This is a genomic window from Nocardioides sp. (assembly GCF_030019515.1).
GTDB lineage: Bacteria > Actinomycetota > Actinomycetes > Propionibacteriales > Nocardioidaceae > Nocardioides.
In genome coordinates this window covers 56,439-111,593 of the sequence record NZ_JASEEQ010000001.1, presented here as the reverse complement: position 1 = coordinate 111,593, position 55,155 = coordinate 56,439, and the positions used below count along the sequence as shown (strand labels likewise).

At 72.1% G+C, this 55,155-nt stretch carries 59 protein-coding genes (2 of these 59 running past the window's edge); 24 read left to right on the top strand and 35 right to left on the bottom strand.

Annotated elements, in window-relative coordinates; genetic code table 11:
• The 3 genes in view from QMC84_RS00560 to QMC84_RS00550 are tightly spaced (each overlapping or abutting the next) and all read left to right on the top strand, a layout consistent with a single transcriptional unit that may run on beyond the window.
• Positions 1-721, top strand: partial view of a gamma-glutamyl-gamma-aminobutyrate hydrolase family protein gene (locus QMC84_RS00560; protein WP_300370467.1) — the 3' portion only. The gene continues 5 nt to the left of window position 1, outside the view; 721 of the gene's 726 nt are visible here — the last part of the coding sequence; its start codon lies off the left edge, out of view; it ends in the stop codon at positions 719-721.
• On the top strand, positions 718-1,383 hold the full coding sequence (locus QMC84_RS00555) for a glycerophosphodiester phosphodiesterase (RefSeq protein ID WP_300370464.1): 666 nt from the start codon (positions 718-720) through the stop codon (positions 1,381-1,383). The genes QMC84_RS00560 and QMC84_RS00555 overlap by 4 nt, the downstream gene beginning before the upstream one ends.
• On the top strand, positions 1,380-2,372 hold the full coding sequence (locus QMC84_RS00550; RefSeq protein ID WP_300370461.1) for an alpha/beta hydrolase: 993 nt from the start codon (positions 1,380-1,382) through the stop codon (positions 2,370-2,372). The genes QMC84_RS00555 and QMC84_RS00550 overlap by 4 nt, the downstream gene beginning before the upstream one ends.
• On the opposite strand, the gene QMC84_RS00545 is transcribed toward QMC84_RS00550, so the two are convergent.
• Complete coding sequence (locus QMC84_RS00545) at positions 2,330-3,040, bottom strand: nitroreductase family protein (RefSeq protein ID WP_300370458.1); 711 nt, start codon at positions 3,038-3,040, stop codon at positions 2,330-2,332. The genes QMC84_RS00550 and QMC84_RS00545 overlap by 43 nt on opposite strands.
• Before the next feature lie 97 nt (positions 3,041-3,137).
• On the opposite strand from QMC84_RS00545, the gene QMC84_RS00540 reads away from it, so the two are divergent.
• Positions 3,138-3,494, top strand: a complete 357-nt coding sequence (locus QMC84_RS00540; protein ID WP_300370455.1) for a DUF4267 domain-containing protein — start codon at positions 3,138-3,140, stop codon at positions 3,492-3,494.
• 130 nt (positions 3,495-3,624) lie between these two features.
• On the opposite strand, the gene QMC84_RS00535 is transcribed toward QMC84_RS00540, so the two are convergent.
• From QMC84_RS00535 to QMC84_RS00520, 4 genes are all read right to left on the bottom strand, one after another.
• Positions 3,625-4,389, bottom strand: coding sequence for a sulfite exporter TauE/SafE family protein (locus QMC84_RS00535; protein WP_300370452.1), 765 nt, complete (start codon positions 4,387-4,389; stop codon positions 3,625-3,627).
• Positions 4,386-5,522, bottom strand: coding sequence for an SPFH domain-containing protein (locus tag QMC84_RS00530; protein ID WP_300370449.1), 1,137 nt, complete (start codon positions 5,520-5,522; stop codon positions 4,386-4,388). Before QMC84_RS00530 ends, QMC84_RS00535 begins: the two co-directional genes overlap by 4 nt.
• A gap of 36 nt (positions 5,523-5,558) precedes the next feature.
• Positions 5,559-6,020 (bottom strand): NfeD family protein, encoded by a 462-nt coding sequence (locus tag QMC84_RS00525; RefSeq protein ID WP_300370446.1) that lies wholly within the window; start codon positions 6,018-6,020, stop codon positions 5,559-5,561.
• A gap of 68 nt (positions 6,021-6,088) precedes the next feature.
• Positions 6,089-6,883 carry an ABC transporter ATP-binding protein gene (locus QMC84_RS00520; protein ID WP_300370443.1) on the bottom strand — a complete coding sequence of 265 codons (795 nt, stop codon included), beginning with the start codon at positions 6,881-6,883 and terminating at the stop codon, positions 6,089-6,091.
• A gap of 54 nt (positions 6,884-6,937) precedes the next feature.
• On the opposite strand from QMC84_RS00520, the gene QMC84_RS00515 reads away from it, so the two are divergent.
• Both QMC84_RS00515 and serB read left to right on the top strand, forming a co-directional pair.
• Positions 6,938-7,675, top strand: a complete 738-nt coding sequence (locus tag QMC84_RS00515) for a hypothetical protein (protein WP_300370440.1) — start codon at positions 6,938-6,940, stop codon at positions 7,673-7,675.
• Positions 7,676-7,708: 33 nt separating this feature from the next.
• Entirely contained in the window at positions 7,709-8,935 is a 1,227-nt protein-coding gene (serB, locus tag QMC84_RS00510) for a phosphoserine phosphatase SerB (protein WP_300370437.1), read from the top strand.
• A 21-nt stretch (positions 8,936-8,956) separates the two neighbouring features.
• Here serB and QMC84_RS00505 read toward each other — a convergent pair whose 3' ends face one another.
• From QMC84_RS00505 to QMC84_RS00490, 4 genes are read right to left on the bottom strand one after another with little or no spacing between them, the layout of a single operon-like run.
• Positions 8,957-9,484, bottom strand: a complete 528-nt coding sequence (locus QMC84_RS00505) for a histidine phosphatase family protein (protein ID WP_300370434.1) — start codon at positions 9,482-9,484, stop codon at positions 8,957-8,959.
• Positions 9,485-9,544: 60 nt separating this feature from the next.
• Positions 9,545-10,324, bottom strand: coding sequence for an enoyl-ACP reductase FabI (gene fabI / locus QMC84_RS00500; protein WP_300370431.1), 780 nt, complete (start codon positions 10,322-10,324; stop codon positions 9,545-9,547).
• Entirely contained in the window at positions 10,324-11,043 is a 720-nt protein-coding gene (gene fabG, locus QMC84_RS00495) for a 3-oxoacyl-ACP reductase FabG (protein WP_300370428.1), read from the bottom strand. The genes fabI and fabG overlap by 1 nt, the downstream gene beginning before the upstream one ends.
• A 45-nt stretch (positions 11,044-11,088) precedes the next feature.
• Positions 11,089-11,301 (bottom strand): dodecin, encoded by a 213-nt coding sequence (locus QMC84_RS00490; RefSeq protein WP_300370424.1) that lies wholly within the window; start codon positions 11,299-11,301, stop codon positions 11,089-11,091.
• A gap of 55 nt (positions 11,302-11,356) precedes the next feature.
• Here QMC84_RS00490 and QMC84_RS00485 point away from each other — a divergent pair, with 55 nt between their 5' ends.
• Together QMC84_RS00485 and QMC84_RS00480 are read left to right on the top strand one after the other, a co-directional pair.
• Positions 11,357-11,692 (top strand): DUF3099 domain-containing protein, encoded by a 336-nt coding sequence (locus QMC84_RS00485; protein WP_300370421.1) that lies wholly within the window; start codon positions 11,357-11,359, stop codon positions 11,690-11,692.
• Positions 11,693-11,816: 124 nt separating this feature from the next.
• Positions 11,817-12,038: an acetone carboxylase gene (locus QMC84_RS00480; RefSeq protein ID WP_300370418.1), complete on the top strand. Its 222-nt coding sequence runs from the start codon at positions 11,817-11,819 to the stop codon at positions 12,036-12,038.
• Between the two features lie 27 nt (positions 12,039-12,065).
• Here QMC84_RS00480 and moaA read toward each other — a convergent pair whose 3' ends face one another.
• The gene (moaA, locus tag QMC84_RS00475) at positions 12,066-13,067 is read right to left on the bottom strand and encodes a GTP 3',8-cyclase MoaA (RefSeq protein WP_300370416.1); all 1,002 of its coding nucleotides are present in this window, start codon (positions 13,065-13,067) and stop codon (positions 12,066-12,068) included.
• 44 nt (positions 13,068-13,111) lie between these two features.
• Here moaA and QMC84_RS00470 point away from each other — a divergent pair, with 44 nt between their 5' ends.
• Entirely contained in the window at positions 13,112-14,020 is a 909-nt protein-coding gene (locus QMC84_RS00470) for an SURF1 family protein (protein WP_300370413.1), read from the top strand.
• A 10-nt stretch (positions 14,021-14,030) separates the two neighbouring features.
• Here the strand turns inward: QMC84_RS00470 and QMC84_RS00465 are convergent, their stop codons facing one another.
• From QMC84_RS00465 to QMC84_RS00455, 3 genes are read right to left on the bottom strand one after another with little or no spacing between them, the layout of a single operon-like run.
• Positions 14,031-15,905: an ABC transporter ATP-binding protein gene (locus QMC84_RS00465; protein ID WP_300370410.1), complete on the bottom strand. Its 1,875-nt coding sequence runs from the start codon at positions 15,903-15,905 to the stop codon at positions 14,031-14,033.
• Positions 15,906-15,933: 28 nt separating this feature from the next.
• Positions 15,934-16,743: an enoyl-CoA hydratase/isomerase family protein gene (locus QMC84_RS00460; protein ID WP_300370407.1), complete on the bottom strand. Its 810-nt coding sequence runs from the start codon at positions 16,741-16,743 to the stop codon at positions 15,934-15,936.
• A gap of 25 nt (positions 16,744-16,768) precedes the next feature.
• On the bottom strand, positions 16,769-18,367 hold the full coding sequence (locus QMC84_RS00455) for an ABC-F family ATP-binding cassette domain-containing protein (RefSeq protein ID WP_300370404.1): 1,599 nt from the start codon (positions 18,365-18,367) through the stop codon (positions 16,769-16,771).
• Positions 18,368-18,504: 137 nt separating this feature from the next.
• Here QMC84_RS00455 and QMC84_RS00450 point away from each other — a divergent pair, with 137 nt between their 5' ends.
• Complete coding sequence (locus tag QMC84_RS00450; protein WP_300370401.1) at positions 18,505-19,437, top strand: neutral zinc metallopeptidase; 933 nt, start codon at positions 18,505-18,507, stop codon at positions 19,435-19,437.
• 18 nt (positions 19,438-19,455) lie between these two features.
• Here the strand turns inward: QMC84_RS00450 and QMC84_RS00445 are convergent, their stop codons facing one another.
• From QMC84_RS00445 to QMC84_RS00435, 3 genes are read right to left on the bottom strand one after another with little or no spacing between them, the layout of a single operon-like run.
• The gene (locus QMC84_RS00445) at positions 19,456-20,364 is read right to left on the bottom strand and encodes a phosphotransferase (protein ID WP_300370398.1); all 909 of its coding nucleotides are present in this window, start codon (positions 20,362-20,364) and stop codon (positions 19,456-19,458) included.
• 10 nt (positions 20,365-20,374) lie between these two features.
• Positions 20,375-21,946, bottom strand: a complete 1,572-nt coding sequence (locus QMC84_RS00440; protein WP_300370395.1) for a polyketide antibiotic transporter — start codon at positions 21,944-21,946, stop codon at positions 20,375-20,377.
• The gene (locus tag QMC84_RS00435; protein WP_300370392.1) at positions 21,943-22,875 is read right to left on the bottom strand and encodes an ABC transporter ATP-binding protein; all 933 of its coding nucleotides are present in this window, start codon (positions 22,873-22,875) and stop codon (positions 21,943-21,945) included. The genes QMC84_RS00440 and QMC84_RS00435 overlap by 4 nt, the downstream gene beginning before the upstream one ends.
• A gap of 53 nt (positions 22,876-22,928) precedes the next feature.
• On the opposite strand from QMC84_RS00435, the gene QMC84_RS00430 reads away from it, so the two are divergent.
• Entirely contained in the window at positions 22,929-23,399 is a 471-nt protein-coding gene (locus QMC84_RS00430) for a MarR family transcriptional regulator (RefSeq protein ID WP_300370389.1), read from the top strand.
• Positions 23,400-23,833: 434 nt separating this feature from the next.
• Here the strand turns inward: QMC84_RS00430 and QMC84_RS00425 are convergent, their stop codons facing one another.
• The 9 genes from QMC84_RS00425 to QMC84_RS00385 all read right to left on the bottom strand — a co-directional run bounded on the left by QMC84_RS00425 (position 23,834) and on the right by QMC84_RS00385 (position 31,350).
• Entirely contained in the window at positions 23,834-24,442 is a 609-nt protein-coding gene (locus tag QMC84_RS00425; RefSeq protein ID WP_300370386.1) for an acVLRF1 family peptidyl-tRNA hydrolase, read from the bottom strand.
• 224 nt (positions 24,443-24,666) lie between these two features.
• Entirely contained in the window at positions 24,667-25,035 is a 369-nt protein-coding gene (locus QMC84_RS00420) for a metal-sulfur cluster assembly factor (protein ID WP_300370383.1), read from the bottom strand.
• On the bottom strand, positions 25,028-25,480 hold the full coding sequence (sufU, locus tag QMC84_RS00415) for a Fe-S cluster assembly sulfur transfer protein SufU (protein ID WP_300370380.1): 453 nt from the start codon (positions 25,478-25,480) through the stop codon (positions 25,028-25,030). Before sufU ends, QMC84_RS00420 begins: the two co-directional genes overlap by 8 nt.
• Positions 25,481-25,483: 3 nt before the next feature.
• On the bottom strand, positions 25,484-26,755 hold the full coding sequence (locus QMC84_RS00410) for a cysteine desulfurase (RefSeq protein ID WP_300370377.1): 1,272 nt from the start codon (positions 26,753-26,755) through the stop codon (positions 25,484-25,486).
• A gap of 1 nt (position 26,756) precedes the next feature.
• Positions 26,757-27,518 (bottom strand): Fe-S cluster assembly ATPase SufC, encoded by a 762-nt coding sequence (sufC, locus tag QMC84_RS00405; protein WP_300370374.1) that lies wholly within the window; start codon positions 27,516-27,518, stop codon positions 26,757-26,759.
• Positions 27,515-27,865: a non-heme iron oxygenase ferredoxin subunit gene (locus tag QMC84_RS00400; RefSeq protein ID WP_300370371.1), complete on the bottom strand. Its 351-nt coding sequence runs from the start codon at positions 27,863-27,865 to the stop codon at positions 27,515-27,517. The genes sufC and QMC84_RS00400 overlap by 4 nt, the downstream gene beginning before the upstream one ends.
• Positions 27,862-29,067 (bottom strand): Fe-S cluster assembly protein SufD, encoded by a 1,206-nt coding sequence (gene sufD, locus QMC84_RS00395; RefSeq protein WP_300370368.1) that lies wholly within the window; start codon positions 29,065-29,067, stop codon positions 27,862-27,864. The genes QMC84_RS00400 and sufD overlap by 4 nt, the downstream gene beginning before the upstream one ends.
• Before the next feature lie 145 nt (positions 29,068-29,212).
• A complete protein-coding gene (gene sufB / locus QMC84_RS00390) occupies positions 29,213-30,631 on the bottom strand; it encodes a Fe-S cluster assembly protein SufB (RefSeq protein WP_300370366.1) in 1,419 nt (472 codons plus the stop codon).
• A complete protein-coding gene (locus tag QMC84_RS00385) occupies positions 30,628-31,350 on the bottom strand; it encodes a metalloregulator ArsR/SmtB family transcription factor (RefSeq protein WP_300370363.1) in 723 nt (240 codons plus the stop codon). The genes sufB and QMC84_RS00385 overlap by 4 nt, the downstream gene beginning before the upstream one ends.
• 148 nt (positions 31,351-31,498) lie before the next feature.
• On the opposite strand from QMC84_RS00385, the gene QMC84_RS00380 reads away from it, so the two are divergent.
• The 6 genes from QMC84_RS00380 (at position 31,499) to QMC84_RS00355 (ending at position 36,562) form a co-directional block, all read left to right on the top strand.
• Positions 31,499-32,359 (top strand): lysylphosphatidylglycerol synthase domain-containing protein, encoded by an 861-nt coding sequence (locus QMC84_RS00380; protein WP_300370361.1) that lies wholly within the window; start codon positions 31,499-31,501, stop codon positions 32,357-32,359.
• A gap of 123 nt (positions 32,360-32,482) precedes the next feature.
• Positions 32,483-33,211, top strand: a complete 729-nt coding sequence (locus tag QMC84_RS00375) for a phosphatase PAP2 family protein (RefSeq protein ID WP_300370358.1) — start codon at positions 32,483-32,485, stop codon at positions 33,209-33,211.
• Positions 33,208-33,885 carry a glycerophosphodiester phosphodiesterase gene (locus QMC84_RS00370; RefSeq protein WP_300370355.1) on the top strand — a complete coding sequence of 226 codons (678 nt, stop codon included), beginning with the start codon at positions 33,208-33,210 and terminating at the stop codon, positions 33,883-33,885. The genes QMC84_RS00375 and QMC84_RS00370 overlap by 4 nt, the downstream gene beginning before the upstream one ends.
• A gap of 93 nt (positions 33,886-33,978) precedes the next feature.
• Entirely contained in the window at positions 33,979-34,875 is an 897-nt protein-coding gene (locus tag QMC84_RS00365; RefSeq protein ID WP_300371406.1) for an ABC transporter ATP-binding protein, read from the top strand.
• Positions 34,872-35,657 (top strand): ABC transporter permease, encoded by a 786-nt coding sequence (locus tag QMC84_RS00360; protein WP_300370352.1) that lies wholly within the window; start codon positions 34,872-34,874, stop codon positions 35,655-35,657. The genes QMC84_RS00365 and QMC84_RS00360 overlap by 4 nt, the downstream gene beginning before the upstream one ends.
• A complete protein-coding gene (locus QMC84_RS00355) occupies positions 35,657-36,562 on the top strand; it encodes a COX15/CtaA family protein (RefSeq protein ID WP_300370349.1) in 906 nt (301 codons plus the stop codon). The genes QMC84_RS00360 and QMC84_RS00355 overlap by 1 nt, the downstream gene beginning before the upstream one ends.
• 273 nt (positions 36,563-36,835) lie before the next feature.
• Here QMC84_RS00355 and QMC84_RS00350 read toward each other — a convergent pair whose 3' ends face one another.
• The gene (locus tag QMC84_RS00350) at positions 36,836-37,780 is read right to left on the bottom strand and encodes a heme o synthase (RefSeq protein WP_300370346.1); all 945 of its coding nucleotides are present in this window, start codon (positions 37,778-37,780) and stop codon (positions 36,836-36,838) included.
• A gap of 183 nt (positions 37,781-37,963) precedes the next feature.
• On the opposite strand from QMC84_RS00350, the gene tkt reads away from it, so the two are divergent.
• From tkt to QMC84_RS00315, 7 genes are all read left to right on the top strand, one after another.
• A complete protein-coding gene (tkt, locus tag QMC84_RS00345) occupies positions 37,964-40,009 on the top strand; it encodes a transketolase (RefSeq protein WP_300371404.1) in 2,046 nt (681 codons plus the stop codon).
• A gap of 56 nt (positions 40,010-40,065) precedes the next feature.
• Positions 40,066-41,178 carry a transaldolase gene (gene tal, locus QMC84_RS00340; protein WP_300370343.1) on the top strand — a complete coding sequence of 371 codons (1,113 nt, stop codon included), beginning with the start codon at positions 40,066-40,068 and terminating at the stop codon, positions 41,176-41,178.
• A complete protein-coding gene (locus QMC84_RS00335; protein WP_300370340.1) occupies positions 41,175-42,842 on the top strand; it encodes a glucose-6-phosphate isomerase in 1,668 nt (555 codons plus the stop codon). Before tal ends, QMC84_RS00335 begins: the two co-directional genes overlap by 4 nt.
• Positions 42,839-44,389, top strand: a complete 1,551-nt coding sequence (zwf, locus tag QMC84_RS00330; protein ID WP_300370337.1) for a glucose-6-phosphate dehydrogenase — start codon at positions 42,839-42,841, stop codon at positions 44,387-44,389. The genes QMC84_RS00335 and zwf overlap by 4 nt, the downstream gene beginning before the upstream one ends.
• Before the next feature lie 64 nt (positions 44,390-44,453).
• Entirely contained in the window at positions 44,454-45,365 is a 912-nt protein-coding gene (locus QMC84_RS00325) for a glucose-6-phosphate dehydrogenase assembly protein OpcA (protein ID WP_300370334.1), read from the top strand.
• Positions 45,362-46,090: a 6-phosphogluconolactonase gene (gene pgl, locus QMC84_RS00320; protein WP_300370331.1), complete on the top strand. Its 729-nt coding sequence runs from the start codon at positions 45,362-45,364 to the stop codon at positions 46,088-46,090. The genes QMC84_RS00325 and pgl overlap by 4 nt, the downstream gene beginning before the upstream one ends.
• Positions 46,091-46,271: 181 nt before the next feature.
• Positions 46,272-47,237 (top strand): type IV toxin-antitoxin system AbiEi family antitoxin domain-containing protein, encoded by a 966-nt coding sequence (locus QMC84_RS00315; protein WP_300370328.1) that lies wholly within the window; start codon positions 46,272-46,274, stop codon positions 47,235-47,237.
• Between the two features lie 91 nt (positions 47,238-47,328).
• Here QMC84_RS00315 and QMC84_RS00310 read toward each other — a convergent pair whose 3' ends face one another.
• The 9 genes from QMC84_RS00310 to uvrC all read right to left on the bottom strand — a co-directional run.
• Positions 47,329-47,688 (bottom strand): RNA polymerase-binding protein RbpA, encoded by a 360-nt coding sequence (locus QMC84_RS00310; RefSeq protein ID WP_011755978.1) that lies wholly within the window; start codon positions 47,686-47,688, stop codon positions 47,329-47,331.
• 25 nt (positions 47,689-47,713) lie between these two features.
• The gene (gene secG, locus QMC84_RS00305; protein WP_300370315.1) at positions 47,714-47,944 is read right to left on the bottom strand and encodes a preprotein translocase subunit SecG; all 231 of its coding nucleotides are present in this window, start codon (positions 47,942-47,944) and stop codon (positions 47,714-47,716) included.
• 31 nt (positions 47,945-47,975) lie between these two features.
• Positions 47,976-48,770, bottom strand: coding sequence for a triose-phosphate isomerase (gene tpiA, locus QMC84_RS00300; protein ID WP_300370312.1), 795 nt, complete (start codon positions 48,768-48,770; stop codon positions 47,976-47,978).
• A gap of 68 nt (positions 48,771-48,838) precedes the next feature.
• On the bottom strand, positions 48,839-50,038 hold the full coding sequence (locus QMC84_RS00295) for a phosphoglycerate kinase (protein WP_300370309.1): 1,200 nt from the start codon (positions 50,036-50,038) through the stop codon (positions 48,839-48,841).
• A 2-nt stretch (positions 50,039-50,040) separates the two neighbouring features.
• On the bottom strand, positions 50,041-51,036 hold the full coding sequence (gene gap / locus QMC84_RS00290; protein WP_300370306.1) for a type I glyceraldehyde-3-phosphate dehydrogenase: 996 nt from the start codon (positions 51,034-51,036) through the stop codon (positions 50,041-50,043).
• A gap of 167 nt (positions 51,037-51,203) precedes the next feature.
• Positions 51,204-52,190, bottom strand: coding sequence for a DNA-binding protein WhiA (gene whiA, locus QMC84_RS00285; RefSeq protein WP_300370303.1), 987 nt, complete (start codon positions 52,188-52,190; stop codon positions 51,204-51,206).
• Positions 52,191-52,212: 22 nt separating this feature from the next.
• Complete coding sequence (yvcK, locus tag QMC84_RS00280; protein WP_300370301.1) at positions 52,213-53,208, bottom strand: uridine diphosphate-N-acetylglucosamine-binding protein YvcK; 996 nt, start codon at positions 53,206-53,208, stop codon at positions 52,213-52,215.
• Positions 53,209-53,215: 7 nt separating this feature from the next.
• Positions 53,216-54,145, bottom strand: a complete 930-nt coding sequence (rapZ, locus tag QMC84_RS00275; protein ID WP_300370298.1) for an RNase adapter RapZ — start codon at positions 54,143-54,145, stop codon at positions 53,216-53,218.
• A gap of 4 nt (positions 54,146-54,149) precedes the next feature.
• Positions 54,150-55,155: the 3' portion of an excinuclease ABC subunit UvrC gene (gene uvrC, locus QMC84_RS00270; RefSeq protein WP_300370293.1), read on the bottom strand. It continues 995 nt past the right edge of the window; the window shows 1,006 of its 2,001 coding nt (coding positions 996-2,001); its start codon lies off the right edge, out of view; it ends in the stop codon at positions 54,150-54,152.

The window sequence follows — 55,155 nt, the reverse complement described above, 5'->3', positions numbered from 1 at the left end:
GACCCCGGTCATCGGCCTGACCACCTACCGCGAGGAGGCTTCGTGGGGGGTCTGGCACCAGCGCGCCGACCTGCTGCCCACGCAGTACGCCGCCGCGGTCGAGGAGACCGGCGGCGTACCCGTGCTGTTGCCGCCCGTGGGACGCCCGGAGGCGGCCGACGCGCTGGTCGCCCGCCTCGACGGGCTGGTCGTCAGCGGTGGCGCGGACGTGGACCCCGGGCGGTACGGCGCCGACCCGCACCCGCGGACGGCGGGCTGGCGGCCGGACCGGGACGCGTGGGAGTCCGCGCTGCTGGACGCCGCCGACGCCGCCGGCCTGCCCGTACTGGGCGTGTGCCGTGGGATGCAGGTGCTGGCCGTCCACGGCGGCGGCACCCTCGAGCAGCACGTCCCGGACCTGGTCGGCCACGAGCGGCACAGCCCGGGCGGGGACGAGTTCGGCGCCGTCTCGGTCGCGACGTCCCCCGGCACCCGCGTCGCGGGCCTTCTCGGCGAGCGGGTGACGGTGAACTGCCACCACCACCAGTCCGTGCGCGAGCACCCCGGCTTCGTCGGCGCCGCGCACGCCGACGACGGCACGCTCGAGGCGATCGAGCGGGCGGGCGACCGGTTCGTGGTCGGGGTGCAGTGGCACCCCGAGACCGCAGCGGACGTCGGGCTGCTGGCGGGGCTGGTGCGAGCGGCCGCGGCGTACGCCCAGGATCGACGACCCCCAGGATGACGCTGGTCAGCGCGCATCGCTGCCTCGGCCGCGCAGACATCGAGCAGGCGATCGCGCTCGGGGCCGACTACGTCGAGTTCGACGTCCAGCGCATCGCCGACGGCTCGCTGGTGCTGCTGCACGACCTGGTCGACGACCCGCCGCCGGACACCCTGCGCTACGACGAGGCCCTGGGGCTGCTCGCCGGGAGGGCCCGGGCCCATCTCGACCTGAAGCTGCGCGGTGGGGAGATCCCGATCGTGGCCGAGGCCATCGCCCGGCTCGGCACCGACCGGCTCCTGGTCACCACCCACCACGACGACGCCGTCCGTGCCCTGCGCGCCTGGGCGGACCGCGAGGGTCACGACCTCCAGGTCGGGCTGTCGCTCGGTCGCGGGGTCAAGGGGTTCTCGCTGCGGCACGCGATCCGGGTGCGGGTCTCCGAGCTGTTCCCGGGCGTCCGCTACCGCACGACGGGCGCCAACGTCGTGGTCGCCCACCACTGGCTCGCCCGGCTCCGCGTGCGTCGCTTCGCCCGACGGCACCAGCTGCCGCTGGTCGTCTGGACGGTCGACACCCGGCGCTCACTCGCCTACTGGCTGCGGCCGGGCCGCGCCTGGCTCGTCACGACGAACGAACCGGAGGTGGCGCTGGGCCTGCGGGCTGGAAGACTGCGGCCATGACCAGTGGCGCCTTCGACGAGCTCCACCCCGACGTCCTGGGCGAGCCCTACCTGGCCGAGACCATCGGCCTGCCACCCGACGAGGAGGGCGCGGTCGTCGCGACCCTCGTCGTCCGCCGCGCAGCACGGCCCACCGGGCGGGCGGTGCTGCACGTGCACGGCTTCGCGGACTACTTCTTCCAGACCCAGTACGCCGAGTGGTGGAACGCGAGGGGCTACGACTTCTACGCGATCGACCTGCGCAAGTACGGCCGCTCGATCCGGCCGCACCAGACGCCGAACTACGTGACCGACCTGCGGGACTACTTCGCCGACCTCGACGCGGCCCGGAACCGGATCGTGGACCGGGACGGGCACGACCACCTGGTGGTGAGCGCCCACTCGACCGGCGGACTGATCGTCGCGCTGTGGGCGGACGCCCGGAAGCCGGCGCTGGACGGGATGGTGCTGAACTCCCCGTGGCTGGACATGCAGGGCGGGCTGTGGATCCGAACCCTCGGCACCCAGCTCGTGAAGCGGGTCGGGACCCGACAGCCGAAGCGGGTGGTCCCCCGCAGGATCGAGGGCTTCTACGCCCGCAGCCTGCACATCGACCACGAGGGCGAGTGGGACTTCAACACCGCGTGGAAGCCGATCGACCCCTGGCCGGTGTACTTCGGCTGGCTCCGGGCGATCCGGGTCGGCCACAACGCCCTGCACCGCGGCCTGGAGGTGGGCTGCCCGGTGCTGGTGCTGTCCTCGGGCGGCACCCGCTGGCCCAAGGAGATGGGCCCGGACGTCCACAACTTCGACACCGTCCTCGAGGTGCCGCAGATCCGGCGGTGGGCCGTGGCCCTGGGCCGGCACGTCACCTACATCGCGATCGAGGGCGCCCGGCACGACGTGGTCCTCTCCCTGCCCGAGCCCCGGGCGCAGGCGTACGCCGAGCTCGACCGGTGGGCCGCGGCCTACCTCGGAGCCGCGCCCTCGTCAGCACCGTCAGGCTCCTGACCCGGCGCCCGGAGCGGCTCGCCGTCGAACGTCTCGAGGGTCGCGAGCTCCTCGACCGGGTGGCGGCGCAGCCTGGTGACCTCGCGGACCGGCCGGCCGATCGGCACGACCGCGGCCAGCGCGAACCGATCGGGGATCCCGAGCAGCTCCTTGACCCCGTCCTCCTCCGCGACCGCCATCGTGGTGATGGTGCCGCCGTACCCCTCGTTGCGTGCCGCCAGCAGGATGTTCCACACCAGCGGGTACACCGACGCGCCCGCCACCAGTCCCACCCGGTCCAGGTCCTGGTCCATGGCGGCGACCAGCCCGAGGTCGACGCACACGACGAGCACCGCGCCGGCGCTCAGCAGCGGGGCGGTGAACGCGTCCGGGATCTCCGTGGCCGCGATCTCCGCCACGCTCGGGGCGGGCGGCTCGAGGGGGTTCCAGGGGCTCTGGCCGGCCTTCGCCTGTGCGACGTAGCGGCGCACCGCGGGCCCGTTCAGCTCCGCCAACCGCCGGCGGGCGGCCTGGTCGCGGACCACGACGATCCGGGTCCCCTGCCGGTTGCCCCCGCTCGGAGCGAACCTGGCGTGGTCGAGGATCCGGTGCAGCGTCTCGTCGGGCAGCGGGTCGTCGGTGAACTCGCGGACTGCCGGGGTGGTCCGCATGACGTCGTACAGGTCCATGCCCCGAGACTGTCACGCGTGCGCCCGCCCCGGCGACCGGCACGCGACCGAGGCCGGAACGATCCGGGACCGCCCCGGGACCGATAGCGTGCGCGCCATGAATCCAGTGATCGGTCTGTCCCTCGGGCGGGTCGCGGTCGGCACCGTCGCGCTCGCGAACCCCGACCTCGCCGCCAAGCTCTTCCAGCTCGACCCCGCGACCAACCCGCAGCTGCCCTACCTGACCCGCCTCTTCGGCTCCCGCGAGATCGCACTCGGCCTGATCACGCTGCTCGCCCGCGACAAGAGCCGTCGCAACCTGGTGCTCGCGGGCATCCTGGTCGACGGCGCCGACGCCGCCACCGGCTACCTCGCGATGCAGGAGGGCACGGTCTCGAAGCGGACCGCCCTCACCCTGATCGTCCCCGCCGTCGGCGCGATCGGCTCCGGGATCTCCGGCCTGTTCCGCCGCTGACCCCACCAGGTCGCGCCCCGCCCCGTCGCTCGTCCCGTTGTCGTTTGGTCACCAACTGCAGAGATCCGTCCTCCCGGGCTGTCGTTGGTGACCAAACCGCAGCACATTCGGCTGCGGCCGGCCGGCGGCGTCAGCCGACCAGGAACGCCACCAGGGCGACGACGCCCACGCAGACGATGACGACGCGCAGGACGGCGCCGGGCAGCCGGCGGCCGACGGTGGCGCCGAGCTGGCCGCCGATGACCGAGCCCACCCCGATCAGCGCCACGATCCGCCAGTCGACGTCAGCCACGACTGCGAACAGCAGGCCGGCGATGGCGTTGACGACGGCGGCCAGGACGTTCTTGACGGCGTTGAGCCGTTGGAGCGACTCGTCCAGGCCAGTGCCGAGGACCGCCATCAGCAGCACGCCCTGGGCGGCGCCGAAGTAGCCGCCGTACACGCCGGTGAGCAGAACGCCCGGCCATACCCACCAGGTGCCGTGGTGCGGGAGCCCGCCGACCGCCTCGTGGCGGCGGGCCACCCAGGCGGAGATCCGGGGCTGGAGGACCACCAGCACGCAGCCCAGCAGGATCAGGGCCGGCACGATGGCCGCGAACGCGTCGTCCGGCAGCACCAGCAGCAGGACCGCGCCCGCGAGGCCACCCACCAGGGACCCGACGCACAGCCGCAGGACTCGGGATCGCTGCCCGGCGAGCTCGCGCCGGTAGCCGACGGCCCCCGAGACCGAGCCGGGGACCAGACCGATGGTGTTGGACACGTTCGCGGTCACCGGTGGCACGCCGAACGCGAGCAGGGTCGGGAACGTGATCAGCGTCCCCGACCCCACCACGGTGTTGATGGTGCCGGCCGCGACCCCGGCGAGCAGGATCGCGACGACCTCGTACGCCGTCACTGGGCGGGAGGCACCTCACCCGGGTCGACGGCCGGGTCGGTCGCCGTCGGCGGCTCGGGCTCCGGGTCGGCGCTGCGGCCCGGGTTCGCCGCCCGGTCGGCCTCGGCGATCGCGGCCTCGACCGCTGCGTTGGTCTGGCTGAGCTGGGTGTCCGGACCCGGCACGGTCGGCTCCGAGGGGCCCATGTCCACCCGCTTCGCCGGCCCGTCGACGTGCTGAGGGATGCCTTGGAGGCTGTTCATCGTGGAGCCCAGACCCTCCAGCGCGCGGCCGATCTCGCTGGGCACGATCCAGACCTTGTTGGCGTCGCCCTCGGCGATCTTCGGCATCATCTGGAGGTACTGGTAGGCCAGCAGCGACTGGTCCGGACGCCCGTCGTGGATGGCCTGGAACACCGTCTGGATCGCCTGCCCCTCACCCTGGGCGCGCAGGATCGAGGACTCCCGATCCGCCTGCGCCCGCAGGATCTGCGACTCGCGGGCGCCCTCGGCGTTCAGGATCGACGACTGCTTCGCGCCCTCGGCGGTCAGGATCGCCGCCTGGCGCTGGCCCTCCGCGGTGAGGATGACCGCGCGCTTCTCGCGGTCGGCGCGCATCTGCTTCTCCATCGAGTCCTTGATCGAGGGCGGCGGGTCGATGCCCTTGAGCTCGACCCGGTTGACGCGGATGCCCCACTTCCCGGTGGCCTCGTCCAGGACGCCGCGCAGCCCGGAGTTGATCGAGTCGCGGCTGGTCAGCGTCTCCTCGAGGTCCATGCCGCCGACGATGTTGCGCAGGGTGGTCATCGTGAGCTGCTCGATGGCCTGGATGTAGTTCGCGATCTCGTACGTCGCGGCGACCGGGTCGGTCACCTGGAAGTAGATGACCGTGTCGATCGACACCACCAGGTTGTCCTCGGTGATCACCGGCTGGGGCGGGAAGCTCACGACCTGCTCACGCAGGTCGATGATGTAGCGGACCCGGTCGATGAACGGCGCGACGACGTTCAGGCCCGCGGGCAGCGTCTCCTTGTACTTCCCGAAGCGCTCGACGATGCCGGCGCGGGCCTGCGGGATGATCCGCACGGTCTTGGCCAGCATCACGATGACGAACAGGACCAGGATCGCCAGCAGGATCAGGATCACGGGAGGCACGGCAGGCTCCTTCTCACTCGCAGGGCACTCGCGGGTTCACTCCCCGAGCTCGGACACGGGGTGGACGTACGCCGTGGCGCCGCGGATCTCGAAGACCTCCACGGTGGCGCCCGGCTCGATCGTGACGTGCTCGTCGTACGGCGCGGCCGACCAGGTCTCCCCCGCGAGCCTGATCCGACCGACGCTGAGCCCGGTGATCGTCTCGGTGACCACGGCCCGCTGACCCACCAGCTTCGAGGTACCGAGCCGCAGCTCGGGCCCCCGGTGCAGCCGGGCCACGAGCGAGGGCCGGACCAGGGCCAGCATCGCGACGGCGGCGCCCCCCGCCACCAGGACCTGCACGACCACCGCGGCGCCGATGGCCGCCGTCACCATCCCGGCCATCGCGCCGACCGCCAGCATGATCAGCACCAGGTCGAGGCTCACCAGCTCGGCCATGCCCAGCACCGCGGCGACCCCCAGCCAAGCAGCCCATGCGTGCTCGCCCAGCCAGTCCATGTCCCGACCCTATCCCCGCTGCGGCCCGCCCCGCTGCGGAGCCCGCACAACCGTTCCCAGGAGGGAGGTCAGAGGTGCCGCGTGCGTCGCCGGGCGCTCCAGCGGCCGTCCTCGTGCGCCAGCACGAGAGGCATCCCGAAGGTCGCCGCCAGGTTGGCCTCGGTGACCACCTCGGCGACCGGCCCGGCCGCCACGACCCGGCCGCGGCGCAGCAGCAGCGCGTGGGTGAATCCCGGTGGGATCTCCTCGACGTGGTGGGAGACGAGGACCGTGGCCGGTGACGACGGGTCGGACGCCAGCACCGACAGCGTCGATACGAGGTCCTCCCGCCCGCCGAGGTCGAGGCCCGCCGCGGGCTCGTCGAGCAGCAGCAGCTCGGGGTCGGCCATCAGCGCCCGGGCGATCTGCACCCGCTTGCGCTCGCCCTCGCTCAGCGTCCCGAACGTGCGGTCGACCAGGTGCATGGCGCCGACCTCGGTCAGCAGCTGGCCGGCCCGCTCGTGGTCGAGCTCGTCGTACGCCTCGCGCCAGCGGCCCACGACGCCGTACGACGCGGACACGACCACGTCGTGCACCCGCTCGCTGCGCGGGATCCGCTCCGCGAGCGCGGCGCTGGTCAGGCCGATCCGCGGGCGCAGCTCGAAGACGTCGACCGTCCCGAGCACCTCGTCGAGGATGCCCGCGACCCCGGACGTCGGGTGGATCTGTGCGGAGGCCACCTGGAGCAGGGTGGTCTTCCCGGCGCCGTTCGGCCCGAGGACGACCCAGCGGTCCCCCTCCTCGACCCGCCACGACACCGCGTCGAGCAGCGTCGCCTGCCCACGCCGGATGGTCACCTCGGCGAAGTCGAGCACGGCGGTCATGGACCTCACCCTATCGATCGGCTCCGGCGCCGCTGCGGCGTATCCTCACCCGCCGTGACCCTGCTGCTCCCGCCCTCCGCGCGTCTGGCCTGGTGGGGCACCGCGTGGCTGCGCGGGCACGTGGTCACCGACCTCCTGGTCGACGCGGTGCTCGGCGACGACGCGACCCACGCCGTCGCCGGGCTGCCCGGCGCGGACGGCACCGAGACGGTCGTGGGCGCGCTGGCCCGGCTGCGAGCGCTGGGCGCCACCGGCTTCGGAGCCACGTTCCCGGCGGAGGGCGACCCGGTCGGCCTCGGCGGGCCGCCCGCCTTCAACGCCGACGCCCTGGAGGCCGGCGAGGCGGTGGTCGTCCTGGGCGCCGGGCTCGGTCTGGTGCCGCATCGCACCGGAGCCGCGACCGTCTGGACCGTCCACCCGGCGGCCGAGCGCCGCCAGCTCCCCGACGTGGGCGAGGCGGACCGCGGCCTGCGGGCCGCCCTGCTCGGGTCGGCCGAGTCGCTGGCCCGCCTCGACGTCGCACGGTGGCGCCCCGAGGTGGCGGACCGGCTGATGGACCTGCGCCACCGGCCCGTCCTGGCCGCTCCGGACGGCGTGCCGCCACGCTGCACGGACCTGGCCGGCCGCGCACTGCAGGCGACCGAGATCGTGGACCTGGCCCTGGAGGACGAGGGCGGCACGCTGACGGCGTACGAGCTCGAGGAGCGGCGCGCGGCCCTGGTGCCGCTGGCCCGCGCCGGCCGACGGGCCCTGGTGGCCGCCTGCTCACCCGAGGCGTGGCCGCCGTCGTGAGCCCGGCCCGCCGCGATAGCCTCGGCCACTGAGATGACAGACCCACATCCCGGCCGCAAGCCGGAGACCCTCCTGATCACGCTGACCGGCAAGGATCGTCCGGGCGTGACGTCCTCGGTGTTCGCGACCCTCTCCGGGGCGGGGGTCGAGGTCGTCGACATCGAGCAGATCGTGCTGCGTGGACGGCTCATCCTCGGGGTCCTGGTCACCGCTCCGCACCAGCCGCGTCGGGTGACGGAGGCGGTCCAGGAGACCGCGGCCGCGCTCGGGATGAGCGTGGACGTCGAGCGCGGCGTCGGCGACAACACGGCCCGCCGCGGCGGTCGGTCGCACGTCACGATCATCGGATCGCCGCTGCGGGCCGCGGCGATGGGCGCGATCGCCGGCCGGATCGCCGACGCCGGCGCCAACATCGACCGGATCGAGCGGATGGCCCGGTACCCCGTCACCGCGATCGACCTGCACGTCTCCGGCGTCGACACCGCGGCGCTGCGCACGGCGCTCGCGGCCGAGGCCGCCCGGCAGGGCGTCGACATCGCCGTGCAGCCCGCGAACCTGATGCGGCGCGGTGCCCGGCTGATCGTCATGGACGTCGACTCGACCCTGGTCCAGGGCGAGGTCATCGAGATGCTGGCCGCGCACGCCGACTGCGAGGCGGAGGTGGCGGCGATCACCGAGGCGGCGATGGGCGGCGAGATCGACTTCGAGGAGTCACTGCGCGCGCGGGTCGCCCTGCTCGAGGGGGTGCCCGCGAGCGCTCTCGACGAGGTGTACGACGCGATCCTGCTCGCCCCGGGAGCCCGCACCATGGTGCGCACCCTGCGCCGGCTCGGCTACCACTTCGCGATCGTGTCCGGGGGGTTCAGCCAGATCACCGACCGGCTCGCCGCCGACCTCGACATCGACTACTCCCGGGCCAACGAGCTGGAGGTCGTCGCCGGGCGCCTCACCGGCCGGATCGTCGGCCCGGTCGTCGACCGGGCGGGCAAGGCCGCCGCCCTGCGGGAGTTCGCGGCCGCCGCCGGCGTCGCCGAGGCCGCCGTGATCGCCATCGGCGACGGCGCCAACGACCTGGACATGCTCAACGCGGCGGGCCTGGGCATCGCCTACAACGCCAAGCCCCTGGTGCGCGACGCCGCGGACACCGCGGTGAACGTCCCCTACCTCGACGCGATCCTGTACCTCCTCGGCATCTCGCGCGAGGAGATCGAGGCCGCCGACGCCGAGGCGGGCATCGTCACCCCCGCGCCGCCACTCTGACCCGATCCGGACGGGTCCGGCCTAGCCCCGAGCGACGTGGAAGGCCACCAGCCGGGCGCTGCCGGCGGCGAGGTCGGCCCAGGCGCCGTCGTACTCGAAGACCGCCACAGCACCGGTCGGATAGCCGCTCAGCAGCTGCCCGGCGAGGTCGGGGTCGCTGTCGCCGTCGTCGAGCACCTGCGCGAGCACCCCGATCGTCGGGTTGTGGCCGATCAGCAGCAACCGGCGGACGTCGTCGTCCACCACACGCACCAGGTCCAGGGCGGTCTCGGCCCCGGCGGCGTAGAAGCCCGGGTCCAGCTCCGGGTCCAGGTCCCAGTCGGCGGCGGCCGCCAGGCTCGCCCACGTCTCGCGGGTGCGCAACGCCGCCGAGACGATCGCGTGGTCGGGCTCGAAGCCCTGGTCGGACAGCCACGCACCCGCAGCGGCGGCGTCTCGACGGCCGCGGTCGGCGAGCGGCCGGTCGAAGTCGGTGGGCCCGTGCTGCTGGGCCTTGGTGTGGCGCATGAGCGCGATCAGACGCGTGGTCGTCCCGGCTGGCAGCTGCACGGGTCAACTCTGGCAGCCGACGGGCGGACTGTCATGCCCGGGTCGGGCCCAGCCGGGCTCTCAGCCACCCATGGCGTGGAAGCCGCCGTCGACGTGCACGATCTCGCCGGTGGTCGCGGGGAAGAAGTCCGACATCAGCGCGCAGACGGCTCTCGCGGTCGGCTGGTGGTCCCTGTTGTCCCAGCCGAGCGGCGCCCGGCTGGCCCACATCTCGTCGAGCGCCTCGAAGCCGGGGATCGCCTTCGCGGCCAGCGTCTTGAGCGGACCGGCGGAGACCAGGTTGACGCGGATGCCCTCCGGGCCGAGGTCGCGCGCGAGGTAGCGCGAGGTGGACTCCAGGGCGGCCTTCGCCACTCCCATCCAGTCGTACGCGGGCCAGGCGACGGTGGCGTCGAACGTCAACCCCACCACCGATCCGCCGGGCCCCATCAGCGGCCGGCAGGCCTGCGTCAGCGACTTGAGCGAGTACGCCGAGACCTGCACCGCCTGCGCGACGTCGGGCCATGGCCCGGAGAGGAACTTGCCACCCAGCAGGGTCTCGGGGTTCCCGTAGGCGATCGAGTGGACGACCCCGTCGAGGCCGTCGACGTGCTCGCGGACCAGCTCGGGCAGCCGGGCGAGGTGCTCCTCGTCGGTCACGTCGAGCTCGAGGACCGGCGGCTCCACCGGCAGCCGCTTGGCGATCCGCCGGGTGATGCCGAGCGCGCGCCCGAAGTTCGAGATCAGCACGGTGGCGCCCTGCTCCTGGGCGACCTTCGCGGTCGCGAAGCCGATCGAGGTGTCCATCGTGACCCCGGCGACCAGGATCCGCTTGCCCTCGAGAATGCCCGTCCCAGCCATCAGTGCCCCATTCCCAGTCCACCGTCGACCGGGATCACTGCCCCGGTGACGTACGCCGCGCCGTCGCCGGTCAGCCACAGCACGGTCTTCGCGATCTCCTCGGTCGTGCCGTAGCGGCCCAGCGGCACCTGGGTCCTGATCGCCGCCTTCTGGTCCTCGGTCAGCACGGCGGTCATGTCGGTCTCGATGAAGCCCGGGGCCACGACGTTCGCGGTGATCGACCTGGACCCGAGCTCACGGGCGATCGAGCGCGCCATGCCGACCAGCCCGGCCTTGGACGCCGCGTAGTTGACCTGACCGGCCGAGCCGAGCAGGCCGACCACCGAGGAGATGAAGACGATCCGGCCGCGGCGCAGCCGGAGCATGCCCTTCGAGGCGCGCTTGGCCAGCCGGAAGGACGCGGTGAGGTTGGTGTCGAGGACCGAGGACCAGTCGTCCTCGCTCATCCGCAGCAGCAGCGTGTCGGCCGTGATCCCCGCGTTGGCGACCAGGACCTCGACCGGGCCGTGCGCCTCCTCGGCCCGGACGAAGGCGGCCTCGACCTGCGCGGGGTCGGTGATGTCGCAACGGAGGTCGAGCGCACCGTCCGGGGCGCCGCCGCTTCGCGTCGTGACGGCGACGCGGTCGCCGTGGGCGACGTACGCCGCCGCGATCGCGCGGCCGATCCCGCGGTTGCCGCCGGTCACCAGGACCGATCTGGGCTCGTGGGTCTGTGTCACGTGAGGTGACGCTAGCGACTACTGATCGGTACGCCGAGCCGGCGGCTAGTCGTCCTCCATGCGGAAGCCGAGCTTGAGCCCGACCTGGAAGTGCTCGACGGTGCCGTCCTTGACCTGGCCTCGGACCTGGGTGACCTCGAACCAGTCGAGGTGGCGCAGCGTCCGGCTGGCCCGCTCGATGCCGTTGCGGATGGCCTCCTCCATGCCGTCGGGCGAGGTGCCGACGATCTCGGTGACGCGGTAGGTGCGATTGGTCATGGTTGCCTCCCGGTGCGGACGTAGGTGGCCGAGCCTACCGACGTACGCTGACGGTATGACCCGGGACCTTCGTCGACACCGCGACGAGGCCGTCCGCATCACCACGGCGTCCTCCGACCGGCGGGAGGAGATCGCGGCGCGCCAGCGGCGCTACGTCTTCTCGATGGGGATCCGCACCATCTGCTTCGTGGCCGCGATCGTCGTCGGGCCCGGCTGGCTGCGCTGGGTGCTCGTCGCGGCCGCGATCCTGCTGCCGTACGTCGCCGTGGTCATGGCCAACGCCACGCCTTCGAGATCCGACGGGATCGAGCTGCTCGACAACGAGTACGGCCCGCACCAGCTCGGGTCGGCGACCGATTCCGAGGACCACCGCGAGAGCGGGATGCTTTGACAACCCGGCCACCCGTGACAGAATCGCCGGCGCAAGCCGAGTCTCCCCCGTCTCGGTTGGCAGCGGTGCCGGACGGCTTCCCCCGTGGCTGTCCGGCACCGTTCATGTCACCTGGAGGAGCACCGTGAGCGACCCGCAGCCCGACGTCATCGAGGGGCCGGCGATCTGCTCGGCCCGGGGCTGCCAGGCGGCGGCCACGTGGCAGCTGCTCTGGAACAACCCGAAGCTGCACACGCCCGACCGGCGCAAGGTCTGGCTGGCCTGCGACGACCACCGGGAGCAGCTCTCGCAGTTCCTCGGGGCCCGGCAGTTCCTCAAGGACGTCGTACCCCACGTCGAGGGCTGAGGCCCACCGTCTCGCCGACCGCCGCCGTCAACCCCCGATGGCGGACATCGGCCGGTCGGGCTGGAGGAACGACGGGTCGTCGATCCCGTGGCCGGCCCGCTTGCCCCGCATCGCCACCACCCAGCGGTCGGCGATCACCTCGTCGGAGGCACCGGTGCGCAGCGCGGTGCGCAGGTCCGACTCCTCGCGGGCGAACAGGCAGTTGCGGATCTGCCCGTCCGCGGTCAGCCGGACCCGGTCGCAGTCACCGCAGAAGGGTCGGGTCACCGAGGCGATCACGCCCACGGTCGCGGGTCCGCCGTCCACCCGGAACAGCTCGGCGGGGGCGCTCCCCCGCGGCTCGTCGACCGGCTGCAGGTCGAACTCCGCCTCCAGGCGCTCGAAGATCTCCTCGGCGGTGACCATCTCCTCGCGGTTCCAGACGTGCTGGGCGTCGAGAGGCATCTGCTCGATGAACCGGAGCTGGTAGCCCTCGGCGATCGCCCAGCGCAGCAGCTCGGGGGCCTGCTGGTCGTTCTGGCCGCGCATCAGCACGGCGTTCACCTTGACCGGGCCGAGGCCGGCGTCGCGCGCCGCGGCCAGCCCGGCCAGCACGTCCGAGAGGCGGTCGCGCCGCGTGATGGCGAGGAACGTCTCCTGCCGGATGCTGTCCAGGCTGACGTTGACCCGGTGCAGGCCCGCCTCGGCGAGCGCAGGGGCGACCCGGGCCAGCCCGAGCGCGTTCGTCGTGAGGGAGGTCTCGACCGTCGGGTCGATCTCGTGGGTACGCCGGACGATGTCGACCAGGCCGCGTCGTACCAGCGGCTCGCCGCCGGTGAAGCGGACCTCGAGGATGCCGAGCAGCTCGATGCCGATCCGCACCAACCGCACCACCTCGTCGTCGGTGAGCACCGATTCGTCCGGCAGCCACTCCAGTCCCTCGGCCGGCATGCAGTAGGAGCAGCGCAGGTTGCAGCGGTCGGTCAGCGAGACGCGCAGGTCCGTCGCGACCCGTCCGTAACGGTCCGAGAGCGTTCTGGTGTGCGGCACCCCTGCAGTCTAGGCGGACGATGGTCGCCGGATAGCCTCGGTGAGTGCGGTCGTTGCGGTTCCTGCTCAGTCGGCGCTGGTTGGCGTTCGCCCTGATCGTGGTGCTGCTCGGCTACGGCGCCTGGCGGCTGGGCGAGTGGCAGTTCAGCCGGCTCGCCGACCGCAAGGACAGCAATGCGGTGGTCCGCGCCAACGAGCACAAGGACCCGGCGCCGGTCGCCGACGTGCTCGCCCCGGGACAGCAGGTCGACGACGACCACGAGTGGCGACTGGTGACCGCCACCGGGACCTACGCCACCGCGGACACGGTGATCGTGCGCTACCGCACCCGCGAGGGGGCCTCGGGCATCGACGTCGTCGTCCCGTTGGTGACCGGCGACGGGACCGCCCTCCTCGTCGACCGTGGCTGGATGGCGACCGACAACCAGGGCGCCGGGCCGGCGGACGTGCCGGACCCGCCCGCGGGGCGGGTCACCGTCGAGGGATGGGTGCGCGCCGACGCGGAGGGCGACAGCACCGTGGTCCACGACGGGTCCACCCGGGCCATCTCCAGCGAGCGGATCGGTGCGGCGCTCGGGCGGACCGTGTACGGCGGGTTCGTGGTGCTGCGGGCGGAGGACGGACAGCCCGCCGCCGCACTCGAGCCGGTCGAGCTCCCCGAGCTGGACAACGGTCCGCACTTCTTCTACGGCCTGCAGTGGTGGTTCTTCGGCATCCTGTCCGTCGCCGGCTTCCTCTACCTCGCCTTCGACGAGTGGCGCAGCCGCCAGCGCGGCGAGGACCCGGCCCCGGCGAAGGTGGACGTGGCCGCCCCGGCTCCCGACGGCGCGGTCGCGGACCGGGTCCGCCGCCGGTCGGCCAGGAACGCGAGGAAGCAGGCCGTCCGGGCTGCCTACGAGCGAGCCTGGGAGGAGGAGCGGCGCCAGCGCGATCGCGGCGCGAGCTCTCGGTAGCCGCCCAGTCTCACACCGTCGCGGACGGCTGGTCCTCGATGAACTGGGTGCGGTACAGGTCGGCGTACAGGCCGCCCCGGGCGAGGAGCTCGGCGTGGGTGCCGGACTGGACGATCCGGCCGTCGTCGAGCACCAGGATCTGGTCGGCGTTGCGGACCGTGGACAGCCGGTGCGCGATCACCAGCGACGTGCGCCCCTCGAGCGCGGCGTCCAGGGCGCGCTGCACGGCCGCCTCGGACTCGCTGTCCAGGTGGGCCGTGGCCTCGTCGAGGACGACGATCGCGGGTGCCTTGAGCAGCAGCCGCGCGATCGCGAGCCGCTGCCGCTCGCCGCCGGAGAGCCGGTAGCCGCGGTCGCCGACGACGGTGTCGAGGCCATCCGGCAGGCCGCGCACCAGGGTGGCGATCTGGGCGGCCGCCAGCGCGGCCCACAGCTCCGGGTCGGTGGCGCCGGGACGCGCGTAGAGCAGGTTGGCGCGGATCGTGTCGTGGAACATGTGGGCGTCCTGGGTGACGTAGCCGACCGCGTCCTCCAGTGACTGCAGGGTCACGCCACGTACGTCGTGCCCGCCGACCCGGACGGCTCCCGCGCCGACGTCGTACAGGCGGGCCACGAGGTGGGTGACGGTGGTCTTCCCGGCGCCCGAGGGACCGACGAGCGCGACCATCTGCCCGGGCTCGGCGGTGAAGCTGATGTCGGTGAGCACCTGGCCGGTGTCCCGGGCCTCGGTGCGCGCGACCACCTCGAGCGAGGCGAGGGAGATGTCGTCCGCGCGCGGGTAGGCGAACGCGACGTGGTCGAACTCCAGCCGGGACGCCGTCGCCGGCAGCCTGGTCGCGTCGGGTCGCTCCTGGATCAGCGAGGGCAGGTCGAGCACCTCGAAGACCCGCTCGAAGCTGACCAGCGCCGTCATCACATCGATGCGCACGTTCGAGAGGCTCTGCAGCGGTCCGAGCAGCCGCAGGAGCAGGGTGGCGAGCGCGATCAGGGTGCCGACGGTGAGCGCGTCGTCGACGACCAGGTTGCCGCCGACGCCATAGACCAGCGCGGTCGCGAGCGCCGGGACGGCCATCATGGCGGCGCCGAAGAGACGGGTGAGCAGGGAGATCCGGACCCCCAGGTCGCGCACCCGGGCCGCCTTCGTGGCGAACAGCGCGTCCTCGTCGGCCCGACGGCCGAACAGCTTGAGCAGCATCGCGCCGCCCACGTTGAACCGCTCGGTCATCGCGTTGCCCATGTCGGCGTTGCCGTCCATCTGCTCGCGGGTCAGGCCGGCCAGCCGCGCGCTCACCCACCGCGAGACGAGGAGCAGCAGCGGGAAGACGGCCAGGCAGAGCAGAGTGACCTGCCAGCTCAGCGCGACCATGGCGATCCCGACCACGATCACCGAGATGGTGCTCGCGACCGTGGTCGACAGGGTGGAGGTGAAGGCGCGCTGGGCGCCGATCACGTCGTTGTTCAGGCGCGAGACCAGGGCGCCGGTCTGGGTGCGGGTGAAGAAGGCGAGCGACTGCCGCTGGACGTGGGCGAACACGCGGGTCCGCAGGTCGTAGATCAGGCCCTCGCCGATCCGCGAGGACAGCCACCCCTCCCCCACGGCGAGCGCAGCGCTGACCAGCGCGGTCACGGCCATGGCCAGGGCGAGCAGCGTGATCAGGTCGTGGTCGCCGGCCACGATCCCGTCGTCGATGATGTGCTTGGCCAGCAGCGGGCTGACGACGACGAGGCCGGCGTCCACCACCGTGAGCACCAGGAAGACGCCGATCAGCCGGCGGTGCGGCCGGGCGAAGCCCAGCACGCGGCGCACCGTGCCGCGCTCGATGCGGTTGTGCACCACGCTGCGGTCCGAGCGCAGGTGCCGCCAGGCCGCGCCTCCTCCGTGCATCCCCGACACGATCCGTCTCCCTGTCTGCCTACTCCGGCCCCGCGCCCATCAGCGCCGCCAGCTCGCGGAACCGGCGCGCCTGCGCCTCCCGCTCGAGGCGACGCTGGTCATCGAGGCTGCGGTCCGCCGCGCCCTGGAGCAGCGCCTTGGTCTCGCTCACCGCGCCGGGAAGCGGGGCCGTCAGCGCACCGACCAGGTCGGCAACGGTGGCGTCGAGGTCGTCGACGGGCACGGAGGTCAGCGCCAGCCCGATCGCCACGGCCTCGGCAGCCCCGACCATCCGGGCGGTCGCGCAGATCTCCAGCGCCCTGGCGTAGCCAACACACTCGACCAGCGGCTTTGTTCCCGTCAGGTCGGGCACCAGCCCGAGCGCGGACTCCTTCATGCAGAGCTGGACGTCGTCGGCGACGACCCGCAGGTCGCACGAGAGCGCGAGCTGGAACCCGGCGCCGATGGCATAGCCCTGGACCGCGGCGATGGACACGTACCGGGGGTCGCGCAGGAAGGTGAAGCCCTGCTGGTAGGCGTCGATGGTCGCCGATACCTCCTCGTCGGAGAGCGCGAGCAGCCCGGCGACCGACTCCTCGCCGGAGGTGTTGGCGGGGTCGAGCATCGAACGGTCCAGCCCCGCCGAGAACGCCTGGCCCGACCCGCGCAGGACGACGATGCGGACGTCGGCGGGGATCTGCTCGCCCAGCGCTGCCAGGGCACGCCACATGGCGGGGGTCTGCGCGTTGCGTACGTCGGGCCGGTCCAGCGTGATCGTGGCGACCGGCCCGGTGACGTCGTAGCGCAGGCCGGCCCGCTGGAGGGCGTCCGCGTCCGTGCTCGTGGTCATGCTCAGACCCTAGTGGCGTCCGGGCTCAGGCCAAGGAGACGAGGTCGGCGTACTCGGCGTTCCAGAGATCTTCGACACCATCGGGGAGGATCAGGACCCGGTCCGGCTCCAGCGCGAGCACGGCCCCCTCGTCGTGGGTGACCAGGACGATCGCGCCCTCGTAGGTGCGGATCGCGGCCAGCACCTCCTCGCGGGAGGCCGGGTCGAGGTTGTTGGTGGGCTCGTCGAGCAGCAGCACGTTGGCGCTGGAGACGACCAGGGCGGCCAGGGCGAGCCGGGTCTTCTCGCCTCCGGAGAGCACCCGGGCCGGCTTGTGGGCGTCCTCGCCGGAGAACAGGAAGGAGCCCAACACCGAGCGGGCCTCGGTGTCGGTGAGCTGTGGGGCCGCGCTCTGCATGTTCTCCAGGACGGTGCGGTCGACGTCGAGGGTCTCGTGCTCCTGGGCGTAGTAGCCGATCTTGAGGCCGTGTCCTGGGACCACGGCGCCGGTGTCGGGCTGGTCGACGCCGGCGAGGATCCGCAGCAGCGTGGTCTTCCCGGCGCCGTTGAGCCCGAGGATCACGACCCGCGAGCCCTTGTCGATGGCGAGGTCGACGTCGGTGAAGACCTCCAGCGAGCCGTAGGACTTGGAGAGCTCGGCCGCGGTGAGCGGCGTCTTGCCGCACGGCGCGGGCGCCGGGAACTTGATCCGCGCCACCTTGTCGGACTGCCGCTCCCCCTCGACCCCGGCCAACAGCTTCTCCGCGCGCTTGAGCATCGACTGGGCGGCCTGCGCCTTGGTGGCCTTGGCCCGCATCTTGTTGGCCTGGTCGGTAAGCGTCTTCGCCTTGTTCTCGGCGTTCATCCGCTCCCTCTTGCGGCGCTTCTCGTCGGTCTCGCGCTGCGTGAGGTAGGCCTTCCAGCCCATGTTGTAGACGTCGATCTCCGCGCGGTTCGCGTCCAGGTGCAGCACCCGGTTGACGGTCGCCTCGAGCAGGCTGGTGTCGTGGCTGATCACGATCAGGCCGCCCTTGTGGGCCTTCAGGAAGTCGCGCAGCCAGACGACGGAGTCCGCATCGAGGTGGTTGGTCGGCTCGTCGAGCAGCAGGGTCTCGGCCCCGGAGAACAGGATCCGGGCGAGCTCGACCCGGCGTCGCTGCCCGCCGGAGAGGGTCTTCAGGGGCTGGGTGAGCAGCCGGTCCTCGATGCCGAGGCTGTGTGCGATCTGCGCGGCCTCCGACTCCGCGGCGTAGCCACCACCGGCGTGCAGCTGGGCGTCGGCACGCTCGTAGCGGCGCATCGCCCGCTCGCGTACGCCCGGATCGTCGCTGCCCATGTCCGTCTCCGCCTGGCGGAGACGTCGTACGACGTCGTCGAGGCCGCGCGCGGACAGGATCCGGTCGCGGGCGAGGACCTCGGGATCGCCGATGCGGGGATCCTGCGGCAGGTAGCCGACCTCGCCCGTCGCCTGCACGGTGCCGCCGGCCGGCAGCGCCTCGCCGGCGAGGATCTTGGTGAGGGTGGTCTTCCCGGCGCCGTTGCGGCCGACCAGGCCCACCTTGTCGCCCGCGGCGACCCGGAAGCTGACGTTCTCCATGAGCAGGCGCGCGCCGGCCCGGACCTCCAGGTGGTGGGAGGTGATCATGCGGGGTACCCGGGGAATCGGGAGGTGGCGGAGCGAAGCGGGGGAATCTCGCGATGTCGTGGGGTGAAGATCATGAGGGTTCGATCCTAGATGTGGGTACGGTCCGTCCAGACATCGGCGGCGACGCAGGAGGACGCATGAGGTTCAATCCCAAGGCCCGGCTGGACACGAGCCGGGTGCGCGACCGGGGCCGCGGGAGCGGCGGCGGCCGCGGGGCGGGCGTCGGCGGTGGCGGGCTGCCGATCCCGGGCGGCCTGCTCGGCGGCGGCGGCATCACCGGCGTCATCGTCGTCGTGCTGTTCCTGGTCCTGACGCAGTGCCTCGGCGACGGCGGCGGCCTCGGCACCAGCGGGTCGCTCGACGACAGCCGGATGAGCGGCACCGACCGCTACGCGTCCTGCCAGACCGGCGCGGACGCCAACGACAGCGCCGACTGTGCCCGGGTGGCGGTCGAGAACTCCCTCTACGACTTCTGGGGCGACGAGCTCGGCTCGAGGTTCCACCCCGAGAAGGAGGTCGACACGTTCACCGGCTCGACCAGCACCGGCTGCGGCCAGGCGTCCTCCGACGTCGGCCCGTTCTACTGCCCTGTCGACGAGACGATCTACCTGGACACGACGTTCTTCGACGACGTGCTCGAGCGCCAGCTCGGCGGCCCCGAGGGCGGGTTCGTCGAGCCCTACGTCCTGGCGCACGAGTACGGCCACCACATCCAGAACCTGCTCGGCACGATGGGCAAGGTGAAGACCCAGCAGGGTCCCACCAGCGACTCGGTGCGCCTGGAGCTCCAGGCCGACTGCTACGCGGGCATGTGGGCGAAGGCCGCCACCACCACCGAGGACGCCTCGGGTCAGGTCCTGTTCGCCGAGCTCACCGACCAGGACATCCAGCAGGCGATCGAGGCGGCCGCGGCCGTCGGCGACGACCGGATCCAGCAGCGCAGCGGCGGACGCGTGAACCCCGATCAGTGGACCCACGGCTCGGCCCAGGAGCGGATCGACTGGTTCACGACCGGCTACACGAAGGGCGATCTCGACGCGTGCGACACGTTCGCCGCCGGGGCGCTCTGATCCGGTCGACCCTCGGGCTCAGCCCTCGACCAGCGCCTCGATGTGGGCGAACTGGCGCTGGAGCGCGCGCAGGTGCGGTGCGACCGACGGGTGGCGGAACTTCCCGGCCAGGGCGCCCTCGCCGCCCGCGACGCGGGCCAGCGCCCACTCGGCGCGGTTGAGCACGGTGTACACCGCGGTGACCCGCGCGCCGAGCGTGACCTCCTCGCGGGTGGCCAGGCCGTCCGGCAGCCCCATCAGGTAGGCGTCGAGCAGCGGCTCGAGGTCCTCGCGGGCGGCCAGGGCGTAGTAGCCGAGGTCGGCGCCGACCGGCCCGGTGCCCAGGGTGGACCAGTCGATCGCGACCACGTCGTCGTCCTCGCGCCCGGGCAGGTTGGCGGGTACGGCGTCCCCGTGCATCGGCACCTGGACCAGGGCGTCGGCGGCGGCCAGCAGCTCGGAGCGGCGCTCCCAGAGCTGCGCGGCGACGTCCGCGACCGTCGTACGCCCCAGCGTCCGCCACCCGCCGCGGTGCTCGACCCGCACCATCCGGTCCCGCAGCTGGTTGCGCGCCAACCACGGCGTCGGGCTCAGCCGGGCACCGGCGAACCGGCCCAGCGCGTGGGCCACGAACAGGCCGCTGGTCGCCGCGTCCTCGACCCACTCCTCGGTGATCGTGATGCCCTCGACGTCCTCGTCGACGGCGGCGAGCCGGGGCGCGCGCAGCCCGGGGGTGGCGACGACCAGTCCGCTGGTGACCACGTCCGCGGCTCGCCGCCAGTAGGCGAAGTGCCGGGGGTTGCTCAGCTCGGCCGGGTCGTGCTCCAGGGGCGCGGCGAGGCGCTTGACGACCACAGGCTGGTCGCCGAGCACGGTGCGCCACACGCCTAGCGTCGAGGCGCTCGAGCTGCCTGGGAGGGCGAGCCACCCGGGTTCGGGCTGCCACATGGCTCCGACGCTAGTGCACGTCGCGCCGCCGGAAGGCGATCTGGCCCGCGACACTCAGCGCGGCTGCCACGGCGGTGAGGGCCACGAACGGGCCCCACCGGAAGGGCTCGAGGGGCACGAGCGCCAGGTGTTCGAACGGCGAGAGGTCCTGGAACCACCGGGGCAGCTGGAAGAGCTCCCCGAAGAACAGCACCACGCACGCCAGCAGCAGCGCCAGCCAGGACAGCAGGACGGCGCGTGGGAGGGCGCCGTGCACCAGCCGCGCGAAGCCGCTCAGCACCAGCACGGCGGGGCTGAGCGAGAGCACCTGCCAGGTCATCCGCAGCACGGCGTCGCCGTCGCCGGTGACCAGGGCGTAGCTGGTGCCGAGGCCGAGCCCGGCGGCCGCCATCGTCGCCACGGTGCCGGCGACCGTGACCACCACATGCCCACCCAGCCAGGTCGACCGCCGCAGGGCCGTCGCCAGCAGCGTCTCGACCCGGCCGGCATTCTCCTCGCCGTGCGGCCGCAGCGACGAGGAGATCGAGAAGCCGGCAGCCAGCAGCGCGAGCATCAGCATCAGCGTCGCGTAGAAGCCGTCCACCAGGTCGGTGCTGCCCTGCAGCATCAGGTCGCGGGAGGTCCCGGAGTCGCCGATCAGGTCGCCGATGTCATCGCCCATCGTGCCGAAGCCCAGGCCGCCGAGCAGCAGCCCGAGCGTCCAGGCGAGGACCGCCGGGCGCTGCAGCCGCCAGGCGAGCCCGAGGCCCGTGCTCAGGCCGCGGCCCGCGCGCGCGGGGCCGGGGCGAGCGGGCAGCACCCCGGACCCGTAGTCGCGGCGGTCGAAGACCGCGTACGCCGCCGCCAGGCCGGCGACCGTCCCGACGAGGAGCAGCACTGCCGGCCACCAGCGCAGACCCGAGAACGCGTGCATCGCCTGGTACCAGCCGATCGGCGAGAGCCAGCTCAGCGCCGCCGTGCTCACGTCGCCGAAGGCCCGCAGGGCGTAGGCCAGCCCGATCACCGTGCCGGCCAGCCCGTAGGCGGCACGGGTGCTGGTGGTCAGCTGCGCGCCGAGCAGGGCGGTCCCGGTGAAGAGCCACCCGCAGGCCGTCAGCCCCAGTCCGAGACCCAGTGAGTCCGCGACCGCCAGGCCGTACGCCGCCAGCGACCCCGCCGTCAGCAGGCCCACGACCAGGTTCGCCAGCGCGGCGTCCAGCACCGCCGCCGTCAGCGCGGCGTACCGCCCCACGGGTGCGGCTCGGAGCAGCTCGTCGCGACCGGACTCCTCCTCGCTGCGGGTGTGCCGCCCGATGAGGAACATGCTCATCAGGCCCACGAGGATCGCGCCGAACGCGGCGGCCTGCCAGGCCACCTGGCCGCCGGTGGTGTTCAGCGCCCGCGCCGGGCCGGCCATGGCGATCAGGGCGGCGTTGCCCTCCATGCCTGCGGCGGCCTTGTCGAACTCCTCCTGGGTCCGGTAGAGCCCGTCGACGCTCCAGCCCTGGCTGACGTAGAGGATCACGATCCCGACCGGCCACCACAGGTACATCCAGCGGTCCCTGCGCAGGAACGCCCGCAGCAGGACCAGCGTCCCGGTCATCGTCGGACGTCCTCCCCCGCCCGATCGGCGCGCTCGGTCTCGGCGTGGTCGACGTAGTGGCGCAGGAACAGGTCCTCGAGCGTCGGGGGCTGGCTCTCGAGCGAGCGGACACCCCCGGTCTGCAGCAGGTCCAGCACTGCGTCGAGTGCGGTGGTGTCCACCTCGAGGTGCACCCGGTGGTTGTCGACGTCGACGTCGTGCACGCCCGGCAGGTCGGCCAGGCCGGCCGGGACGGTGGCCAGGTCGGCGGTGATCGACGTACGGGTCAGGTGGCGCAGCCCGGCGAGCGTGCCGGACTCGACGCAGCGACCCGCCCGGATGATGCTCACCCGGTCGCACAGGTGCTCCACCTCGGCGAGGATGTGGCTGGACAGCAGCACCGAGTGCCCCTCGCTGCGGAAGTCGTCGATGCAGTCGCGGAAGACGGCCTCCATCAACGGGTCCAGCCCGGAGGTCGGCTCGTCGAGCAGCAGCAGCTCCACGTCGGAGGCGAGGGCCGCGACCAGGGCGACCTTCTGCCGGTTGCCCTTGGAGTAGCTGCGGCCCTTCTTGGTGGGGTCGAGGTCGAAGCACTCGAGCAGGTCGGCCCGGCGCCGTTCGTCGAGCCCGCCACGGAGCCGGCCGAGCAGGTCGATGACCTCGCCGCCGGTCAGGTTCGGCCACAGGTTGACGTCCCCGGGGACGTACGCGAGCCGGGCGTGCAGCTCGGCGGCCTGGCGCCACGGGTCCCCGCCCAGCAGCCGGGCCTCGCCGCCGTCCTTGCGCAGCAGGCCCAGGAGCACCCGGATCGTCGTGGACTTGCCCGCGCCGTTCGGCCCGAGGAAGCCGTGCACCTCGCCCCGCTCGACCGTGAGGTCGAGGCCGTCGAGCGCCCGCAGGCTCCCGAACTCCTTCACCAGCTCCCGGATCTCGATCACACAGTCGGTCACGCCCTCGACCGTACACCCCTTTCAGATTCTTCTGAATCTAGTAACATTGGGTCATGGCGAGTGGCGAGAAGCGGGACCGGTTCGTGGAGCGGATGGGCGGCGCGCTCGCCTCGGCGGGGCTGGCCCGCCTCCCCTCCCGGATGTTCGCCGCGCTACTCATCGACGAGGACGGCCGGATGACGGCGGCCGAGCTGGCCGCCGCGCTCGGCGTCTCGCCCGCCTCGGTCTCGGGCGCGGTGCGCTACCTCGACGGAGTCGGGATGATCCGGCGCGAGCGCGAGCGCGGCTCGCGACGCGACATCTTCGTGGTCGACGACGACGCCTGGCACGACACGCTGATGCGGGCCGACCAGATCTACGCGCCCATGCAGGCGGCGCTGCGACGCGCGCTCGAGGAGCTGACTCCCGAGGACCCCGCGTACCGGCGGCTGCGGCTCTCGAACGAGTTCTTGACCTTCATCCTCGACGAGCTCGCCACCATGAACGACCGGTGGGCGGCCCGGGTCAAGGAGCTCGGCCTCTGACCGGGCGCTCGCCGCGACGCAGTCGGCGAGCGCGCTGGTGAACTCATGGCGTGGAAGGCGAGGACGCTTCTCGGCGAGGTGCGCGAGACCCTCGCGCTGCTGGTGGACCCGTGACGACTACCGCATTGGTCGGCTCATACTGGAGCCGCGACGGCTCACAAGTCGGCTACTGAGACCTGCCGGGAGAACACATGCTGAACGTGATCGGTATCGCCCTCACGGTGGCACTCGCAGCAGGAACAGGCTGGCTCGTCCGCCGTCGCGGCGACGTCCTCAGCTATCACCAGACCGACACCACGGCCAATCGGGTGGGGCGGAGCTGGGTGTGGTCTCGCCACGGTGGACGCTGACCGAACCGAGGAACAGTCTCGCTGCGGCTCGCGCATCTGCCGGGTTCCGCGCGGTTGCGCTGGGAGACCCGGGCTGAGATGGGGTCAGGCGTTGACGACCTCGACAGCCACGGCGCACGCCTCTCGCACCGCCTCCTCGAGCACCGAGCGACGCGGGTCGGGTACCGCGAGCCACGGACCGGTCACCACCGGGCCGCGCAGGCGCGGGTCGGCCAGCACCTCGTCGACCGCGGCGTGGTCCCCCCCGGTGACGAGGGGACCGCGCAGCCCCGCGAGGATCCGCGCCGCATGCTCGGCGGCCGCCTCGTAGGCCTGCCGGGCCTGGTTGTCGCGGCGCCGGGCGAACCGTTGCTGGCTCTGCCCGCCGGCCTTGGTGCGGCCCTGGACGTGCCGCTGGCCGACTTTGCTCTCCGTGACCCGTGAACCGGCCAGTCGCGCGATCGCGAACCCACCCTTGCGGACGAGCAGCACGCCCCAGTCGGCCGGGGCCGTGACCGTGTCCGCGAACGTTCCCGGCTCCGCAGGCCCGTCGTACGCCGTCTCGAACGGCATCCGCGCCACGAACGTCGAGCCGTCCTCCGCCGCACCGCGGAGCGCCCCGTCACCGACGCTGAGCGCGGTCGCGCCGTGCCGGGTCGCGAAGTTCGTGACCCAGCGCTCGATCCGCTCGGCAGGCACCTGGACGCGGGACACGGCAGCCAGCCTAGTGACGCAGCGGCCCGGCACCGGTGATCGAGCTTGTGACGGGTCGGGGTCGCGCCCGCACTCGCCCGGGTGGCGACCCGCTCGGCCGCGGGCTTGCCCGGCCGCCTTGCGACTCAGGTCTCGACCCGCCCGTCGCGCCTTCGCAATCTCAGGCGCGGGGCTCGCTCGACCTCTTCGCGTTGTCGCCGGTCACTTCGTTCCCGGCCAACAGCTCAGACGTTGAACCCGAGGGCGCGCAGCTGCTCGCGGCCGTCGGGGGTGATCTTGTCCGGGCCCCACGGGGGCATCCAGACCCAGTTGATCGCGACGTCGTTGACCAGGCCCTCCAGGGCGCCCACCGTCTGGTCGGTGATGACGTCGGTCAGCGGACACGCCGCCGAGGTGAGCGTCATGTCGAGGACGACGTTGGTGGTCTCGTCCACGTGGACGCCGTAGACCAGACCCAGGTCGACGACGTTGATCCCCAGCTCGGGGTCGATCACGTCCTTCATGGCCTCGGTGACGTCGTCCACGGAGACCGTCGAGGTGGCAACGCCACCGCTGGCCTCGGGGACCTCGGGCAGGTCAGAGTGGTCAGACATGGGAATCCTCCTGGGCTCGGGCGAGGGCGTCCTGGTAAGCCATCCACGACAGTAGTGCGCACTTGATGCGGGCGGTCAGCTTGGCGGCGCCGGCGAAGGCGATCGCGTCCTCGAGGACATCCTCGTCGGGCTCGACCTGGCCCTTGCCACGCATCATCTCGAGGAAGGCGTCGAAGACCGGCTGGTTCTCGGCCGCCGTCTTGCCGATCAGCAGTTCGGTCATCACCGACGCCGACGCGGACGAGATCGAGCAGCCCTGGTTGTCGTAGGAGATGTCACGCACGACGTCGCCGTCGAGGTGCAGCCGGAGGGTCACCTCGTCGCCACACGTCGGGTTCACGTGGTGCACCTCCGCCTCGAAGGGCTCACGCAGGCCGGAGTTCAGCCGGCGCTTCGCGTGGTCGAGGATGATGTCCTGGTAGAGGGAGTCGAGATCGTGGCTCATCACTCACCCCAACCTGAAGTACGAGCGGGTGTATTCCAGGGCCTCGACGAGCGCGTCGATCTCCGCGGGCGTCGTGTACAGGTACGACGACATCCGGGTCGAGCTCTGCACGCCGAACCGGGCGTGCGCCGGCTTCGCGCAGTGGTGACCGGCCCGCACGGCGACCCCGCGCGAGTCGAGGACCTGCGCGACGTCGTGCGGGTGCACCCCGTCGATCTCGAACGCGATCGCTCCCCCGCGGTCCGCAGCATCCAGCGGGCCGAGGACGCGCAGGCCGGGCACGGTGGCGAGGCCCTCGAGGGCGTACGTCGTGATCGTCTGCTCGTGCCGGTGGATCGCGTCCAGGCCGATCATCGAGAGGTAGTCGACCGCGGCACCGAGACCCACAGCCTCGACGATGGGCGGGGTGCCGGCCTCGAACTTGTGCGGGATCGGCGCGTACGTCGAGCCCTCCATCCGCACCGTCTCGATCATCTCCCCGCCGCCGAGGAAGGGCGGCAGCTGGTCGAGTACCTCGCGTCGGCCCCAGAGCACACCGATGCCGGTCGGGCCGACGACCTTGTGGCCGGTGAACGCCAGCAGGTCGGCGCCGGAGGCGACGACGTCCACGGGCAGCTGGGGGGCGGCCTGGGAGGCGTCGACGACGACGAGCGCGCCGACCTCGTGGGCCCGCCTGGCGATCTCGGCGACCGGGTTGATGGTGCCGAGCATGTTCGAGACCCAGGTGAGGGAGACCACCTTGGTCCGCTCGGTGATCAGCGAGTCGATGTCGGAGAGGTCCAGCCGGCCGTCGTCGGTCAGCCCGAACCACCGCAGCGTCGCGCCCGTCCGCTCGGTGAGGAGCTGCCAGGGCACGATGTTGGAGTGGTGCTCCATCTCGGTGATGACGATCTCGTCACCGGTACCGATCGAGAGGTCGCCACGTGCCCAGGCGAGGGTGTTGGCCACCAGGTTGAGCGCCTCGGACGCGTTCTTGGTGAAGATCACCTCGTCGCGGCTCGGTGCCTTGATGAACGCCGCCACCTTGTCCCGGGCCGCCTCGAACGCCTCCGAGGACTCCGCGCCCAGCTGGTGCATGGCGCGGGCGACGTTCGCGTTGTGGCGCTCGAGGTGATCGACCATGGTGTCGATCACGACCTGCGGCTTCTGCGAGGTGTTGGCGCTGTCGAGGTAGACCAGCGGCAGGCCGCCCGCGAGCGTCCGACCCAGGATCGGGAAGTCCGCGCGGATCACCTCCAGCTCGGGGAGCAGACCGGCCAGCTGGGTCGTCGTCATCTCAGACCGCCGCCCCGGCGACGTACTTCTCGTAGCCGTTGGCCTCCAGCTGGTCGGCCAGCTCGGGCCCGCCGGACTCGGCGACCTTGCCGTCGACGAAGACGTGCACCTGGTCGGGCATGATGTAGCGCAGGATCCGGGTGTAGTGCGTGATCAGCAGGACGCCCTTGCCCTCCTGGGCACGGAACCGGTTCACGCCCTCGGACACGATCTTCAGCGCGTCGATGTCCAGGCCGGAGTCGGTCTCGTCGAGGATCGCGACCTGCGGGTTCAGCAGCTCGAGCTGGGCGATCTCGTGACGCTTCTTCTCACCACCGGAGAAGCCCTCGTTGACCGAGCGGGTCCCGAAGGTCGGGTCGAGGTTCAGGTTCGCCAGGGCGGTGTTCACGTCCTTGACCCAGGTGCGCAGCTTCGGCGACTCCCCGTCCAGCGCGGTCTTCGCCGTGCGCAGGAAGTTCGACACCGAGACTCCGGGGACCTCCACGGGGTACTGCATCGCCAGGAACAGGCCCGCGCGGGCCCGCTCGTCGACCGTCATCGCCAGCAGGTCGACGCCGTCGAGGGTCACGCTGCCGCCCGTGACCGTGTACTTCGGGTGCCCGGCGATCGAGTAGGCCAGCGTGGACTTGCCCGACCCGTTCGGCCCCATGATCGCGTGCGTCTCGCCGGACCGGACGGTCAGCGTGACGCCCTTGAGGATCTCCTTCGGGCCGTCCTCGGTGTGGACAGACACCTGCAGGTCCTTGATTTCAAGCGTGCTCACGTGGGTGTGACTCCGTTCAGGGTGGTGGTGGTGTCGACGTAGATGTCGTTGGTGCCGTCGGGCAGCGCGCGGACCTCCAGGGGGAAGGTCGAGACGGGCTCGGTGGCGGGGAGGCCGGTCGGCTTGCCGGTGCGCAGGTCGAACCGGGACCCGTGCAGCCAGCACTCCACGGTGCAGTCGCTGACCTCGCCCTCGCTCAGCGGGACGGCCTGGTGCGAGCAGAGGTCCTGGATCGCGAAGAACTCGTCGCCGTGCCGGGCCACCGCGACGGCGTAGGCGCCGATCGTCACGGCGAGCGCCTCGTCGGTGGGCACCTCGTCGGCGGCGCAGGCACGCTCGAAGCTCACGGCGCCTCCTCGGCGGGACCGTCGGAGCCCGCGTTCAGGACGTTCTTGGCGAGCTCCGCCTCGACCGTCTTGAGCAGGCGCTCCTCGACCGACGGGATCCCGACCTTGCGGATCAGGTCGTTGAAGAAGCCGTGCACCACCAGGCGCTGCGCCTCCTTCTCCGACACCCCGCGCGAGCGCAGGTAGAACAGCTGCTCGTCGTCGAAGCGGGCGGTCGCCGACGCGTGGCCGGCGCCCGCGATCTCGCCGGTCTCGATCTCGAGGTTGGGCACCGAGTCGGCCTGGCAGCCGTCGGTCAGCACCAGGTTGCGGTTCTCCTCGTAGGTCTCGATGCCCTCGGCGACCTTGCGGATCAGCACGTTGCCGATCCACACCGTGTGGGCGCCCGCGCCCTGGAGCGCGCCCTTGTACAGGACGTGGCTCTTGGTCTTCGGTGCCATGTGGTCGGCGAAGAGGCGGTGCTCGAGGTGCTGGCCCTCGTCGGCGAAGTACAGGCCGAGGAGCTCCGCCGCGCCGCCGGGTCCGGCGTACTCGACGTTCGCGTGCATCCGGACCAGGTCGCCGCCGAAGGAGATCGAGGTGTGCTTCACGCTCGCGTCCCGGCCGACCCGGATCGCGTCGCGGCCCAGGTGCACCGCGTCGTCGTCCCAGTCCTGCATCGTGAGCACGTTGACCCGCGCGCCGTCGCCCACGAGCACCGTGGTGATCGCGGCATAGCGCGCCGAGCCGGTGTGGTTGACCACCACGGTCACGTCGGCGTTGGCGCCCACGCGGACCAGCAGGCGGCCCCAGACCAGGTCCTCGACCGACTCCCCGTGCAGGTGCAGCACGACGGGCTCGGTGACCACGGCCTCGGCGGGCACGTCGAGCAGCATCGCCCGGCCGGCATTGGCCGCTGCCAGGGCCGAGGGCCGGTCGTTGGGCGCCAGCTCGCCCATCGCCACGACCTCCTCGCCCGTGACCTCGCGCAGGGTGACCCCCTCGGGCACGGTGGTCTCCCAGGTCAGGTGCGCCTCGGACGCCGCGCCGTCGAGGATCCCGCGCAGCCGCTTGAGCGGCGTGAAGCGCCAGATCTCCTCGCGACCGCTCGGGACCGGGTGGTCCGCCAGGTCGTAGGACGCGGGCGGGTTGAGGTGGCTCTCCACCCGATCCACCTCGAGGGCGGCCGACACGCTCTCGCGTGCCACATCAGTCACAGTCATCTATCAACTTCCAGCTTTCAGATCAGTTCTCGAGATAGCGGCCCGAAACCGGCGAGACCGCCGCAACCAGGTGCGGAATGGGCAACCACGCGTGCGATCTCGCGGCCCGCGTGGCGGCGGAGCCGACACGCGAGACGCGAACGCGCTAACCGACGGCCCCCTCCATCTGGAGCTCGATGAGCCGGTTGAGCTCGAGGGCGTACTCCATCGGGAGCTCCTTGGCGATCGGCTCGACGAAGCCGCGCACGATCATCGCCATCGCCTCGTCCTGCTCCATGCCGCGCGACATCAGGTAGAAGAGCTGGTCGTCGGAGACCTTCGAGACGCTCGCCTCGTGGCCCATGGAGACGTCGTCCTCGCGGATGTCGACGTAGGGGTAGGTGTCCGAGCGGCTGATCTGGTCGACCAGCAGCGCGTCGCAGAGCACGTTCGACTTGGAGCCGTGGGCGCCCTCGTTGATCTGGATCAGGCCGCGGTACGACGTACGCCCGCCGCCCCGCGCGACCGACTTGGACAGGATGGAGGACGAGGTGTGCGGCGCCGCGTGCACCATCTTGGCGCCCGCGTCCTGGTGCTGGCCCTCGCCCGCGAAAGCGATCGAGAGGGTCTCGCCCTTGGCGTGCTCCCCCATCAGGTAGACCGCGGGGTACTTCATGGTCACCTTGGAGCCGATGTTGCCGTCGACCCACTCCATGGTGGCACCGGCCTCGCAGGTGGCCCGCTTGGTCACCAGGTTGTAGACGTTGTTCGACCAGTTCTGGATGGTCGTGTAGCGGCAGCGACCGCCCTTCTTCACGATGATCTCGACCACCGCGGAGTGCAGCGAGTCCGAGCTGTACACCGGCGCGGTGCAGCCCTCGACGTAGTGCACGTACGCGCCCTCGTCGACGATGATCAGGGTCCGCTCGAACTGGCCCATGTTCTCGGTGTTGATCCGGAAGTAGGCCTGCAGCGGGATCTCCACGTGCACCCCCGGCGGCACGTAGACGAACGATCCGCCCGACCACACCGAGGTGTTCAGCGCGGCGAACTTGTTGTCGCCGACCGGGATGATCGTCCCGAAGTACTCCTTGACCAGGTCCTCGTGCTCGCGCAGGGCGGTGTCGGTGTCGACGAAGATCACGCCCTTCTCCTCCAGGTCCCCACGGATCTGGTGGTACACGACCTCGGACTCGTACTGGGCGGCGACACCGGCGACGAGGGCCTGCTTCTCGGCCTCGGGGATGCCGAGCCGGTCGTAGGTGTTCTTGATGTCGTCGGGCAGGTCGTCCCACGAAGTCGCCTGCTTCTCCGTGGAGCGCACGAAGTACTTGATGTTGTCGAAGTCGATCGTCGACAGGTCGGAGCCCCACGAGGGCATCGGCTTGCGGTCGAAGAGCTTGAGGCCCTTCAGCCGCAGGTCGAGCATCCACTGCGGCTCGCCCTTCTTGGCCGAGATGTCGCGGACGACGGTGTCGTTGAGGCCCCGCTGCGCGGTTGCGCCGGCGGCGTCCGAGTCGGCCCAGCCGAACTCGTAGCGACCGATGCCCTTGAGCTCCGGGTTGAGTTCTTCGATGGAGGTCATCGGCTGACGTGCTCCTTCTTCTCGGTGGTCATGGGCTTCTCGACGGATGCGGGAAGGTCTGGGATGGAGGTGGTGCAGACCCCGTCGCCGTGGGCGATGGTGGCCAGCCGCTGGACGTGCCGGCCGAGGACCTTGCCGATCGCCTCGGTCTCGGCCTCGCACAGCTGGGGGAACTCGTGCGCGACGTGGGAGACCGGGCAGTGCTGCTGGCACAGCTGCTCCCCCACGGGTAGGTCGCGCACGGCGGCGGCGTACCCCTCGTCGGTGAGCACCCGGGCCAGGACCTCGGCGGGGGTCAGGCCGGGCTGGTCGGCACGGACGTGCTCGAAGCGCTCCGCGATGAACGACGCGCGGCGGACCGCGAACTCGCGCACCGCCGCCGTGCCCCCGGTCTCGGAGAGGAAGCGCAGCGCCTGGACGGCGAGGTCGTCGTACTGCTGGTCGAAGCCGTCGCGGCCGGACTCGGTCAGCGCGAACACCTTGGCGGGGCGGCCCCGCCCCCGGGCGGCGAGGCTCCGGGGCTCGCGGGCCTCGACCGCCCCTTCCTCGACCAGCTGGTCGAGGTGGCGCCGGACCGCTGCGGGCGTCAGGTCGAGCCGCTCGGCGAGCGCCGCGGCCGTGGAGGGTCCGTGGTCGAGGATCGACCGGGCCACCCGCTGGCGGGTGGGCTGATCGTGCCCGGCCTGCGCCGCGGGAGGAGCGACCACGGGGAATTCCACAACGCCAGTGTGCCGTTATTGGCCTCCGCCCTTCAAGTAAGGACGACCTAACCCCCGTTTGGCCATTGCCCGCCCGTCGGTGACACTGGAGATCCTGCGCTGCAACGACGCTGCGACCACGCCGATCCGAAGGTCCCCTCCTGCTCGCATGATCGCCCGCCTCCGCGCCGTCCTCGGCTCCCGCACCCTGCTGGCCCTCGGTGTGCTCGTCAGCATCCTGGTCCCGGTGCTCACGCTCCCCCGCCTCTCCCAGGTCTCGGTCTGGCCGGTCGTCGCCGGCCTGCTCCCGTGGGTCGTCGGGAAGTACCTCCTGTGTCCGCTGCGCTGGCGGGCGCTCACCGACGCCGACCTGACCCGCCGGTGGCACCTGCGCGCGTACGCCGAGTCCGAGCTCCTCGGCCTGCTCACGCCCGGCCACGTCGGCGCCGACCTGTGGCGCCTCAAGCGGCTCATCGGCGTCGGGCTGGGGCGCGGCGACGCCGTGCTGAGCGTGGGCACCGACCGACTCGTCGGGGCGCTGGGGCTCGCCGCGTTCGTGGCGTTCGCCGGTACGGCGCTCCCGGTGGCCCTGATCCTGCCGGTCGCGGGCCTGTCCCTGGCTGCGGTGGTCGCCGTCCTGGTGCTGCGCCGGGTCCGGCCCGACCTGCTCCCCAGCCGCCCACTGCCCCCGTGGCGCGCGCTGCTCCACGGCCTGGTCCTCTCCGCGGGCTACCAGCTCTCCATCGCCGCGCTGCTCCTCGGTGCGGTCGCCGCCACCGGCAACACCGTGTCGCCGCTCGCCGTGCTGGGGGCGTTCGGCGCCAGCCAGATCGCCGGCGCGGTGCCCGGACCGAACGGCGCCAGCCCGCGGGACGGTGCCCTCGTCGTCGCGCTCGCCGCCGCCGGCGTACCCCTCACGGCCGCGGCCGCCGCGGTGGCGCTGAAGGCCGCGGTCGCCTGGCTGCCCGCGCTCGCCCTCGGTGGCACCAGCCTCCTGGCCGGCCGACGGTCCGTGGCCGCCCCGGTCTGACGGACTCGGACCGAGCCAACTCGGGACCTTTGCCACGCGACGCGAGGCGCGCGGCCGGGCAGGATCGATCGTGGGCCACCCCGACGCCGTCACCGAGCGCAGGCAGGAGGCCAGGGGATGTTCATGCCGCAGTCGAGCGCGGTGCAGCACCGCGCGCGCTGGGTCCTCGGTCAGGTCGCGATCGTGCTTCTCGGGCTCTTCTTCTACTTCCAGGTGCGCGGCCTCACGGCGATCGCGCCGTCGACGGCCGAGGGCCACGCCCGGGACATCACGCGTCTCGAGGAGCGGATCGGACTCGACGTCGAGGGGCTGGTCCAGGCCCCGGTCCTGGCGGCCCCCGCGCTGGAGACGGGGGCCAACTGGATCTACATCTGGGGCCACTGGCCGGTGATCGTCCTGACCATGGGCTGGCTGGTGTGGCAGCACCGTCCGGCGTTCCTCCGGCTGCGCGACGCGATGCTGGTCTCCGGCGGACTGGGCCTGATCGTGTACGTGACCTACCCCGTGGCCCCGCCGCGGTTGATCGACCCGGACCTGGTCGACACCGTGACCGAGAAGTCCCACGCCTACCGGGTGCTGCAACCGCCGAGCTTCGTCAACCAGTACGCCGCGATGCCGAGCCTGCACGCCGGCTGGAACCTGCTCGTCGGGATCGCGATCGCGACGGCCGCGACCATGCTCGCGCTGCGCTGGGTCGGGTTCGTGCTGCCCGTGCTGATGTCCCTCGCGGTCGTGGCGACCGCCAACCACTACGTCCTCGACGTGCTGGCCGGACTCGCGCTCGCCCTGGTCGGCCACGTCGGCGCCCTCCTGCTGGAGCAGCGGCGCGAGCGCCGACAGGCCGCGCCATGAGCCTGCTCGCGATCGCCCACCGGGCGGGCAACTCCCTGGCCGGCCTGCACGAGGCGAACCTCCTCGGCGCCGACATCATCGAGTGCGACGTGCACGCCCACCGCGGCCGGCTCGAGGTGCGCCACCTCAAGACGGCAGGACCGCTGCCGTTCCTGTGGGACCGCTGGGAGCTCGCCTCCGCCTCCGCGCCCCGCCTCGGGCTCGCCGAGCTCCTCGACGCCGACCGACGCGGGACGACGTTCATGCTCGACCTGAAGGGACGGTCCGTCTCGACCGGCCGCGCGGTGGCCGAGCTGCTGCACGAGCGCGCGCGCCAGCAGCCCGTGCTGGTCTGCGGGCGGTACTGGCCGGCGGTGGAGGCGGTCGCCCGGCTGCCGTACGCACGCCTCGTGCTGTCCGCCCGCAACCGCGCCGAGCTGGCCGCGCTGCTCCGCCGGCTCGACTCCGTCGACCGCTGCGAAGGCGCCGACCGGACGCCGCCGTACGGCGTCTCGCTGCACCGATCGCTGCTCGACGCGGCGCTGGTCGGCCGGCTACGGCGGACGGTCGAGGTCGTGATGACGTGGCCGATCGACGATCTCGACCGCCTCGACCGCGTCGTCGGGTTCGGCGCGAACGGCCTGATCACCAACGAGCCGGAGATCCTGCGCGAGGTGGGCCGGCGCAGCCGCTGACCCGTGGCCGCGACCGCCGGCCGCTCTCCCTAGACTGGTGCGGTGCCCGCGTCCGACCCCACCGTCCCCGCGGTCTCGGTCGACGGCCTCGCGATGCGCTACGGCGACAAGGTGGCGGTCGACGCGCTCTCGCTGAGCGTGGAGCGGCACACCATCACCGCCGTCCTCGGACCCAACGGCGCCGGGAAGACGACCACGCTCGAGACCTGCGAGGGCTACCGCCGTCCGCAGGCGGGCACGGTGCGGGTCCTCGGCCTCGACCCCATCCGCGACCGGGCCGCGCTGCTCCCCCGGATCGGTGTGATGCTCCAGGACGGCGGCGCCTGGAGCGGTGTGCGGGCCCGGGAGATGCTCGACCACGTCGCCAGGCTGCACGCGCACCCGCTCGACACCGACCTGCTCTCCGACCGGCTCGGGCTGGCCGAGTGTGGCCGCACGCCGTACCGCCGGCTGTCCGGTGGCCAGCAGCAGCGCCTCGGCCTCGCGATGGCCCTGGTCGGGCGCCCGGAGATCGTGTTCGTGGACGAGCCGACCGCCGGCATGGATCCGCACGCGCGGCGGACCACCTGGGAGCTGCTCGAGGAGCTGCGCGGCGACGGGGTGACCGTGGTGCTCACCACCCACTACATGGACGAGGCCGAGCGGCTCGCCGACCAGATCCACATCATCGACCACGGTCGGCTGATCGCGTCCGGGACGCCGCTCGAGCTGACCCGGGGCGGTGCCCACGCGACGATCCGGCTGGTGGTGACCCGTCCGTTCCCGCCCGGCTCCCCCGAGCTGCTGGCGAAGGCCCTCGGCGAGCACACCGAGGTCACCCAGCTCGACGCACTGAGCCTGATGGTCACCGGTCCGGCCGACGCGTCCACGCTCGCGACGGTCTCCCGGTGGTGCGAGGAGAACGACGTGCTGCCAGAGTCGCTCACGCTCGGCCAACGCAACCTCGAGGACGTGTTCCTCCAGCTCACCGGACGGGGGTTGGTGCCGTGAGCCCCGCGACCGGCGGGCCGAGCGGGACGTTCGCGCCCCGGCCCGGCGCCGCACCGCTGCACCGCCAGGTGCTGGCCCAGGCCGCGATGGAGTCGCGACTGATGCTGCGCAACGGCGAGCAGCTGCTGCTGGCCGTCGTCATCCCGGTGATCGTGCTCATCGGCGGGGTCGCCGGCGCCGAGCGGGTGGGCATGGACCTGGCGCATCCCCCCGTGGACGTCTTCGCGCCCGGCGTGCTCGCGCTCGCCGTCATGTCGACGGCGTTCACCTCGCTGGCCATCGCGACCGGTTTCGAGCGGCGGTACGGCGTCATCAAGCGTCTCGGGTCCTCCCCGCTCCCCCGATCGGGCCTGCTGGCCGGGAAGATCGGCGGCCTGCTCCTCATCGAGGCGCTCCAGGTGCTGGTGATCGCGCTGGTCGCTCTCGTCCTCGGCTGGGACCCCGCGCCCGGCGTGCTGGGCGCGTTGCTCGGGGTGGTGCTGGGCACCGCGGCGTTCGCGTCGCTGGGCCTGTTCATCTCCGGCGTGCTACGCGCCGAGGCCACCCTCGCCGCGGCGAACCTCGTCTACCTCCTGCTCCTCGCCGGGGGCGCGGTCGTGCTGCCGGTCTCGGCGTACGGCTCGTTCGGCGAGGTGGTGCGCTGGCTGCCCTCGGGTGCCCTCGGCGGCGCCATGCGGGAGGCACTGATCGACGGCACGACGGCCTGGGCCGACCTGGCCGTGCTGCTCGCGTGGGCGGTGCTCGGCACCGCCCTCACCGCCCGGACCTTCAAGTGGGAGTGATGGATCGACTGACCTACCGGCTGCGCCACCTCGACGACTGGCTGCGCGGCTGGGGCTGGGCGACGCTCGTCGCGAACGGCGTGCTCGTGGTGACCGGCGGCGTGGTCCGCCTGACCGGGTCGGGTCTCGGCTGCCCGACCTGGCCGCGGTGCACCGAGGAGTCGTTCACCCCGCACGGCGCGTATGACGTGCACTCCGCGATCGAGTTCGGCAACCGGCTGCTCACCTACGTGCTCACCGCGGTCGCGATCGGCACGTTCGTCGCCGCCTGGCAGTCGGGTCGCCGCGACCTGCGCCTGCTGGCCCTGGTCATGGGCCTCGGGATCCCGGCCCAGGCGGTGATCGGCGGGATCACCGTGCTCACCGACCTCAACCCGTGGGTCGTGTCGCTGCACCTGCTCCTGTCGCTGGCGATCATGGGCCTGGCGGTGCTCTTCATCCAGCGGCTCGACCGGCCGGCGCCCGCGACGCCGGCCCGTGGCGCGTTGGTCGGGCTCGCCTGGGCGACCTTCGCCGCCGCCTGGGCGGTGCTCTACGTCGGCACGGTCGTGACGGGCTCCGGCCCGCACGCCGGCGACGCCGACTCGGCGCGAAACGGGCTCTCCCCGCTGCAGATGAGTCAGCTGCACGCGGACCTGGTGTTCCTGTTCGTGGGCCTCACCATCGGGCTGCTCCTCGCGGCGATCGCGACCGGCGCCCCTGCTGCGACCCGCCAGGCCGTCCTGGTGCTGCTGGTCGTCGAGGTCGCCCAGGGTGCGATCGGCTTCGTGCAGTACTTCACCGATCTCCCCGTCGTCCTGGTCGGCTTCCACATGCTCGGCGCGGCGCTCACCTCGGCCGCCGTCACCTGGGCGCTGGTCCAGGTGCGCGAGCCCGCGGCGGCCGCGCCCGGCCGACCCGGCTGATCCGGCTGCTGCACGGACCGGCGAGACCCGCACGACTCGCCGTGCCGCTGCGCCGGGTCATGCGGGTCTCGGCTGACACGGGGGCTGACAGGTGCCCTCAGGTGCACTGCGAGGCCCCGCCTCGGTCGACCGCGACCCGCCCGCACCCCCGTGGGCGGGCTGGTCGCCGTCACCCCTCAGACGCCGGGACGGGCCGCGAGGTTGCACGACGGGCGGGACTTTCTCGAACTGATTGCTCCGGGGCCCGACGCAATCGCCCGGCCGGCACCGAGCTCAGCGCGCCAGGAGCGGGTCGAGCGCGACCGCCACGAACAGCAGCGACAGGTAGAGGTTCGAGGAGTGGAACAGCCGCATCGGCTGGATGACCGAGAGGCTCTCGGTGCCCCGCGAGCGGGCCCACATCCGGTGCGCCTCGAGCAGGAAGGCCGCGCCGAGCACACCGGCGGCGATCGGGTAGAAGACGCCCGTGCCCGCGACCGGCCACAGCAGGAGCGAGGTCGCGACCATCACCCAGCTGTAGATCACCACCTGGCGGCCGACCTCGCGGGCGGGGGCGACGACCGGGAGCATCGGCACGTCGACGTTCGCGTAGTCCTCGCGGTAGCGCAGCGCCAGCGCCCAGGTGTGCGGCGGGGTCCAGAAGAACACCACGGCGAACAGCACGACCGGCACCCAGGAGAGCGACCCCGTGACGGCCGTCCACCCGATCAGGGCCGGGAAGCAGCCGGCCAGCCCGCCCCACACGATGTTCTGGGTCGTCCGACGCTTGAGCAGCATCGTGTAGACGAGCACGTAGAACGCGTTGGCGGCCACCGAGAGCGCCGCGGAGAGCGGGTTCACCCAGACGTAGAGGATGATCGTCGAGAGGACCCCGAGCACGAGCCCGAACACGAGCGCCGCGGCCGGCGACACGATGTGCCGCGGCAGCGCCCGGCGACGGGTACGCCGCATCTGCTCGTCGATGTCTCGGTCGTAGACGCAGTTGAAGACCGACGCCGAACCCGCCGAGAACGCGCCACCGACGACGGTCGCGACCACCAGCCAGAGCTCCGGGACCCCGCGGTCCGCGAAGAACATCACCGGCACCGTCGTGAGCAGCAGGAGCTCGATCACCCGGGGCTTGGTCAGCCCGACGTACGCAGCCAGGACATCCTTGGGGGTCGCCCGCTCGGCCGCGGACTGCTGGGCAGCAGAGGCCGACTGGCCGACGTACGTCACAGGGGGATCCTCGGGCGGGAACAGGGGTACCGACAGGTAGCAGGACTGCCGCGAGTCTATCGCTAGGGGTGAGTAGGCTCGGGTGTGGCCGATGACCTCGAAAGGAATCCTGTGACCGACACCGCTGCGCTCGACTGGACCGACCTCGACCAGAAGGCGGTGGACACAGCCCGAGTGCTCGCGATGGACGCAGTGCAGAAGGTCGGGAACGGACACCCGGGAACGGCGATGAGCCTGGCTCCGGTGGCGTACCTGCTCTTCCAGAAGGTGATGCGCCACGACCCGTCCGACCCGCGCTGGATCGCTCGCGACCGGTTCGTGCTCTCCGCCGGCCACTCCTCGCTGACCCTCTATATCCAACTCTTCCTCGGCGGCTTCGGCCTCGAGCTCGACGACCTCAAGGCGCTGCGCACCTGGGGCAGCAAGACCCCCGGTCACCCGGAGTACCGCCACACCGCCGGGGTGGAGACCACGACCGGCCCGCTGGGTCAGGGCGTCGGCAACGCGGTTGGGATGGCGATGGCCGCGCGCCGGCTGCGCGGGCTGCTGGACGCGGACGCGAAGACCGGGCCCTCGGTGTTCGACCACCGCGTGTACGCCATCTGCAGCGACGGCGACATCCAGGAGGGCGTCAGCGGCGAGGCCTCCTCGATCGCCGGCACCCAGCAGCTCGGCAACCTGACGCTGATCTACGACGCCAACAGGATCTCCATCGAGGACGACACCAGCATCGCGCTCAGCGAGGACGTCGCGGCACGCTACGAGGCCTACGGGTGGCACGTGCAGGTCGTCGACTGGACCAACGGCGGCACCGAGTACCACGAGGACGTGCACGCGCTGTACGACGCGATCCGCGCCGCCGAGGCGGTCACCGACCGGCCCAGCTTCATCGAGCTGAAGACGATCATCGCCTGGCCGGCACCGAACGCCCAGGGCACCGGCAAGGCCCACGGCTCCGCCCTCGGCGCCGACGAGGTCGCCGCCACGAAGGAGGTCCTGGGCTTCGACCCCGCCCAGACCTTCGAGCTCCCCGAGGGGGTCCTCGAGCACACCCGCAGGCTCGGCGAGCGCGGCGCGGCCGCCGGGAAGGCCTGGGACGAGGACTTCGGCGCCTGGCGACAGAAGAACCCCGACAGCTTCGCGGTGCTGATGCGGCTGCGCGACCACGAGCTGCCCGAGGGCTGGGCCGACGACCTGCCGGTCTTCGACGCCGACCCGAAGGGGGTCGCGACCCGCAAGGCCTCCGGTCAGGTCATCAACGCGATCGCCGCGCGGGTCCCGGAGCTCTGGGGCGGCTCGGCGGACCTGGCGGAGTCGAACAACACCACGATCGAGGGCGTCCCGTCGTTCCTGCCCGTCGACCGGTCCTCGAAGATGTGGGCGGGCGACCCGTACGCCGGCCGGGTGCTGCACTTCGGCATCCGCGAGCACGCGATGGGCTCGATCATGAACGGCATCGCGCTGCACAGTGGCACCCGGGTCTTCGGCGGCACGTTCCTCACGTTCTCCGACTACATGCGGCCCGCGGTCCGGCTGGCCTCGCTGATGGGGCTGCCGGTCACCTACGTGTGGACGCACGACTCCATCGGCCTCGGCGAGGACGGCCCGACCCACCAGCCGATCGAGCACCTCGCCGCGCTCCGCGCCATCCCGGGCCTCGACGTCGTGCGGCCCGCCGACGCCAACGAGGTCGCGGCCTGCTGGAAGGCCGTCATGGAGCACACCGACCGGCCCTCCGCACTGGCCCTGACCCGCCAGAACGTGCCCGTGTTCCCGCGCGACCGGGACGGCTTCTCCGGAACCGAGGACGTCCACCGCGGCGGCTACATCCTGATCGACGCCCCGGAGGTCGACGGCCGGGGTGGGCAGCCCGACGTCGTGCTCGTCGGCACCGGCTCGGAGGTGCAGCTCGCCGTCGAGGCCCGTGCCCTGCTCGCCGAGGACGGCATCCGCGCCCGCGTCGTGTCCATGCCGTGCCGCGAGTGGTTCGCCGCGCAGCACGAGTCCTACCGCGAGGCCGTGATCCCGCCGATCGTCAAGGCCCGCGTGTCGGTCGAGGCCGGCATCGCCCAGGGCTGGCACGAGGTGGTCGGCGACCACGGCCGGATCGTCTCGATCGAGACGTACGGCGCCTCCGCCGACTACGCCCGCATCTACCAGGAGTACGGCATCACGGCCCAAGCGGTCGCCGATGCCGCGCGCGACAGCATCCGCGTCAGCAGCAGCTAGCGGAGCGACCAGCCTCACCGCCGACGCGACCACCGACCACCTACATCGGAGGAACCATGAGCGACCAACTGAAAGCACTCACCGACGCCGGCGTCTCGATCTGGCTCGACGACCTGTCCCGGGAGCGGATCGAGACGGACAACCTCGCCGGGCTGGTGGCGGAGAAGTCGGTCGTGGGCGTCACGAGCAACCCGACGATCTTCGCCGCCGCGATCGCCGACGGCGAGCGCTACGACGCGCAGGTCGCCCAGCTCGTCGAAAAGGGCGAGCCGGTCGAGCGGATCATCTTCGACCTCACCACCGAGGACGTCCGCAACGCCTGCGACATCCTGCGCCCGACGTACGAGGCGGACCACGCGAACGGCCGGGTCTCCATCGAGGTGGAGCCCGACCTGGCCAACGACACCCAGGCCACCATCGCGTCCGCACGCGCGCTGTGGGCGGCCGTCGACCGCCCCAATGCACTGGTCAAGATCCCGGCGACCGAGGAGGGCCTGGCCGCGATCACCGCGGCGACCGCCGAGGGCATCAGCGTCAACGTGACCCTGATGTTCAGCACTCAGCGCTACCGCGACGTGATGGACGCCTACCTCACGGGCCTCGAGCACGCACACGAGGCGGGCCACGACCTGTCGAGGATCCACTCCTACGGGTCGTTCTTCGTCTCCCGCGTCGACACCGAGGTCGACAAGCGGCTCGAGGCGATCGGCTCCGAGACGGCGCTCGCCCTGCGCGGCAAGGCCGCCGTCGCCAACGCGCTGGTCGCGTACGGCGCGTTCGAGGAGGTCTTCGGGTCCGAGCGCTGGCGTGCGCTCGAGGCCGTGGGTGCCAACCGGCAGCGGCCGCTGTGGGCCTCGACCGGGGTGAAGAACCCCGACTACGACGACACGATGTACGTGCGCGACCTCGTCGTCGCAGAGACCGTCAACACGATGCCCGAGAAGACCCTGCACGCGTTCGCGGACCACGGTGAGGTCCTCGGCGACGTCGTGACCGGCCGCGCCGGCGCCGGCGCCGCCATCCTCGAGCGCCTCGGCGAGGTCGGCGTCGACTTCGACGACGTCCTGGTGGTCCTCGAGACCGAGGGCGTCGACAAGTTCAAGAAGTCGTGGAGCGACCTCACCGACAGCGTGTCCGCCCAGATGAGGAAGGCCGAGACCTCCGCATGAGCGACCACCCCGCGCCGGCCACCGGCTGGCACCTCGCCCAGGGCGACCACCACGAGCTGCACGTCGGCTACCGCGACCAGAAGGTCTACGTCGCCGCGGTCCGCGACCTCGTCGACGCGAAGGTCGCGAGCCGGCTCGCCGCGGGCGACCACACGCTGTGGGGACCGGCGGCCGAGGAGGAGGCCGGCAAGCGGCTCGGCTGGGTCGGGCTGTCCCGGTCCTCGCGCGACCTGATCAGCGACATCGCCGAGCTCGAGGTCGAGCTGCGCGAGCGGGACCTGTTCCGGGTCGTGCTCTGCGGCATGGGCGGGTCCTCCCTGGCCCCCGAGGTGATCTGTCGGAGCAACGAGGTCGAGCTCGTGGTGCTGGACTCCTCCGACCCCGACTTCGTGCGCTCGGCCGTCGAGCAGCGCCTCGACGAGACCGTGGTCGTGGTCTCGAGCAAGTCCGGCGGCACCGTCGAGACCGACAGCCAGCGCCGCGCGTTCGAGAAGGCGTTCACCGACGCCGGGATCGACCCGGCCGACCGGATCGTCGTGGTGACCGACCCCGGCTCGCCGCTGGAGAAGTCGGCGCGCGACGCCGGCTACCGCGTGTTCCTCGCCGAACCGGAGGTCGGCGGCCGCTACTCCGCCCTGACCGCGTTCGGCCTGGTGCCCAGCGGCCTCGCGGGCGCCAACATCGCCGCGCTCCTCGACGAGGCCGAGGCGATCCGCCCGGTGCTCGAGGCGGACTCCGTCGACAACCCGGCCCTGCGGCTGGGCGCGCTGCTCGGCGTGGCCAACCAGGCCGGCGCCGACAAGCTCGCCCTGGCCAACGTGGGCGCGCCGTACGCCGGCTTCGGCGACTGGGTCGAGCAGCTGGTCGCGGAGTCGACCGGCAAGGACGGCAAGGGCATCCTGCCGGTCGTCGTGGCCTCCCTCGACTCCCCGAACTTCACCCCCAGCACCGACGACGAGGTGCTGGTCGCCTTCGGTCCCGGTCACGCCGAGCGCGCCGACCAGATCCGGCCGGCCTCCGGCTGGGGCGCCACCATCGACGCCCCGCTCGGTGCCCAGATGCTGCTGTGGGAGTACGCCACCGCGATCGCCGGCCGGCTGATCGGCATCAACCCGTTCGACCAGCCGGACGTCGAGAGCGCGAAGGCTGCCGCCCGCGAGATGCTCGACGGCGGAGGCAGCACGCCCGAGCCGGTCTTCACCGACGGGCCGATCGCCGTCTACGCCTCGGAGGGCTGGCTCCCCGAGGGCGTCTCCACCGCGGCCGACGCGGTGGCGGCCCTGCTCGACGGCCTCGACGCCGAGCACGGGTACGTCGCGGTCCAGGCCTACCTGGACCGGCACCGAGACGCGCGCCTCGCCGAGGTGCGGGACCGGCTCGCGGTGCGCACCGGTCGCCCGGTGACGTTCGGCTGGGGGCCTCGGTTCCTGCACTCCACCGGGCAGTACCACAAGGGCGGGCCGGCGACCGGCGTCTACCTGCAGGTGACCGGTCAGCCCGAGGCCGATCTCGCGGTGCCCGACCGGCCCTTCACGTTCCACGAGTTCATCACCGCGCAGGCCGTCGGCGACGGCCAGGTGCTGGCGGCGAAGGGTCGCCCGGTCCTCCGGCTGCACGTGTCCTCGCCGGGTGAGCTGGACACGGTGCTGGGAGTGCTGGGGTGACGACGCCGCCGGCGTGGCACAACCCGCTCCGCGACCCGCGGGACCGGCGACTGCCCCGCATCGCGGGTCCGAGCGGGATGGTGCTCTTCGGCGTCACCGGAGACCTCTCCCGCAAGAAGATCATGCCGGCCATCTACGACCTGGCGAACCGTGGCCTGCTCCCGCCGGGCTTCAGCCTGACCGGCTTCGCCCGGCGCGACTGGGCCGACCAGGACTTCGCGCAGATCGTCCACGACTCGGTCAAGGCACACGCCCGCACCGAGTTCCGCGAGGAGGTCTGGCGCCAGCTCGCCGAGGGGTTCCGGTTCGTCCCGGGCAACTTCGACGACGACATGGCCTTCGAGCGCCTGCGCCGGACCATCGAGGAGCTCGACGAGGTGCGCGGCACCGGCGGCAACCACGCGTTCTACCTGGCGATCCCACCGGGGTTCTTCGACGACGTCGTCGGTCAGCTCCAGGAGCACGGGCTGACCGAGGGCCGGGGTGACTCGTGGCGCCGGGTGGTGGTCGAGAAGCCGTTCGGGCACGACCTGGAGTCGGCGCAGCGGCTCAACGCCGTGCTGGCCGAGGTGTTCCCGTCCGGCTCGATCTTCCGGATCGACCACTACCTCGGCAAGGAGACCGTCCAGAACATCCTGGCGCTCAGGTTCGCCAACGAGATGTTCGAGCCGATCTGGAACTCCAACTACGTCGACCACGTGCAGATCACGATGGCCGAGGACATCGGCATCGGCGGCCGCGCCGGCTACTACGACGGCATCGGCGCCGCGCGGGACGTGATCCAGAACCACCTGCTCCAGCTGATGGCTCTCGTCGCCATGGAGGAGCCCACCTCCTTCGACGCCGAGAGCCTGCGGATCGAGAAGCAGAAGGTCCTCGCCAGCGTGGAGCTGCCACGACGGCTCGACCTGACCACGGCTCGTGGCCAGTACGCCGCCGGCTGGGCCGGCGGGGAGCAGGTGATCGGCTTCCTCGAGGAGGAGGGCATCAAGCAGACCTCCACCACCGAGACGTTCGCCGCGGTCACCCTGCACGTGGACACCCGGCGCTGGGCCGGCGTCCCGTTCTACCTGCGCACCGGCAAGCGCCTGGGCCGCCGGGTGACCGAGGTGGCGGTCGTGTTCAAGCGCGCACCGCACCTGCCGTTCGCCGCCTCCTCGACCGAGGAGCTGACCCAGAACGCCCTGGTGATCCGGGTGCAGCCCGACGAGGGTGTGACGATGCGGTTCGGCTCCAAGGTGCCCGGCACCCAGATGGAGATCCGCGACGTCAACATGGACTTCGTGTACGGCGGCGCCTTCACCGAGTCCTCGCCGGAGGCGTACGAGCGCCTGATCCTCGACGTGCTCCTGGGCGACCCGCCGCTGTTCCCCCGCCACGAGGAGGTGGAGCTGTCCTGGAGGATCCTGGATCCGATCCTCGAGCACTGGGCCCGCCAGGACGAGCAGCGCAAGGCGAAGCCCGAGCAGTACGAGTCCGGCGGCTGGGGCCCCGCGTCCGCGGACGCGATGCTCGCCCGCGACGGGCGCGTCTGGAGGCGACCATGACCCCACTCCACGCAGCCGCGGGCGTCCCCCGCTGCTCTCCTCCGCCCTTCGAGGGGACCCCGGAATGATCGAGCTCACGAGCACCAACTCCTCGGGGATCGCCGCGGAGTTCCTCCGCGCCCGCACCCGCGCCGGCAGCCCGGCGATGGGCATGGTGATGACGCTGGTGATCGTGGTCAACGAGGACCAGGCCGAGGGCGCCATGCAGGCCGCCCAGGCCGCCTCCCACGAGCACCCGGCGCGGGTCCTGGGCGTGATCCTCGGTGACGCCCGGGGCGCGGCGCAGGTCAACGCCCAGGTGGGCATCGGGTCCGGCTGGACCGGCGAGACCGCCCTGATCCGGCTCAAGGGCGAGGTCGTCAAGCATCCGGAGTCGGTGGTCCTCCCGCTCCTGCTGCCGGACTCCCCCGTGGCGGTCTGGTGGCCCTGCCACCCGCCCGACGACCCGGCGGAGGACCCGCTGGGCCGGCTCGCCCAGCGCCGGATCACCGACGCCGCGGCGGCCACGCGGGCCCGGACCAAGGCGATCCGCCAGCAGTGCTCGTCGTACACCAAGGGCAACACCGACCTGGCCTGGACCCGGATCACGCCGTGGCGGGCGCTGCTCGCCGCGGCACTCGACCAGCAGCCGCTGAAGGTGGCCCGCGCGTCGGTGACCGCCGAGCGGGTCAGCCCCAGCGCGGACCTCCTGGCGGCCTGGCTCGCCGACCGGCTCAAGGTCGACGTCGCCCGCTCGACCTCCGAGGGTCCCGGCATCACCGAGGTCGTGCTGGAGACCCGCGACGGGCCGGTGCGGATCACGCGCACCGACGGTCGGCTCGCGACGTTCACCTCCCCCGGGCAGCCGGACCGCCCGGTCGCGCTCAAGCGCCGAGAGCTCCCCGAGCTCCTGGCCGAGGAGCTGCGCCGCCTCGACGAGGACGACGTCTACGCCGAGACCGCGCGCGCCCTGGTCTCGATGGGTGCTCGCCGATGAGCGCCACGCCCCGCGTCGAGGTCCACCCGGACGGTGCCGCCCTGGCGACCGCCGTCGCCGGCGAGCTGCTCACCCGGCTCGCCGACGCCCAGGCCGCGGGCGGCGTGCCGCAGATCGTGCTGACCGGCGGCACCATCGCCGAGGACATCCACCGCGAGGTCGCCCGGCTCTCGCCCGCCTCCGAGGTCGACTGGGCCCAGGTGGTCGTGTGGTGGGGCGACGAGCGTTTCGTCGCACCCGACTCCCCCGACCGCAACGCCGGCCAGGCCCGGGCGGCCTTCCTCGACGCGGTCGGGGTCGACCCCGCCCGCGTGCACGAGATGCCCTCGACCGCGGACGCCGCCGACGTCGACGCCGGGGCGGCCGGGTACGCCGCCGTGCTGAGCGACCACGGCGGCAGCGAGTTCGACGTGGTGATGCTCGGCATCGGACCGGACGGGCACATCGCCTCGCTCTTCCCCGGCTTCGCCCAGCTCGACGTGGCCGACCGGGCCGCGGTCGGCGTGACCGGGTCGCCGAAGCCGCCGCCGGAGCGGATCAGCCTGACCTTCCCGGTGCTCAACCGCGCGCGCTCGGTCTGGTTCCTGGTCAGCGGCGACGGCAAGGCCGCGGCCGTCGCGAGCGCCCTGGGCGGCGCCGACCTCCACGACACCCCCGCCGCCGGCGTCACCGGCCACGACGAGACGATCTGGTTCCTCGACCGCGCAGCCGCCTCCCGCCTCTGACCGAGTCGGCGCATCTTGCCCGCCCAGCAGGGCCGAGTCGGCGCATCTTGCCCGCCCACCACGGCCCAGTCGGCGCATCTTGCCCGCCCAGCAGGGCCCAGTCGGCGCATCTTGCCCGCGCCATCCACAGGCGCGAGGAGGACACGCCTACGCGACCCACATCGAGGCAACGATGTCGGTCATGGACATTGATCAGATGCTGTCGGACGGCCAGCTCGGACCGTCCTTCCCGTTGTCTCCCGACGTGCCGTTCACCCGAGCCGCCGCCGCGGCAGCGGGCCTGTCACGTCGAATGCTCGACCGACTCGTGAGCGAGGGCCTCGTGCGTCGACCGATCAAAGGCGTGTACGTCGCGACGCACCTCGCTGACTCACTCGAGCTTCGTGCCGCCTGCTTGCGGCTCGTGGTCCCAGAGGACTGCGTCGTGGTCGACCGACATGCCGGCTGGCTGCACGGCGCCCAGATGATCCTCGCGCCGAACGAGCACCTCGAGCTCAGACCGCTGTCCCTGTTCCGTCCGTCCGGGCACGGCCGGCTTCGCAACGACCTGGCGGCGAGCGGCGAACGCAACCTGCGCCCCGACGAGATCATGGAAGTGCAGGGGCTGCGGGTGTCCACACCGCTGCGGACCGCATGGGACCTCGGTCGGGTGCGGTGGACGGATGAAGCGATCAGCGGTCTGGACGCAATGTTCCGGCTCGGCGTCTTCACCCGCGAGGAGTTCCTCGAAGGGATCACCCGGTTCGGGGGCATGCGCTGGGTGACGACACTGCGCGCCATCGGACCCCTGGCCGACGGGCGCGCGGAGTCCCCCGGAGAATCGGTCCTGCGGCTGCGATGCATCGAGTGTCGGGTACTTGTCGTGCCTCAGGTCGAGGTATTCCGAGACGGCCGCCTCCTCGCCCGCATCGACCTCGCCGACGAGGACCTCCGAGCCGGCTTCGAGTACGACGGCGCGGAGTGGCACAGCTCGCCGGACCAGCTTCGGCACGACCGCGAGCGTCGTACGGACCTCGCGGACGACGGCTGGCTGATCAGTGCCTTCGGATGTTCGGAGGTCTTCGGCCGGGCACGTGCCTGCGAGGCAGTGATCCGAGCTGCGGCCGCCGAGGCTCGCCGCCGCCGGGGGTTCCGCGTCGCCGGCTGAATGTCGGGCAGGACGCGCCGACTCGACGCCGTCAGCCGGGCAGGACGCGCCGACTCGACGCCCTCAGGCGGGCAAGATGCGCCGACTCGACCTAGAAGATGATGTCGCCGGACTTGCGGCGCGAACGGAGCAGTTGCAGCGCCTCGTCGAGGATGTCGGCGGCCTCCTGGTCGGAGCGCCGCTCCTTCACGTAGGCCAGGTGCGTCTTGTAGGGCTCGATCTTCGGAGCGGGCGGCGGGTTCTCCGAGTCGAGGCTCGCCGGGAGACCGCACTTGGGGCAGTCCCAGGAGTCAGGCACCTGTGCCTCCACCGAGAACGTCACCACCGAGCGGTGCTCGTGAGCGCAGAAGTAGGTCACGGCCTGCCGCGGCGCGGCCTCGCCGCGCTCCGCCTCGCCCATCGGGCCGGCCCCCACCCGGCTCCCGCGAATAGCGTTTCCTCCACCAGCCACGGAACGGATCCCTTTCTCGAAGTACTCAGTAGGCGAGCAGGAGCCCGAGGGCCACTACACAGGCGAACCAGATGATGCCGATCCCGACCGTGAACCGGTCCAGGTTGCGCTCGGCCACCGAGGAGCCACCCAGCGAACTGGAGACGCCGCCGCCGAACATGTCCGAGAGGCCGCCCCCGCGGCCCTTGTGGAGCAGCACGAGCAGGATCATCAGCGCGCTCGAGGTCATGAGCAGGATGGTGAAGAGCAGGGTCACGGTCGCCTAGCCTACGTCAGACCGTGGACGATCAGATGACCGGCATGTCGTAGAACCGGCAGATGCCCCCGAACTCGTCCGCCTGGAGGCTGGCGCCACCGACCAGGCAGCCGTCGACGTCGTCCTTGGCCATGATGCCGGCCACGTTCGACGCCTTCACCGACCCGCCGTACAGGACGCGTACGCCGTCCGCCGCGTCGTCGCCGTGTACCTCGCGGATCCGCTCCCGGATCGCCGCGCAGACCTCCTGTGCGTCGTTCGGGGTGGCCACCTCGCCGGTGCCGATCGCCCAGATCGGCTCGTAGGCGATCACCAGGCCGGCGACCTGCTCAGCGGTGAACCCGGCGAGCGAGCCGTCGACCTGAGCCAGACAGTGAGCCACGTGGGCCCCGGCTTGGCGCACCTGGAGGCCCTCGCCCACGCACACGATCGGGACCATGCCCGCGCCCAGGGCCTGGTGGGCCTTGGCGTTGACCTCCTGGTCGTCCTCGGTGTGGTACTCGCGGCGCTCGCTGTGCCCCACCACGACGTAGGAGCAGCCGAGCTTGGCCAGCATGCCGGCCGAGATCTCGCCGGTGAACGCGCCGGCGTCGTGCGTCGAGACGTCCTGGGCGGCGTACTTCACCAGCAGTCGGTCGCCGTCCACCAGGGTCTGCACAGAGCGCAGGTCGGTGAACGGCGGGACCACGACGACCTCGGCTCGCGTGTAGTCGTGCTTCTTGTCGGCGAGCGTCCAGGCGAGCTTCTGGACCAGCACCACCGCCTCTTGGTGGTTGAGGTTCATCTTCCAGTTGCCCGCCATCAGCGGGGTGCGGTTGTCGGCCATGCCATCCTCGGCGTGTAGTGGGAGCTGGGTGGCCCCAGCGGGGTGGGCGCGGGGTGGACCCCCGCGGGTCAGTCCTCCAGGACCTTGATGCCGGGCAGCTCCTTGCCCTCGAGGAACTCCAGGCTGGCGCCGCCACCCGTGGAGATGTGCCCGAAGGCCGCCTGGTCGAAGCCGAGCTTGCGGACCGCGGCGGCGGAGTCGCCACCGCCCACCACGGACAGGCCATCGACCCGGGTGAGTGCCTCCGCGACGGCCCGGGTGCCGCCGGCGAACGCGTCGGTCTCGAAGACGCCCATCGGGCCGTTCCAGAAGACCGTCCGGGCGTCGGCGAGCGCCGCGGCGAACGCCGCCGCCGAATCGGGACCGATGTCGAGGCCGAGTGCGTCCGCGGGGATCTCCGAGGCCGGTACGACGCGCGGCTCCGGGCTGCGGTCCCCCGAGGGGAACTCGGTGTCCACGACGATGTCGGTCGGCAGCAGGATCTCGACCCCGGCCTGCTCCGCGCGCTCCAGGTAGGAGCGGCAGGTGTCGAGCTGGTCCTCCTCGAGGAGGCTCCTGCCGACCTCGTGCCCCTGCGCCTTGAGGAACGTGAACACCATGCCGCCGCCGATCAGCAGCTTGTCGGCCTTGTCGAGCAGGTTGTCGATGACGCCCAGCTTGTCGGAGACCTTGGAGCCCCCGAGCACGACGACGTAGGGCCGCTCGGGAGCCACGGTGAGCCGACGCAGGACCTCGGTCTCCTTGGCGACCAGCGCGCCCATGGCGTGCGGGAGCCGCTGGGCGACGTCGTAGACCGACGCCTGCTTGCGGTGCACGACACCGAACCCGTCGGAGACGAACGCGTCGGCGAGCGCGGCGAGCTGGTCCGCGAAGGCACCACGCTCGGCCTCGTCCTTGCTCGTCTCGCCGGCGTTGAAGCGGACGTTCTCCAGCACGGCGACCTGCCCGTCCTGGAGCGCTGCGACAGTCGCCTGCGCGCTCTCGCCCACCGTGTCCGCGGCGAAGGCCACGTCCTGGCCGAGCAGCTCGCCCAACCGGGTGACGACCGGCCGCAGGGAGTACCGCTCCTCGGGCGCCCCCTTGGGGCGCCCGAGGTGGGCGGTCACGATCACCCGGGCGCCGGCGTCGGCCAGCGCCTTGATGGTCGGCACACTCGCACGGATCCGGCCGTCGTCGGTGATGGTCGTCCCGTCGAGCGGGACGTTGAGGTCGGAGCGGACCAGCACCCGCCTGCCCGCGACCTCACCGAGTCCGTCGTAGGCGGCCACGGTCAGAGGGTGGCGCCGACGTAGTCGACCAGGTCGACCAGGCGGTTGGAGTAGCCCCACTCGTTGTCGTACCAGCCGACGACCTTGACCTGGTTGCCGATGACCTTGGTCAGCGGCGCGTCGAAGATGCAGGACGCCGGGTCGGTGGTGATGTCGCTGGAGACGATCGGGTCCTCGTTGTAGCGCAGGATCTTGCCGTCGGCCGCAGCCTTGACGACGGCGTTGACCTCCTCGACGGTCGTCTCGCGGCCGGCCTCGAAGGTGAGGTCGGTGGCCGAGCCCGTCGGCACGGGGACGCGGAGGGCGTAGCCGTCGAGCTTGCCCTTGAGCTCGGGCAGGACCAGGCCGATCGCCTTGGCCGCGCCAGTGGAGGTCGGCACGATGTTGGTCGCTGCGGCGCGCGCCCGGCGCAGGTCGCGGTGCGGGCCGTCGAGCAGGTTCTGGTCACCGGTGTACGCGTGGATGGTGGTCATCAGGCCCTTGACGATGCCGAACTCGTCGTTGAGCGCCTTCGCCATCGGCGCGAGGCAGTTGGTGGTGCAGGACGCGTTCGAGATGATCGTGTGCGCCGCGGGGTCGTAGTCGCCCTCGTTGACGCCCATCACGATCGTGACGTCCTCGTTCTTCGCGGGTGCGGAGACGATGACCTTCTTCGCGCCGCCGTCGATGTGGGCCTTCGCCTTGGTCGCGTCGGTGAACAGGCCGGTCGACTCGATCACGATGTCGACGCCCAGGTCGCCCCACGGCAGCGCGCTCGGGTCGCGCTCCTCGAAGACCCGGAAGGTGTGGCCCGCGGCGCTGATCTCGGTGTCGGTGGAGGTGACGTCGCCCTCGAGGCGACCGAGGATCGAGTCGTACTTCAGCAGCGTCGCCAGAGTCTTGTTGTCCGTCAGGTCGTTGACGGCCACGATCTCGATGTCGGCGCCGGAGGCCACGACGGCCCGGAAGAAGTTGCGGCCGATCCGGCCGAACCCGTTGATACCTACTCGAACGGTCACTGCGGAGCTCCTCTGTCGCGGTAGCTGGGGCCGCCGGGGTGTCCGACTGCCCGTCTTCTCGACCCTATCGCCCGGGCCGCCGGGTCCAATCTCTCGTCTTGGGGTACGTCCAGGTAACGAGCGAAGGTCCTGCGGCCTCGGGACCTTAGGTATTGCTAGAGCCTAAGTTACCCCTCGTCGGCAAGCATCTCCGGGGTGAGCGAGGCCTCGGTGTCGGGGATCCCGAGCTCCTCCGCGCGCTTGTCGGCCATCGCCAGCAGCCGCCGGATCCGGCCGGCGATGGCGTCCTTGGTGAGCACCGGGTCGTGCAGCTGGCCGAGCTCCTCCAACGAGGCCTGCTTGTGCTCGAGGCGCAGCTCACCGGCCATCCGGAGATGGTCGGGGACGTCCTCGCCCAGGATCTCCATCGCCCGGTCGACGCGGGCACCCGCGGCCACGGCCGCGCGGGCGGAGCGGCGCAGGTTGGCATCGTCGAAGTTGGCCAGCCGGTTCGCGGTGGCCCGGACCTCGCGCCGCATCCGGCGCTCCTCCCACGCCATCAGCGACTCGTGGGCGCCGAGCCGGGTGAGCAGCTGGCCGATCGCGTCACCGTCGCGGATCACGACCCGGTCGACCCCACGGACCTCGCGCGCCTTCGCGTGGATGCCGAGCCGGCGCGCGACGCCGACGAGCGCGAGCGCCGCCTCCGGCCCGGGGCAGGTCACCTCGAGCGCCGAGGACCGGCCCGGCTCGGTCAGCGACCCGTGCGCGAGGAAGGCCCCGCGCCAGGCAGCCACCGCGTCGCAGCCGCCGCCGGAGACGACCGCCGGGGGCAGCCCGCGCACCGGTCGGCCGCGCTGGTCCAGCAGGCCGGTCTGCCGCGCGAGCGCCTCGCCGTCCTTGACGACCCGCACGATGTAGCGGCTGCCCTTGCGGATCCCGTTGCCCTGCACCATGACCACGTCGGACTGGTGGCCGTAGACCTCAGCGATGTTGGTGCGCAGTCGACGAGCGGCCGCGCCGGTGTCGAACTCCGCCTCGACCACGATCCGGCCGCTGACGATGTGCAGACCGCCCGCGAACCGCAACATGGAGGCCACCTCGGCCTTGCGGCAGCACGTCTTCGTGACCTGGGTGCTGGCCAGCTCCGCCTTCACCTGTGCCGTCATCGCCATGCCGCCGATCCTTTCACGCCCGTCAACGACCGGTGGGGGTGCGGTCGAGGTCTCCGGCACCGAGGATCCGGGCGTACGACGTCGCCAGCTTCGCGGGGTCGTGCCGCGCGGTGCCGTCGTCGCAGGCGACGTCGGCCACGACCAGCTGGGCCCCGGTCGCGTCCACGACCTCACGCAGGTCGTGAAGACCGTCGCGGACGCTCCGCTCGTCGGCGAGCACGGTGTCGATCCGCAGGTCCGGCGCGTGCTCGGCGAGCACCGCGAGATGATCGGCGGCCGCGAACCCCGGTGTCTCCCCCGCCTGCTCGGCGAGGTTCAGCGTCACCACGACCCGGGCGTCACTGGAGACGATCGCGTCGTGCAGGGCAGGGACCATCAGGTGTGGGATCACCGAGGTGAACCACGAGCCGGGGCCGAGCACCAGCCAGTCGGCGGCGTACACCGCGGCGAGCGCCTCGGGGCACGGCTCGGGATCCGGCGGGTCGAGCGCGATCGCGGCGATCACGCCCTCGGTGGTGGCGATCTCGACCTGGCCGCGGACGGTCGTGAGGCCGCCGCGGTCGCCGGCCAGTCCGCGGACCTCCGCGGTGATGTCCAGCGGGGTGAGCGCCATCGGCAGTACCCGCCCGGAGGTGCCCAGGAGGCGCCCGACCCAGTCCAGGGCCGCGACCGGGTCGCCGAGCTGCTCCCAGAGACCGACGATCAGGAGGTTGCCAATCACGTGACCGCGCATGTCTCCCTGACCGGAGAAGCGGTGCTGGAGCACGCGGGCCCAGGTGTCGCCCCACTGGTTGGCGCCGCACAGCGCCGCGAGCGCCATCCGGAGGTCGCCGGGCGGCAGCACCCCGAACTCCGAGCGGAGCCGGCCGGAGGAGCCGCCGTTGTCGGCGACGGTGACCACCGCAGTGAGGTCGTCGACCACCAGCTCGTCGACGAGGACCCGGAGGGCCTGGAGCGAGGCGGCCAGGCCGTGGCCACCGCCGAACGCGACCACCGCCTGCGCGCGGTCCAGCCTCATCGGGTCATCACTCACGCCCGAGGTCGCGGTGCGTGGCCCGGACCTCGTAGCCGGCCTCGCCGAGGCGGCGGGAGATCTCCTCGGTCATCGCGACGCTGCGGTGCTTGCCGCCGGTGCAGCCGATCGCGATCGTCATGAACCGCTTGCCCTCCCGCAAGTACCCGCTCGCGACGCCCTCGAGCACGGGCACGTAGGCGTCGAGGAACTCCGCGGCGCCTGGCTGCGCCATCACGTAGTCGGCGACGGCGGCGTCCCGCCCGGTGCGGGGACGCAGCTCGGGGATCCAGTGCGGGTTGGGCAGGAAGCGCATGTCGGCCACGAAGTCGGCGTCGACGGGGATGCCGTACTTGAACCCGAAGCTGATGACGGTGACCTTGAGACGGACGGTGTCCGGCGTGCCGAACGCCTCAGCGATCCGGTCGGTGAGCTGATGGACGTTCAGTGCGGTCGTGTCGATCACCAGGTCCGCGTCGCTGCGCAGGTCGGCGAGCACCGTGCGCTCGCGGGTCAGGCCGTCGATCAGCCGGCCGCCGCCCTGGAGCGGGTGCGGCCGCCGGGCGGCCTCCTGGCGGCGGACGAGGACGTCGTCGCCCGCCTCGAGGAAGACCAGCGTCGCGTGCCGGCCGGTCGCGCCCTGGGCGAGGTTGGCCTGCAGGGTCTGGAAGAAGGAGCCGGAGCGCACGTCGACGACGACGGCGATCGGCTGTGCGGTGCCGCGAGTGTCGTCGACGAGGCGGACCACGTCGCGCAGCAGGTTCGGCGGCAGGTTGTCCACGACGTAGTAGCCGAGGTCCTCGAGCTCCTTGGCAGCGGTGCTCCGACCGGCTCCGGTCATGCCGGTCACGACGACCAGCTCGCCGGGGCTGCCGTCGGGGACCGGGGTCGAGCCCTCGCTCGACCCGTCGCTCGACCTGTCGCTCGACGTGTTGCTGGGCACGGCCTCAGCCCTCCTCGATCTCGCCGGTGGCGGTGTTGACGCTGACGATCGCAGGTCCAGTCTCGCGGCGGGCCCGGGCGACCGCATCCTTGATGGCATCGGCCGTGCGCGGTCCGATGCCCGGGACCAGGGCGATCTCCTCGACGCTGGCCTCACGCAGCCGCTTGAGCGAGCCGAAGTGCTTGAGCAGGGTCTTGCGCCGCACCTCGCCCAGGCCCGGCACGTCGTCGAGCAGGCTCTCCACCATCGACTTCGAGCGCCGGGAGCGGTGGTGGGTGATCGCGAAGCGGTGCGCCTCGTCGCGGATCCGCTGCAGCAGGTAGAGCCCCTCGCTGGAGCGGGGCAGGATCACCGGGTCCTCCTGTCCCGGGAGCCACACCTCCTCCAACCGCTTGGCCAGCCCGCACACGGGGATGTCGACGATCCCGAGCTCACTCAGCGCCCGCTGCGCCGCGGCCACCTGGGGCGGCCCGCCGTCGACGACCACGAGCCCGGGCGCGTAGGCGAACTTGCGCGGCCGGCCGGTCTCCGGGTCCACGAGCATCGGGCCGCTCTCGGTGACCACGGACTCGCTCGCTCCCTGCTCGTCCAGCAGCCGTCGGAACCGGCGCGTGATCACCTCGTCCATCGAGGCGACGTCGTTCTGGCCGTCCACGCCACGGATCACGAAGCGGCGGTACTCGCTCTTGCGCGCGAGCCCGTCCTCGAAGACGACCATCGACGCGACCACCTCGGTACCCTGGAGGTTGGACACGTCATAGCACTCGATCCGCAGCGGGACCTCGTCCAGGCCGAGGGCGTCCTGGATCTCCTCCAGCGCCCGGTTGCGGGTGGTGAGGTCGCTCGCCCGCTTGGTCTTGTGCAGCGCCAGCGCCTGGCTCGCGTTCTGGGCGACCGTCTCCTGGAGGTTCCTCTTGTCGCCGCGCTGCGGCACCCGGATCGCCACCTTCGACCCGCGCAGGTCGCTGAGGAGGGACTCGTACGTCGCGACGTCGGGCGGCAGCGCCGGG

What these genes read in the sequence shown, in the direction of transcription:
- serB (WP_300370437.1), top strand. Translation starts at nt 7,709, where the DNA reads ATGACAGACCCACATCCCGGCCGCAAGCCGGAGACCCTCCTGATCACG.
- QMC84_RS00540 (WP_300370455.1), top strand. Translation starts at nt 3,138, where the DNA reads ATGAATCCAGTGATCGGTCTGTCCCTCGGGCGGGTCGCGGTCGGCACC.
- QMC84_RS00460 (WP_300370407.1), bottom strand. Translation starts at nt 16,743, where the DNA reads ATGACCACGAGCACGGACGCGGACGCCCTCCAGCGGGCCGGCCTGCGC.
- tkt (WP_300371404.1), top strand. Translation starts at nt 37,964, where the DNA reads ATGGACGCAGTGCAGAAGGTCGGGAACGGACACCCGGGAACGGCGATG.
- QMC84_RS00445 (WP_300370398.1), bottom strand. Translation starts at nt 20,364, where the DNA reads ATGTGGCAGCCCGAACCCGGGTGGCTCGCCCTCCCAGGCAGCTCGAGC.
- QMC84_RS00380 (WP_300370361.1), top strand. Translation starts at nt 31,499, where the DNA reads ATGATCGCCCGCCTCCGCGCCGTCCTCGGCTCCCGCACCCTGCTGGCC.
- QMC84_RS00355 (WP_300370349.1), top strand. Translation starts at nt 35,657, where the DNA reads ATGGATCGACTGACCTACCGGCTGCGCCACCTCGACGACTGGCTGCGC.
- sufB (WP_300370366.1), bottom strand. Translation starts at nt 30,631, where the DNA reads ATGACCTCCATCGAAGAACTCAACCCGGAGCTCAAGGGCATCGGTCGC.
- QMC84_RS00555 (WP_300370464.1), top strand. Translation starts at nt 718, where the DNA reads ATGACGCTGGTCAGCGCGCATCGCTGCCTCGGCCGCGCAGACATCGAG.
- QMC84_RS00455 (WP_300370404.1), bottom strand. Translation starts at nt 18,367, where the DNA reads ATGATCACCTCCCACCACCTGGAGGTCCGGGCCGGCGCGCGCCTGCTC.
- QMC84_RS00365 (WP_300371406.1), top strand. Translation starts at nt 33,979, where the DNA reads ATGCGCTACGGCGACAAGGTGGCGGTCGACGCGCTCTCGCTGAGCGTG.
- whiA (WP_300370303.1), bottom strand. Translation starts at nt 52,190, where the DNA reads ATGGCGATGACGGCACAGGTGAAGGCGGAGCTGGCCAGCACCCAGGTC.
- QMC84_RS00450 (WP_300370401.1), top strand. Translation starts at nt 18,505, where the DNA reads ATGAGGTTCAATCCCAAGGCCCGGCTGGACACGAGCCGGGTGCGCGAC.
- QMC84_RS00315 (WP_300370328.1), top strand. Translation starts at nt 46,272, where the DNA reads ATGGACATTGATCAGATGCTGTCGGACGGCCAGCTCGGACCGTCCTTC.
- QMC84_RS00370 (WP_300370355.1), top strand. Translation starts at nt 33,208, where the DNA reads ATGAGCCTGCTCGCGATCGCCCACCGGGCGGGCAACTCCCTGGCCGGC.
- QMC84_RS00440 (WP_300370395.1), bottom strand. Translation starts at nt 21,946, where the DNA reads ATGACCGGGACGCTGGTCCTGCTGCGGGCGTTCCTGCGCAGGGACCGC.
- QMC84_RS00550 (WP_300370461.1), top strand. Translation starts at nt 1,380, where the DNA reads ATGACCAGTGGCGCCTTCGACGAGCTCCACCCCGACGTCCTGGGCGAG.
- QMC84_RS00410 (WP_300370377.1), bottom strand. Translation starts at nt 26,755, where the DNA reads ATGACGACGACCCAGCTGGCCGGTCTGCTCCCCGAGCTGGAGGTGATC.
- tpiA (WP_300370312.1), bottom strand. Translation starts at nt 48,770, where the DNA reads ATGGCCGACAACCGCACCCCGCTGATGGCGGGCAACTGGAAGATGAAC.
- tal (WP_300370343.1), top strand. Translation starts at nt 40,066, where the DNA reads ATGAGCGACCAACTGAAAGCACTCACCGACGCCGGCGTCTCGATCTGG.
- QMC84_RS00375 (WP_300370358.1), top strand. Translation starts at nt 32,483, where the DNA reads ATGCCGCAGTCGAGCGCGGTGCAGCACCGCGCGCGCTGGGTCCTCGGT.
- QMC84_RS00465 (WP_300370410.1), bottom strand. Translation starts at nt 15,905, where the DNA reads ATGCACGGAGGAGGCGCGGCCTGGCGGCACCTGCGCTCGGACCGCAGC.
- QMC84_RS00545 (WP_300370458.1), bottom strand. Translation starts at nt 3,040, where the DNA reads ATGGACCTGTACGACGTCATGCGGACCACCCCGGCAGTCCGCGAGTTC.
- QMC84_RS00335 (WP_300370340.1), top strand. Translation starts at nt 41,175, where the DNA reads ATGAGCGACCACCCCGCGCCGGCCACCGGCTGGCACCTCGCCCAGGGC.
- QMC84_RS00430 (WP_300370389.1), top strand. Translation starts at nt 22,929, where the DNA reads ATGGCGAGTGGCGAGAAGCGGGACCGGTTCGTGGAGCGGATGGGCGGC.
- QMC84_RS00520 (WP_300370443.1), bottom strand. Translation starts at nt 6,883, where the DNA reads ATGACCGCCGTGCTCGACTTCGCCGAGGTGACCATCCGGCGTGGGCAG.
- yvcK (WP_300370301.1), bottom strand. Translation starts at nt 53,208, where the DNA reads ATGAGGCTGGACCGCGCGCAGGCGGTGGTCGCGTTCGGCGGTGGCCAC.
- fabI (WP_300370431.1), bottom strand. Translation starts at nt 10,324, where the DNA reads ATGGCTGGGACGGGCATTCTCGAGGGCAAGCGGATCCTGGTCGCCGGG.
- QMC84_RS00525 (WP_300370446.1), bottom strand. Translation starts at nt 6,020, where the DNA reads ATGGACTGGCTGGGCGAGCACGCATGGGCTGCTTGGCTGGGGGTCGCC.
- QMC84_RS00325 (WP_300370334.1), top strand. Translation starts at nt 44,454, where the DNA reads ATGATCGAGCTCACGAGCACCAACTCCTCGGGGATCGCCGCGGAGTTC.
- sufD (WP_300370368.1), bottom strand. Translation starts at nt 29,067, where the DNA reads ATGACTGTGACTGATGTGGCACGCGAGAGCGTGTCGGCCGCCCTCGAG.
- QMC84_RS00490 (WP_300370424.1), bottom strand. Translation starts at nt 11,301, where the DNA reads ATGACCAATCGCACCTACCGCGTCACCGAGATCGTCGGCACCTCGCCC.
- pgl (WP_300370331.1), top strand. Translation starts at nt 45,362, where the DNA reads ATGAGCGCCACGCCCCGCGTCGAGGTCCACCCGGACGGTGCCGCCCTG.
- QMC84_RS00420 (WP_300370383.1), bottom strand. Translation starts at nt 25,035, where the DNA reads ATGTCTGACCACTCTGACCTGCCCGAGGTCCCCGAGGCCAGCGGTGGC.
- sufU (WP_300370380.1), bottom strand. Translation starts at nt 25,480, where the DNA reads ATGAGCCACGATCTCGACTCCCTCTACCAGGACATCATCCTCGACCAC.
- QMC84_RS00485 (WP_300370421.1), top strand. Translation starts at nt 11,357, where the DNA reads ATGACCCGGGACCTTCGTCGACACCGCGACGAGGCCGTCCGCATCACC.